At 44.9% G+C, this 57,671-nt stretch carries 37 protein-coding genes (2 of these 37 cut by a window edge); 18 read left to right on the top strand and 19 right to left on the bottom strand.

Annotated elements, in window-relative coordinates; genetic code table 11:
* From QMA41_RS02540 to QMA41_RS02530, 3 genes are all read left to right on the top strand, one after another.
* Positions 1 to 687: the 3' end of a propionyl-CoA synthetase gene (locus tag QMA41_RS02540; protein WP_281628763.1), read on the top strand. Its footprint begins 1,191 nt before the window's first position; the window shows 687 of its 1,878 coding nt (coding positions 1,192–1,878); its start codon lies off the left edge, out of view; the stop codon is at positions 685 to 687.
* A gap of 112 nt (positions 688 to 799) precedes the next feature.
* On the top strand, positions 800 to 1,276 hold the full coding sequence (locus tag QMA41_RS02535; RefSeq protein WP_029236349.1) for a GNAT family N-acetyltransferase: 477 nt from the start codon (positions 800 to 802) through the stop codon (positions 1,274 to 1,276).
* A gap of 14 nt (positions 1,277 to 1,290) precedes the next feature.
* Entirely contained in the window at positions 1,291 to 2,718 is a 1,428-nt protein-coding gene (locus tag QMA41_RS02530; protein ID WP_281628762.1) for a bifunctional NUDIX hydrolase/phosphatase PAP2 family protein, read from the top strand.
* Positions 2,719 to 2,747: 29 nt separating this feature from the next.
* On the opposite strand, the gene QMA41_RS02525 is transcribed toward QMA41_RS02530, so the two are convergent.
* Positions 2,748 to 3,557 (bottom strand): Cof-type HAD-IIB family hydrolase, encoded by an 810-nt coding sequence (locus QMA41_RS02525; RefSeq protein WP_281628761.1) that lies wholly within the window; start codon positions 3,555 to 3,557, stop codon positions 2,748 to 2,750.
* Positions 3,558 to 3,732: 175 nt separating this feature from the next.
* Between QMA41_RS02525 and queE the strand changes: the two genes are divergently transcribed.
* Positions 3,733 to 4,383, top strand: a complete 651-nt coding sequence (gene queE, locus QMA41_RS02520; RefSeq protein WP_281629156.1) for a 7-carboxy-7-deazaguanine synthase QueE — start codon at positions 3,733 to 3,735, stop codon at positions 4,381 to 4,383.
* A gap of 10 nt (positions 4,384 to 4,393) precedes the next feature.
* Entirely contained in the window at positions 4,394 to 5,089 is a 696-nt protein-coding gene (gene queC, locus QMA41_RS02515) for a 7-cyano-7-deazaguanine synthase QueC (protein WP_082313876.1), read from the top strand.
* Positions 5,090 to 5,154: 65 nt separating this feature from the next.
* Here the strand turns inward: queC and QMA41_RS02510 are convergent, their stop codons facing one another.
* The 3 genes from QMA41_RS02510 to QMA41_RS02500 form a co-directional block, all read right to left on the bottom strand.
* Complete coding sequence (locus QMA41_RS02510) at positions 5,155 to 5,508, bottom strand: DUF2750 domain-containing protein (protein ID WP_019278084.1); 354 nt, start codon at positions 5,506 to 5,508, stop codon at positions 5,155 to 5,157.
* A 106-nt stretch (positions 5,509 to 5,614) separates the two neighbouring features.
* Positions 5,615 to 6,226 (bottom strand): OmpA family protein, encoded by a 612-nt coding sequence (locus QMA41_RS02505; protein WP_281628760.1) that lies wholly within the window; start codon positions 6,224 to 6,226, stop codon positions 5,615 to 5,617.
* A 1-nt stretch (position 6,227) separates the two neighbouring features.
* On the bottom strand, positions 6,228 to 7,532 hold the full coding sequence (locus QMA41_RS02500; protein WP_281628759.1) for a TolC family outer membrane protein: 1,305 nt from the start codon (positions 7,530 to 7,532) through the stop codon (positions 6,228 to 6,230).
* 413 nt (positions 7,533 to 7,945) lie between these two features.
* On the opposite strand from QMA41_RS02500, the gene QMA41_RS02495 reads away from it, so the two are divergent.
* Positions 7,946 to 24,148, top strand: coding sequence for an Ig-like domain-containing protein (locus QMA41_RS02495; RefSeq protein WP_281628758.1), 16,203 nt, complete (start codon positions 7,946 to 7,948; stop codon positions 24,146 to 24,148).
* 42 nt (positions 24,149 to 24,190) lie between these two features.
* Here QMA41_RS02495 and QMA41_RS02490 read toward each other — a convergent pair whose 3' ends face one another.
* Both QMA41_RS02490 and QMA41_RS02485 read right to left on the bottom strand, forming a co-directional pair.
* Positions 24,191 to 25,384, bottom strand: coding sequence for a class I SAM-dependent methyltransferase (locus QMA41_RS02490; protein WP_281628757.1), 1,194 nt, complete (start codon positions 25,382 to 25,384; stop codon positions 24,191 to 24,193).
* 97 nt (positions 25,385 to 25,481) lie between these two features.
* Positions 25,482 to 26,885 carry a methyl-accepting chemotaxis protein gene (locus QMA41_RS02485; RefSeq protein WP_281628756.1) on the bottom strand — a complete coding sequence of 468 codons (1,404 nt, stop codon included), beginning with the start codon at positions 26,883 to 26,885 and terminating at the stop codon, positions 25,482 to 25,484.
* 93 nt (positions 26,886 to 26,978) lie between these two features.
* Here QMA41_RS02485 and yccX point away from each other — a divergent pair, with 93 nt between their 5' ends.
* Positions 26,979 to 27,251 (top strand): acylphosphatase, encoded by a 273-nt coding sequence (gene yccX, locus QMA41_RS02480; RefSeq protein ID WP_281628755.1) that lies wholly within the window; start codon positions 26,979 to 26,981, stop codon positions 27,249 to 27,251.
* Positions 27,252 to 27,254: 3 nt separating this feature from the next.
* Here the strand turns inward: yccX and QMA41_RS02475 are convergent, their stop codons facing one another.
* The 6 genes from QMA41_RS02475 to QMA41_RS02450 form a co-directional block, all read right to left on the bottom strand.
* Positions 27,255 to 27,584: a TusE/DsrC/DsvC family sulfur relay protein gene (locus tag QMA41_RS02475; protein WP_006962117.1), complete on the bottom strand. Its 330-nt coding sequence runs from the start codon at positions 27,582 to 27,584 to the stop codon at positions 27,255 to 27,257.
* Between the two features lie 131 nt (positions 27,585 to 27,715).
* A complete protein-coding gene (locus tag QMA41_RS02470) occupies positions 27,716 to 28,378 on the bottom strand; it encodes a Bax inhibitor-1/YccA family protein (protein ID WP_019274588.1) in 663 nt (220 codons plus the stop codon).
* Positions 28,379 to 28,574: 196 nt separating this feature from the next.
* The gene (locus tag QMA41_RS02465; protein WP_006962120.1) at positions 28,575 to 29,324 is read right to left on the bottom strand and encodes an amino acid ABC transporter ATP-binding protein; all 750 of its coding nucleotides are present in this window, start codon (positions 29,322 to 29,324) and stop codon (positions 28,575 to 28,577) included.
* Between the two features lie 22 nt (positions 29,325 to 29,346).
* Complete coding sequence (locus QMA41_RS02460) at positions 29,347 to 30,444, bottom strand: amino acid ABC transporter permease (RefSeq protein ID WP_019276939.1); 1,098 nt, start codon at positions 30,442 to 30,444, stop codon at positions 29,347 to 29,349.
* 1 nt (position 30,445) lies between these two features.
* Positions 30,446 to 31,651, bottom strand: coding sequence for an amino acid ABC transporter permease (locus QMA41_RS02455; protein ID WP_038163946.1), 1,206 nt, complete (start codon positions 31,649 to 31,651; stop codon positions 30,446 to 30,448).
* A 72-nt stretch (positions 31,652 to 31,723) separates the two neighbouring features.
* Positions 31,724 to 32,752 carry an amino acid ABC transporter substrate-binding protein gene (locus QMA41_RS02450; protein ID WP_006962123.1) on the bottom strand — a complete coding sequence of 343 codons (1,029 nt, stop codon included), beginning with the start codon at positions 32,750 to 32,752 and terminating at the stop codon, positions 31,724 to 31,726.
* 462 nt (positions 32,753 to 33,214) lie between these two features.
* Here QMA41_RS02450 and QMA41_RS02445 point away from each other — a divergent pair, with 462 nt between their 5' ends.
* Positions 33,215 to 34,150, top strand: coding sequence for an NAD(P)-dependent oxidoreductase (locus tag QMA41_RS02445; protein ID WP_281628754.1), 936 nt, complete (start codon positions 33,215 to 33,217; stop codon positions 34,148 to 34,150).
* 73 nt (positions 34,151 to 34,223) lie between these two features.
* On the opposite strand, the gene QMA41_RS02440 is transcribed toward QMA41_RS02445, so the two are convergent.
* Complete coding sequence (locus QMA41_RS02440; RefSeq protein ID WP_019276936.1) at positions 34,224 to 34,709, bottom strand: YajQ family cyclic di-GMP-binding protein; 486 nt, start codon at positions 34,707 to 34,709, stop codon at positions 34,224 to 34,226.
* Between the two features lie 18 nt (positions 34,710 to 34,727).
* Entirely contained in the window at positions 34,728 to 35,780 is a 1,053-nt protein-coding gene (locus QMA41_RS02435) for a 3-deoxy-7-phosphoheptulonate synthase (RefSeq protein ID WP_281628753.1), read from the bottom strand.
* Positions 35,781 to 35,990: 210 nt separating this feature from the next.
* Here QMA41_RS02435 and QMA41_RS02430 point away from each other — a divergent pair, with 210 nt between their 5' ends.
* Positions 35,991 to 36,878 carry a putative PEP-binding protein gene (locus QMA41_RS02430; protein WP_281628752.1) on the top strand — a complete coding sequence of 296 codons (888 nt, stop codon included), beginning with the start codon at positions 35,991 to 35,993 and terminating at the stop codon, positions 36,876 to 36,878.
* 116 nt (positions 36,879 to 36,994) lie between these two features.
* Positions 36,995 to 37,474, top strand: coding sequence for a DUF4442 domain-containing protein (locus tag QMA41_RS02425; protein ID WP_019276483.1), 480 nt, complete (start codon positions 36,995 to 36,997; stop codon positions 37,472 to 37,474).
* Here QMA41_RS02425 and QMA41_RS02420 read toward each other — a convergent pair.
* Complete coding sequence (locus tag QMA41_RS02420; protein WP_006962129.1) at positions 37,443 to 38,828, bottom strand: hypothetical protein; 1,386 nt, start codon at positions 38,826 to 38,828, stop codon at positions 37,443 to 37,445. The genes QMA41_RS02425 and QMA41_RS02420 overlap by 32 nt on opposite strands.
* Positions 38,829 to 38,917: 89 nt before the next feature.
* Here QMA41_RS02420 and QMA41_RS02415 point away from each other — a divergent pair, with 89 nt between their 5' ends.
* Positions 38,918 to 39,754: a S1-like domain-containing RNA-binding protein gene (locus QMA41_RS02415; protein ID WP_021456328.1), complete on the top strand. Its 837-nt coding sequence runs from the start codon at positions 38,918 to 38,920 to the stop codon at positions 39,752 to 39,754.
* A gap of 170 nt (positions 39,755 to 39,924) precedes the next feature.
* Here QMA41_RS02415 and rsmF read toward each other — a convergent pair whose 3' ends face one another.
* From rsmF to QMA41_RS02395, 4 genes are all read right to left on the bottom strand, one after another.
* A complete protein-coding gene (gene rsmF / locus QMA41_RS02410) occupies positions 39,925 to 41,349 on the bottom strand; it encodes a 16S rRNA (cytosine(1407)-C(5))-methyltransferase RsmF (protein WP_281628751.1) in 1,425 nt (474 codons plus the stop codon).
* Between the two features lie 92 nt (positions 41,350 to 41,441).
* The gene (locus QMA41_RS02405) at positions 41,442 to 44,075 is read right to left on the bottom strand and encodes an MlaD family protein (RefSeq protein WP_281628750.1); all 2,634 of its coding nucleotides are present in this window, start codon (positions 44,073 to 44,075) and stop codon (positions 41,442 to 41,444) included.
* Entirely contained in the window at positions 44,068 to 45,339 is a 1,272-nt protein-coding gene (locus QMA41_RS02400; protein ID WP_065740174.1) for a paraquat-inducible protein A, read from the bottom strand. Before QMA41_RS02400 ends, QMA41_RS02405 begins: the two co-directional genes overlap by 8 nt.
* 33 nt (positions 45,340 to 45,372) lie before the next feature.
* Positions 45,373 to 47,169: an ABC transporter ATP-binding protein gene (locus QMA41_RS02395; protein WP_281628749.1), complete on the bottom strand. Its 1,797-nt coding sequence runs from the start codon at positions 47,167 to 47,169 to the stop codon at positions 45,373 to 45,375.
* 88 nt (positions 47,170 to 47,257) lie between these two features.
* On the opposite strand from QMA41_RS02395, the gene QMA41_RS02390 reads away from it, so the two are divergent.
* The 7 genes from QMA41_RS02390 to QMA41_RS02360 form a co-directional block, all read left to right on the top strand.
* On the top strand, positions 47,258 to 47,731 hold the full coding sequence (locus QMA41_RS02390; protein ID WP_006962135.1) for a GAF domain-containing protein: 474 nt from the start codon (positions 47,258 to 47,260) through the stop codon (positions 47,729 to 47,731).
* Positions 47,732 to 47,829: 98 nt separating this feature from the next.
* The gene (gene proQ / locus QMA41_RS02385) at positions 47,830 to 48,459 is read left to right on the top strand and encodes an RNA chaperone ProQ (RefSeq protein WP_006962136.1); all 630 of its coding nucleotides are present in this window, start codon (positions 47,830 to 47,832) and stop codon (positions 48,457 to 48,459) included.
* 17 nt (positions 48,460 to 48,476) lie between these two features.
* Complete coding sequence (gene prc / locus QMA41_RS02380) at positions 48,477 to 50,471, top strand: carboxy terminal-processing peptidase (protein ID WP_064487327.1); 1,995 nt, start codon at positions 48,477 to 48,479, stop codon at positions 50,469 to 50,471.
* A 139-nt stretch (positions 50,472 to 50,610) separates the two neighbouring features.
* Entirely contained in the window at positions 50,611 to 51,273 is a 663-nt protein-coding gene (locus QMA41_RS02375) for a hypothetical protein (RefSeq protein WP_006962138.1), read from the top strand.
* Between the two features lie 227 nt (positions 51,274 to 51,500).
* Entirely contained in the window at positions 51,501 to 54,107 is a 2,607-nt protein-coding gene (pepN, locus tag QMA41_RS02370; protein WP_281628748.1) for an aminopeptidase N, read from the top strand.
* A gap of 96 nt (positions 54,108 to 54,203) precedes the next feature.
* Positions 54,204 to 54,422, top strand: a complete 219-nt coding sequence (locus QMA41_RS02365) for a DUF2835 domain-containing protein (protein WP_006962140.1) — start codon at positions 54,204 to 54,206, stop codon at positions 54,420 to 54,422.
* A 188-nt stretch (positions 54,423 to 54,610) separates the two neighbouring features.
* Positions 54,611 to 57,671, top strand: partial view of an NAD-glutamate dehydrogenase gene (locus QMA41_RS02360; RefSeq protein ID WP_281628747.1) — the 5' portion only. Its footprint extends 1,781 nt past the window's final position; 3,061 of the gene's 4,842 nt are visible here — the first part of the coding sequence; the start codon lies at positions 54,611 to 54,613; the stop codon falls past the right edge of the window.

The following is a 57,671-nucleotide window of genomic DNA, read 5'->3' as shown; positions in this document are numbered from 1 at the left end:
ATCGCGGGTAACCCAACGGGGATTGAGTTGATGCCTGTTAAAGCAGGTTCAGCGACTAAACCCATCCCCGGTTATCAGGTTGAAATATTGGATGAGCTAGGTGAGCCTGTCGCGCCGAATAAACAAGGTTTTGTTGCGTTGAAACGCCCATTACCACCTAGCTGTTTACCTACCGTGTGGCGCAACCATGACCGATTCGAATCGGGATATCTGAGCCAGTTCCCAGGCTACTATGTGTCAGGTGATGGTGGTTACCTAGACGAAGACGGCTACCTGTTTATTATGGGCCGTATCGATGATGTGATTAATGTCGCCGGACATCGATTGTCGACCGGTGAAATGGAAGAAATTGTCGGTGGTCATCCGGCTATCGCGGAATGTGCGGTTGTTGGTGTGCATGATGACTTAAAAGGTCAGCTACCATTAGGGTTTGTGGTACTAAAAGACGGCGTCAAAGTCGATGACATGCAACTTGAAGGTGAGCTCGTGGGTAAGGTACGAGATGAAATAGGCGCAGTTGCTTGCTTTAAGCACGCGCTGGTCGTTGAGCGTTTACCGAAAACACGTTCGGGCAAAATACTTCGCAAGACCATTCGACAAATAGCCGATGGTGAAAAGTATACTGTTCCTTCAACCATTGATGATCCGACGAGTCTAGAAGAAATTCAGAAAGCCCTCGAATCATAGTTGAGACGCCGTTCCATAATAATTAATTAGCCCCTTCTTTAAGGGGCTTTTTTGTTGATAAATTTTTATGTTCGACTCACACTGTGGTTTTATTTGCGACATCAAAATAAATATGCACAAATTAGAAATTAGAGTCGCTCAAGCGCAGGACTTAGAATCGCTCAATGACATGATGTTCAGGCTGCACGATGAACATCATCAGCAATGCTCTGAACACTTTAAAACTGCTGAAGATATAGAGCAGGAAAAGAGCATCGCTCGATACTTAGATGACCCAGAATGTATTGTACTAATTGCTTTTGAAGATCAACGGATTGTTGGTTTTGTATCTGGCCATTTTTGCGAGCTGATTTCCAGCGTGAGTAAGCCTGTGCAAATGGGAAGTATCGATGAACTTTATGTCCTTCCAGAGTGTCGTAAGTCGGGCATTGCAAAACAATTATGCAAGTCGATTGAACAGCGTTTTGATGATTATGGCGTAAAGCAGATATTTGTTGAAGTATGGAATTTCAACAGCAATGCGCTGGATTTTTATAAAGAACTGGGTTTCGAACATCACATCCATTGGCTCCGCAAACCAGTGGGTTAAACAAGAAGTAATAAATGACCATTTTTAAGCAGTTGGATCGAGTGTTTCTGTTTTTTACACTCACATTTTTCTCATCTTTGCTTTTCGCTGAGCAAAAACAGCCAGAAATAGAAGGTGCCGCCTGTGTCATCAGAGCAGATGATAAGCTGGTGCTTGTTAATGAAATTTTGACTGGCAAGTCATGGTTGCCTGCAGGCAATGTGAAACGAGGCGAAAAGCCAGAATCAGCCGCACAGCGCGAAACTTGGGAAGAAACCGGGCTGGTTGTTTCAATCAATAAAGTTCTGGGTCAGAGAAACAACACGATTTATTACGATTGTATCTCTGATTCTGAAATTGTGGCGTTTCACATTGATGATTCATTTGATGCACACCAGTTACCAATATGGTTTGCACCGCATTATGGCGTTGAAATTGCGTCGGCAATGTTAATTTCGCCAGAGATGATCAATGCTCAGGAATATCGATTCCCAGAACAACTCAAACGGATTGCAGGGTATTTTGAGCAAGCAACTCCTCAACCTGTTCGATATGTGGATAACTTGGTTGAATCTGCGCCTACATTTAATCAAATGGAGTTGGCTTGGTTAAATGAGTTCCGTTTGTTGCTAGATAAGCTACCAACTCATGCCGAAGCCATTATTGAAGAGCTGTTTAAGTTAAGCCTTCAACTTAATCATCCCATTATTCTGTTGGTTCTCTTCCCTTATCTTTATTGGCGGTTTGGGCGAGATTTTAGCTATAAAGTGTTTTTCGCCGTAACAATTACGTCATTGATTGTTTTGCTTGCGAAACAAGGATTTCAACTCCCTCCACCACAGGTCTATCTTGCGAACAAGGCTTTGCCACAATTCTCAGGTTACAGCTTACCGAGTTTACCGTTTGCATTATGGATGTGCGTGATCACCTTACTAATCAATAAAATGAGGGAAAATGGGGCAGACTATCTTGCAGGTACCAGCGTGGGATTGATGACTTGGCTAGCTATTTCTAGTTTTTACACTGGGACGCACTTTATCGTCGATATGCTAAGTGGTTTGTTGATTGGTGGTCTGTGTGCCTGGCATCTGATCCGTTTAGATAACAAACGTGATGTAGAGTTAATGACATTGATACAGTCGAAAGCACTTTGGTTTGTGTTGATTGCTGCTGGCTTGGTGATGGTCTCTGTGTGGCCAATTCCGGTATTTGGTATTTGGTTAGGGATAATCGGCACGGCGTTAGGCGTGATTTACACAGCTGACGAAAATGAAAAGAAAATCACAGCAGAACTGATTATTCCAATTACTATCTCTATGGTCGCGATATATTGGTTGTTTGAGTACAGTGAAGTGTTTGTTTCTAGAAGTAGCGTTTTGTCATTCGGATTAGACGCCATTCGTTACCCAGTGCTTATGATTCTGTTTGTAGTCAGCGTTAGGAAATTTGCAAAAGCTGCCTAATGGCAGCTTTTATTGTTAACGCATAAGTATCATTGATTCAGTACATACTGCTCGATGACCAATGCAACGCCGTCATCATTATTGCTGGTGGTAATGTAATCAGCAATGGCTTTGGTTTGTTCCATCGCATTTTCCATTGCGACTCCAAGCCCCGCATAGCTAATCATATGGTGATCGTTTTCCGCGTCTCCCATACAAATCACTTCGTCAGCGTGGATACCAAGGTAGTCTGCAATCGCTTTGACCCCCACGCCCTTATTACTCTCAAGGTTGAGAAATTCTAGAAAGAACGGGGCGCTTTGTACTATGGTGAATTCCTGATGAAGTACATCTGGAATGGCTTTCGCAGCTTGCGTCAGTTTTGATGGTTCACCGACGATCATGGCTTTGATGATAGGGTGGTCGTCCTCCAATGAATCGAACGCCATTTCCGTAATCGGCACTTGGTTAATGTCGGATTCCAAGGTAGTAAACTCGTTATTCTCGGGCGTAATTAAGCCGTGCTCAGTACTGAATGCATGACAGTACAATCCTAGCTCTTTAGCGAGTTTCGCCACTTGTTTCGCACGTCGACCATCAATGTAGGCTTGATGAATCACTTTTCCAGAGCCAATTTCTTTTACTGTACTTCCGTTGTAGAACACCACAAATTCATTGTGTCCGTCTATGCCTAGTTCTGTCAGTTTCTCTTGCATACCTGCGAGGGGGCGGCCTGAAGCAAGAACGATTTTGACGCCCTGAGCTCGCGCTTTTTCTATGGCGGTTTTTGTTCTTTCTGAAATGGACTTGTCGCTGGTTAGCAAAGTGCCATCCATATCCAAAGCAATCAGCTTGTACATATACTTACCTAAAAGTTTTAAAGTTATCACTAAAGAAAGAAGCAGATTAAATGAGTGAATCGGAATGATCAATTTCTGATTTAGTTGACCTTCGCAGTGCAGTCATTTATGGTCTCGTTCCTGCTAAATATTGATGATGAGTTAGGCTGAGACAAAGTTGTACAAATTAAACGAAATGTTCGAAACCATTCAGGGCGAAGGTGTCTTTACTGGCGTTCCTTCGGTGTTTGTTCGTCTGCAGATATGTCCGGTAGGATGTGCTTGGTGCGATACGAAACAAACCTGGGATGCGACACCTCAAGACGAACGACCGTTAGCAGAAGTGCTCGCGAAAACGGAAGACTCGCCAACATGGTGTAGTGTGTCTGGAGGTGACATTATCGATCAGTATCGTCAACAAGGTTATCAGGCTAAGCACATTGTTATTACTGGCGGCGAGCCATGCATTTACGATTTGCGTCCGCTGACAGAAGCATTCGAAGCGATTGGATGTCGTTGCCAAATTGAAACCAGTGGTACATCACCAGTTCTTGCGAGTGAAAATACTTGGGTGACAGTGTCACCAAAAGTGGCAATGAAAGGTAAACTGCCTGTTCTGGACTGTGCTTTACTTCGAGCAAATGAGATTAAACATCCAGTGGCGACCGATAAAGACATTGAGCAACTCGATGCTTTGATTGAGCGCGCAGGCGTGCCTGAGAGCACGACTATTGCCCTACAGCCGATCAGCCAGAAGCTACGCGCCACTCAACTATGTATTGATACTTGTATTGCGCGTAACTGGAGACTCTCTATCCAGACACACAAGTATCTAAGTATTGCGTAAGGGAAACGAAATGAAAAAAGCAGTTGTAGTATTTAGTGGTGGTCAAGATTCCACTACATGTCTCGTGCAGGCACTTAAGAATTTTGATGAAGTACATGCGATCACTTTCGATTACGGTCAGCGCCACAAGCTGGAAATTGAGGTGGCTCAAGACCTTGCAAAAGAGCTAGGCGTTAAAGCGCATAAAGTGATGGATGTGGGCTTGCTGAACGAACTCGCCATTAGCTCATTGACTCGTGATGACATTCCGGTCTCACATGAGCTGCAGGAAAATGGTCTACCTAACTCATTCGTCCCTGGCCGTAACATTCTTTTTCTGACTCTAGCGGGTATTTACGCGTATCAAATTGGTGCTCAGGCTGTGATTACTGGCGTGTGTGAGACGGACTTCTCAGGCTATCCTGATTGCCGCAATGATTTCGTTAAAGCGATGAACAGTGCCTTGGTTCAAGGTATGGATCGCAATCTAGACATTGTTACGCCGCTGATGTGGCTAAATAAGGCGGAAACTTGGGCTCTGGCTGACCAATACGATGCACTACAGTTGGTAAGAGAAAAAACACTGACGTGTTACAACGGCGTTATCGGTGATGGTTGTGGAGATTGCCCAGCGTGTGATTTAAGAAAAGCGGGTTTGAATGATTACATCGACAATCGAGAAGCTGTTATGGCCTCGTTAGTCAGCAAGCAAAGTAGTGAAGCGTAAAGTTTCTCTATGATCGCTAATACAAAAACGCCCTCAAATGAGGGCGTTTTTCTAATCAGGAGTTATTAATCCAGATACATTTTCGCAAGCTCAGATGGCTCAAGCTCTTTGCCTTCTAGCTGTGCATTCCAGTTTGTTCCAACTAGAACGCCATCTTCCGCTAGTGTTAGTAGCCAGTCTTCAACGAAGATATCTAGTGGAATTTCCAAAACCTCAAAATCTGACCACTCTTCCACGTTATGTGCTTGAGCGTCTTCCTTAGAAGACCAGAATGGCATGACTTCGCTGTTTTCAAATTCCGTAGAGTCGCAAGACAGCCAACCTTCTTCATTGCGAAGGCCCCAAACCAAGCTATTTGCTTTGGTTTCAGATACGAATAGCTCTAGGTTAGCTTGAATATCAGCAGTTAATTTGCTCATAGGATTTATCTCATAAGTAGAATCGCGGTTAGGGTAACACTCTTACTATGAAAGCTAAATAAAAATGGGCACATTGAGTGCCCATTCGATATGTATGAGTGACACTTTAACGGGATTTCTTGGTGAAAATCGTCCATTCCTTTTTAAAGTTGCCTTTGTGTCCTACCACAGTTGCGACCACTTTACGGTTTTTAGCGTGAGTGATTTCATCGTCACCCAAATCATCTAGATTAGTATCTCCGAAACCGACGATCTTAATCCTTGTATGACTTACGCCGTTATTAATCAAGGCTGACTCGACTTCCTGTGCGCGCTCTTTGGAAAGCTCCATATTGTGGGTACGGTTGCCAACTTTACTCGCATACCCTTGTAGTTCGATAGACGTTGATGGGTATACCTCTAAGAAATCGGCCATTTCTCGGATTTGAGTTAGGAATACAGGTTGAATATCACTTGAGTCATTTTCGAACAAAATGTGAAGATCCATTTCTTCTTCTGACTTAACGTATGTACCACACCCATCGTTATCAATGTTGGCACCGAGTGGAGTATCTGGGCACAAATCTCGTGCGTTGATAACGCCATCTTTATCATCGTCATATAGATCTGACAGTTGATTGGCTACGGGAGGTTCACGATAGCTGTAGATATCTTCAGCATATGTAGCTGCTGAAAATGCCAGAGCGATGACTGTTGTATAAATAGTCGACTTGTTCATATTAGTACTCAACCGCTTGGTTCCAATCTTTCGGAGTATCAACACGAAGTGCTGCCAGCAATCCGCCCGTTGCATTCATCACACGATACTTCGCGTATTGCTCATCGTATTTAGCATCTAAATAATCCTTACGTGCCTCAAACAACTCGTTTTCGGTGTTAAGGAGATCAAGAAGGGTACGTTTACCGAGTTTGTACTGTTTCTCGTAAGCGATAACTGTATCGGATGCCGAGTCTACGTGGTCAGCAAGAAACTCTTTTTGTTGTAAAGTAAGGTCTAGAGCGCTCCATGACAGACGCAAGCCTTCTTCAAGACTGCGGAATGTACGGTCGCGGAAGTCTTTAGCTTTGTTCAGTTGATACGCTGCACTTTCGGTACGGTCAGAATCTGAACCACCGTTATACAAGTTGTAACGCATACGCAGCATTGCCGAAGACTCATTGCTACTGCCGCGTATACCTCCAGCATCATCACGCCAAATTTGGTTGGCTTCAATGGACAGCGTTGGGTAGTTTACCCCCTTTGTCTGTTCATATTGGAATCGAGCGGAGTCTACGTCTGCTTGTGCAACTTTAATCACTGGATGGTTTTTAATTGCAAGGTCAAGCGCTTCATCTACAGAAAAGGGAATCGCATTTTCATCAGCTCTCGGGAAAATGAGCCCTTGTGGAGCTTGGCCGACAATTCTTTTGAACTGAGTGTGGACATCATAAAGATTGTTCTGCGCTGCAAGTAGATTGCCGTGAGCTTTAGCCAGACGTGCTTCAACTTGCGATAAGTCGGCTGTTGAACCTATTCCTGACTCTACACGTTTTTTGATATCGCTATAAATTTCCTTATGGACTGCTAAGTTGCTTTCTGAAAGCGCCAACACTTCATAAGCCTTGGTTGCGTCTAGGTAAATATTTGTTACTTCAAGAGCGATGTCTTGTGAATCTGCGAGTAATTGGAATCGCACAGATTCCGCGTCAGCCGCGGTTCTATCCATGTCATTCAGAGTTGCTGAACCATCCCATATGAGCTGTGTCAGGCTTAATGTTGCTTCTTTCCTGGTAAGTTCATTTTCTGTTCCGGACGCTAAGTCGACTTGTTCGTAACCGACACCAGCATCGAGATCAATTGAAGGTAAGTATGCACCCGACGAAGCTTCCGCATCGTAAAGTTTGCTCATGTACTCATTGTAAGAGGCTTTAACATTTGGGTTGCTGGCTATTGTAAGAGCGACAGCTTGTTCTAGAGTTTGGCTTTGTACTGGGAATGCGAGCACAGTAGCGATGCTCAAAAGTTTAATCCGGTTCCGTTTCACTATGGGGACTCCTCGGGTACATCTTAGCGAGGGATATTACTCAATTGTTTGGTCTCATTTGTGAGAATTATCCATCTGTGACGTCAATAAAATAACACTATCTGAGAATGATGACTAACATCATTTTAGATATTGCTAACTCGGTTCGTTAACAGATTGTATTTCACAGATTATGACCAGTAAGACTGAAGCTCTGAATTACATCACAAATAAGTGTACGTAAAATATGATCTTAATCCAAATTATTCGCTCTTTATTATGCGTGTGGTTTAGTAGATGTTGTTAACACTACGGACAAAAATGGTTTTGTTTAAAAAGTGGTAGATGCTAATTTATGCAGAATATGAATATGTCTTGTTTTTTGCGTGTCACAACTTTGACATACAACCAGTAGTAAGGGATAGAGGTTCATCATGAGTGTTAGTGCTAACGTGATAATGGGCAATTTAGCTAGTGGTCAGGCCTTAGTTATAGATCAACTAGGAAACATAAGAGTTCTCTCCAAAGGTGAATTGGCTAAGCCGGGTGAAGTCATTATGTCTATGGAAGAGTTGAACCCTGACTTAGCCAAGATGAAGATTGCTGTAGTAGACCAAGACTCCTTATTACAGGACGTGACAGGCGAGATAGATGACATCATCGCTGCATTGGAAGAGGGCCAAGACCCAACCCAGCTTGGTGAGGACTTTGCAACTGCTGCTGGTGGGCAAACAGGCTCCAGTCTTACCACAATTGGAACCATCGTCAGGACTGGTGACGAAACCATTGCTAATACCGATTTTAATACTCAAGGTTTTGAAAGTCTGGGTATCTCTCGAACTCAGAGCTTAACGCTTTTAGACCAATATCAATCCATTCAGCAAGCTCCAACTTTTACTACTTCAAATAGCAGCCCTCTTGCCGATGACGTATCTGTAACGACGAATGAAGATACGTCGATAAGTGGGCAGGTGAGCGCGATAGATCCAAACCCAGATGACTCCCTTACTTTTTCTATCTCTTCATCCCCTGAAAACGGGATAGTTACAATCAACCCTGTTACTGGGTTGTGGCAGTACACCCCCAATGAAAATTACGACGGCTCCGATTCGTTTGAGGTAACGGTGGATGACGGAAATGGAGGAACGGATACTGTTGTCGTTAATGTTGATGTCACCCCGATTCCGGCTATATCTGTTTCAGGAGATGCTCAGGTAGATGAGGGTAGCGATGCGACCTACACCGTAACCTTTGATAAAGCATCAAATCAAACCACAACTTTAAAATTAACTTTGTCTTTGGGCTCTGCGGAAGGTGAAGACTTGTCAGGGATGAGTGTTGAAGTATTGGGTTCCTCTAGCGACTCAGGCTCATCGCAACGGATTGTTCTTGTCGTAGGAGCTGATGGAACGGTTGAAGTGCCAGCGGGTGTTACGTCACTCCGTGTGACGGTCAACACTACTCAGGACACTACATTTGAAGGTTCAGAAGAATACCAACTCAATGTCGAGCCTGTATTCGGTTTAGTTGGAGATGGTGCTGGCAGCAGGAGTGCAAGCACTGCAATCTTGGATAACACCGATAATGACTCTGATCTGCCTCAATTAACGGTCAGTAACGAATCTGCGTTTGAAGACAACACTGCCGTTTTTGATATCGCTCTGTCAAACGATGTCGATGGTGATATTACCTATAACTTCTCTTTAAACCTCGATGGTGAAACTGCTGAGGTTGCTGACTTTGCCGAAAACCCTATCAGTGTCACTTATCAGATAGCAGGTGTTACTCAAACTGCTAGCGCAAACCAAGATGGCAGTTATACCATTCCGGGCAACGCGACCAACATACAAGTCTCGGTTGAAACCGCAAATGACGAGATCTTCGAAGGAAGTGAAAGCTTTACGTTGGATGCTAATGCGAGTGCTACTGTGGGTGGTGAAAGCTTTAACCTGAGTGAGTCCGGGTCAGGCACGATCAGTGATGAACAACAGGGAGGAGGCAACGCGGATACTCCATCCTTGTCAGTGAGCTCTGAAGCTGTCGTTGAAGGCAGCACCGCTGTGTTTAATGTTGCGCTGTCGAATGTTGTCGATGGTGATGTGACTTATAACTTTGCACTTAGTATAGAAGGAGAATCTGCAGAGTTAGCGGACTTTGCAACGAATCCCATCAGTGTCAGCTACCAACTGGATGGCGTCACTCAGCCAGCTGAAGCCAATCAGGGCGGTACGTACATCATCCCTGGCAATGCAACCAATATTCAAGTCTCAGTTGAAACATTAGATGACGATATTTTTGAAGGCAGCGAAAACTTCAATCTGGATGTTAGCGCGAACGCTACCGTTGGTGATGATAGTTTTAACTTGAATGAATCAGGAATAGGCACAATTACCGACGAACAAGTAGGTGGTAGTAATGCAGATACACCAACTCTTTCGGTTAGTTCAGAATCTGTTGTAGAAGGGAATACAGCAGTATTTGACGTTGAGTTGTCGAGTGATGTTGATGGTGATGTTACCTATAACTTCTCATTAAATTTCAATGATCAAGCTGCGACTCTTGATGATTTTGCCGTAAATCCGCTCAATGTTAGTTATCAAGTGAATGGGCAGGCGCAGACAGCTGCAGCGAATCAAGATGGAAGCTACAACATTCCCGGTAACGCAACTAATATTCAAGTCTCTGTTGAAACTACGGATGATAGTATTTTTGAGGACAACGAAAGCTTTACGTTGAATGTTAGTGCAAACGCTGCAACAGGCGGTGAGAGCTTTAATCTCAATGAATCCGGAGCAGGTACGATCAGCGATGAATCCGATCGCCCTGACTTAACTGTCACAGGCGCAGGTAGCGTCTCCGAAGGTGAGGTGGCGACGTTCAGCATTAATCTCTCCAACCCTGTTGACCATGCCGTTACCCTCGATTTGCGTGCGAAAACCAACGGCAATGCTAATACCGCCGAAGCGGACGATATTGGCGAGATGCGTGCGTACTATCTCGATGGCGACGACAAAGTCTATCTGGACTTTGATGGTCGTGAGGTTTCTGTGCCAGCCGGTGTTCAGGACATCTTTGTTGAAGTCGATACTGTGGATGACAACGCTGCGCCGGTGCATGAAGGCAGTGAACGCTTCCAACTTGTGGTACGCGATGTGGATGGCGTGACCACAGACAGCAATGGCAAAGCGAAAGCGGCGGCGTTTATTGATGACAGCGGCAATGGTGCGGGGGATAACCCGGACGATGACCGCCCAGAAATCACCAGCATCTCCAGCCCAACCGTCGATGAAGGCGGTACGGCGGTCTTTGATGTGACGCTCAGTAACCCAAGTGAGTTGGCAACAGCAGTCACTATGACACTGGCGAATGGTACAGCGGAAAGTGACGACTACACCACCAACCAAATTACCGTCAATTTTGCCGATGGCACCAGCACGGTGGTGAATGCAGTCAATGGTGAGTTCAGTTTTGATGTCCCAGCAGGCAACAGTTCTTATACCGTGTCGGTTGAGACGACTGATGATAACAACGCCCCTGTATATGAAGGTGATGAAACCTTTACTTTAAGCGGAGCGAGCAGCAGTCAAACAGGTGCGGTGAGCGGTGAAGCGACCATTCAAGATGGTGGCGAGGGCAATGATAACGATCGCCCTGACTTAACTGTCACAGGCGCAGGTAGCGTCTCCGAAGGTGAGGTGGCGACGTTCAGCATTAATCTCTCCAACCCTGTTGACCATGTGGTTACCCTCGATTTGCGTGCGAAAACCAACGGCAATGCTAATACCGCCGAAGCGGACGATATTGGCGAGATGCGTGCGTACTATCTCGATGGCGACGACAAAGTCTATCTGGACTTTGATGGTCGTGAGGTTTCTGTGCCAGTCGGTGTTCAGGACATCTTTGTTGAAGTCGATACTGTGGATGACAACGCTGCGCCGGTGCACGAAGGCAGTGAACGCTTCCAACTTGTGGTACGCGATGTGGATGGCGTGACCACAGACAGCAATGGCAAAGCGAAAGCGGCGGCGTTTATTGATGACAGCGGCAATGGTGCGGGGGATAACCCGGACGATGACCGCCCAGAAATCACCAGCATCTCCAGCCCAACCGTCGATGAAGGCGGTACGGCGGTCTTTGATGTGACGCTCAGTAACCCAAGTGAGTTGGCAACAGCAGTCACTATGACACTGGCGAATGGTACAGCGGAAAGTGACGACTACACCACCAACCAAATTACCGTCAATTTTGCCGATGGCACCAGCACGGTGGTGAATGCAGTCAATGGTGAGTTCAGTTTTGATGTCCCAGCAGGCAACAGTTCTTATACCGTGTCGGTTGAGACGACTGATGATAACAACGCCCCTGTATATGAAGGTGATGAAACCTTTACTTTAAGTGGTGCGAGCAGCAGTCAAACAGGTACGGTGAGTGGTGAAGCGACCATCCAAGATGGTGGTGAAGGCAGCGATAACGATCGCCCTGACTTAACCGTCACAGGCGCAGGTACTGTCTCCGAAGGTGAAGTGGCAACCTTCAGTATCAACCTCTCCAACCCTGTTGACCATGCGGTTACCCTTGACCTGCGTGCGAAAACCAACGGCAATGCCAATACCGCGGAAGCGGACGATATCGGTGAGATGCGTGCGTACTATCTTGATGGTGAAGACAAAGTTTATTTGGACTTTGAGGGGCGTGAGATTTCAGTGCCAGTGGGCGTGCAGGACATCTTTGTTGAAGTGGATACCGTGGATGACAACGCTGCACCTGTACACGAAGGCAGCGAACGCTTCCAACTTGTGGTACGCGATGTCGATGGCGTGACCACAGACAGCAATGGCAAAGCGAAAGCGGCGGCGTTTATTGATGACAGCGGCAATGGTGCGGGGGATAACCCGGACGACGATCGCCCAGAAATCACCAGCATCTCCAGCCCAACTGTCGACGAAGGCGGTACGGCGGTCTTTGATGTCACGCTCAGTAACCCAAGTGAATTGGCCACGCCTGTCACCATGACGCTGGCGAATGGTACAGCGGAAAGTGACGACTACACCAGCAATCAAATTACCGTCAACTTTGCCGACGGCACCAGCACGGTGGTTAACGCGGTCAATGGTGAGTTCAGTTTTGATGTCCCCGCTGGCAACAGTTCTTATACCGTGTCGGTTGAGACGACCGATGATAACAATGCCCCTGTATATGAAGGGGATGAAACCTTTACTTTAAGCGGAGCGAGCAGCAGTCAAACAGGTACCGTCAGCGGTGAAGCGACCATTCAAGACGGCGGCCAAGGTGACGAGGATGACCGCCCGGAGATCACCAGCATCTCCAATCCAACTGTTGATGAAGGCGGTACGGCCGTCTTTGATGTCACGCTGAGCAACCCAAGTGAGTTAGACACTCCTGTCACCATGACGCTGGCCAATGGCACAGCGGAAAGTGACGACTACACCAGCAACCAAATCACCGTCAACTTTGCTGATGGCACTAGCACGGTTGTAGACGCGGTTAATGGTGAATTCAGTTTTGATGTTCCAGCGGGCAACAGTTCTTATAAGGTGTCGGTTGAAACCACCGATGACAACGGTGCGCCTGTATATGAAGGCGATGAAACCTTTACTTTAAGTGGTGCAAGCAGTAGTCAAACAGGTACGGTGAGCGGTGAAGCGACTATTCAAGATGGTGGTGAGGGTAATGACGATGACCGCCCCGAAATTACCAGTATCTCCAGCCCAACCGTCGATGAAGGCGGTACCGCTATCTTTGATGTCACGCTGAGCAACCCAAGTGAATTGGCAACAGCAGTCACTATGACACTGGCGAATGGTACAGCGGAAAGTGACGACTACACTAGCAATCAAATTACGGTCAACTTTGCCGACGGCACCAGCACGGTGGTTAACGCGGTCAATGGTGAATTCAGTTTTGATGTTCCAGCAGGTAACAGTTCTTACACTGTGTCGGTTGAGACCACGGATGACAACAACGCGCCTGTGTATGAAGGCGATGAAACCTTTACTTTAAGCGGAGCGAGCAGCAGTCAAACAGGTACAGTCAGCGGTGAAGCGACCATTCATGATGGCGGCCAAGGTGACGAGGATGACCGCCCAGAGATCACCAGCATCTCCAATCCAACCGTCGATGAAGGCGGTACGGCTGTCTTTGATGTGACGCTGAGCAACCCAAGTGAGCTGGTGACCCCTGTCACCATGACGCTGGCCAATGGTACAGCGGAAAGTGACGACTACACCAGCAATCAAATTACCGTCAATTTTGCTGATGGCACTAGCACGGTGGTTAACGCGGTCAATGGTGAATTCAGTTTTGATGTTCCAGCGGGCAACAGTTCTTACACTGTGTCGGTTGAGACCACGGATGACAATAACGCGCCTGTGTATGAAGGCGATGAAACCTTTACTTTAAGCGGAGCTAGCAGCAGTCAAACAGGTACAGTGAGTGGTGAAGCGACCATTCAAGATGGTGGTCAAGGCGGTGACGATGACCGCCCAGAAATCACCAGCATCTCCAGCCCAACCGTCGACGAAGGCGGCATGGCAGTTTTTGATGTGACGCTGAGCAACCCAAGTGAGCTAGCCACACCTGTTACCATGACGCTGGCGAATGGTACAGCGGAAAGTGACGACTACACCACCAACCAAATCACCGTCAATTTTGCCGATGGCACCAGCGCGGTGGTAAACGCGGTCAACGGTGAATTCAGTTTTGATGTCCCAGCGGGCAACAGCTCATATACTGTGTCGGTTGAAACCACCGATGATAACAACGCTCCTGTGTATGAAGGTGATGAAACCTTCACCTTAAGCGGTGCTAGCAGCAGTCAAACAGGTACAGTGAGCGGTGAAGCGACCATTCAAGATGGTGGCGAGGGCAATGACGATGACCGCCCAGAAATTACCAATATCTCCAGCCCAACCGTCGATGAAGGCGGTACTGCCGTCTTTGGTGTGACGCTAAGCAACCCAAGTGAGTTGGCAACGCCAGTCACCATGACGCTGGCCAGTGGTACAGCGGAAAGTGAAGACTACACCACCAACCAGATTACCGTCAACTTTGCCGATGGTACCAGCACGGTGGTTAATGCGGTCAATGGTGAGTTCAGTTTTGATGTCCCAGCGGGCAACAGTTCTTACATTGTGTCGGTTGAGACGACCGATGATAACAACGCGCCCGTGTATGAAGGCGATGAAACCTTCACCTTAAGCGGAGCGAGCAGTAGTCAAACGGGCACAGTGAGTGGTGAAGCGACCATTCAAGATGGCGGTGAAGATGGTGATGATGACCGCCCGGAAATTACCAATATCTCCAGCCCAACCGTCGATGAGGGCGGCACGGCCGTCTTTGATGTCACGCTGAGCAACTCAAGTGAATTAGCCACTCCTGTCACTATGACGCTGGCCAATGGTACAGCGGAAAGTGACGACTACACCAGCAATCAAATCACTGTCAACTTTGCTGATGGCACCAGCGCGGTGGTAGAGGCGGTTAATGGTGAGTTCAGTTTTGATATTCCAGCGGGCAACAGCTCTTACACTGTGTCGGTTGAGACGACTGATGATAACAATGCCCCTGTGTATGAAGGTGATGAAACGTTCACCTTAAGCGGTGCGAGCAGCAGTCAAACGGGCACAGTGAGTGGTGAAGCGACAATTCAAGATGGTGGTCAAGGCGGTGACGATGACCGCCCTCAAGTTTCTATCTCAGGAGGTGGGGACGTTAATGAAGGTAATACCGCTAACTTCACGGTTCATTTGTCAAACACTGCGACATCGACTGTTTCTTTCGTTCTCACGTTAAATGCGGGAGATACTTCACCAGAAGATCTGGCTTCGTACCAATATCAAGCTGAGGATGGTGCTTGGTTGGATGTACCAGCGTCGGGAGAAATTTCTGTTCCTGCGGGTTCGAGCGCCGTAAACGTCAAAGTTGTCACTCAACAAGATGATACCTATGAAGGGGATGAAAGCTTTAGCCTGTCCGTCAGTGCGGGGAGCGGAACAGTTAGCGGGTCAACAGACACCACCGCAAGCGCTACGATTTTAGATTTCGAAGATAATCCACCTGAAGCAGAAAATTTTGATGCAACACTCGACGCAAATGGAAATGCAACCATCTTGTTTAATAGCGAGGATGCCGAACAAGATCATATTTCTGATAACGAAGATGATGCAACAAACACACCTGTTGGCGTTGTTATCACAGAGCTTCCTGAGTCGGGTCAACTGTATTACGGCGATCAGTTGATCGACGCTGATGATCTTACGAGCTTTAATTCAGAAGGCGAAGTGCTGCAGCAAGGAACAATATTCAGTGACCCAAACCTGATTCGTTATGAAAATGATGCTGAATCGACAGGCTTCGTTCTGGGAGTAAAAGAAGCGCCCGATGGTATGGGTGGCGGCGCTAGCCAATCTAATTTCTTAAATTGGGGTGAATCTGTTCAAGGTAATGCTGGTCAGAGGGTTCTGACTTTTGACAACGGCGATTCAATCACAATTACTTCTTCAGGTCAGGCATTAACACAATACTTTGGTCAGCCAAATGCGGGGCATATTGGATATGGACTTGCAGTAGGAAATGATGGCGGTCTTCAGCAAGGTGAGACAATTACGATTGATTTTACCCATCGCCCGTCAACGTCTGTAGAAGTAGGGTTAGATGGACTCGGTGGCTGGTTTGAGGATGGCCACGAGTTTGAAACAACAGCGATAGTGCAAGCAAAACTTGATGATGGCTCAATCATCGAAGTACCAGTCTCAAAAGAGACCTCAGGCAATACAGATTTGTTCCATGTTGTGACTATCGATGCTCCAGAAGGTCGACAAATTGAAGAGCTGATAGTTACCACCGAAGGCCCGGGTAACTGGGAGCTGCGTTATCTAGAAACATCATCAAATGACACCTTCGATTACCGAGCAGTAGATAGTGATGGAAATTACAGCGACGAGCACACGGTGACTTTAGTCGAAGGAAACGAAGCGCCGATTGCAACAGATGACCCTGTTGCGTTTGAGGTCGCACTTGGTACCTTTAACTCTAATTCTTGGACACATGATGGCGTGAGTATTAGCGGTAGCTATCAAGGTCAAGATCAGTCTATTACTCAAAGTGGTGTCAAACGTGGAGTTGCGGGTGACGAGAATGGAGGACCAGGTGCTCAAATTCAATACAGCCGAGAAGATGGTGAATCTGAGCAGTTCAGAGTAGATCTAGATAAGCCTGCGACAGAGTTTAGCTTTGAAGTATCAAATCTATTCAAAAATGAAGGTGGAAGTGGCAACCATGAGCAAGGTAAATGGGTGGCCTATCTCGGTGATAACCCAGTCGCGAATGGTACTTTCGTCGCCAATGATGGTAGCAACCACGGTTCTTATCATTTTGACGAGCAAGACCTCGGCGGCGTCGCATTTGATAGCGTTGTTTTTGAAGCGACAGATTTTAGCAACATTCCTGCCCGTGGCAGTGACTCTTCAGACTATTTCCTAACAGGTTTTAAAGCGTCTGGTGATGGAGCGTACGCAGCCAATCAAGGAGAAGTTCTTGAAATTCCTTTGACTGAACTATTGGGTAACGATTTTGATCCGAATGGCGACAATATTCGAATTACCCATGTCTCTGAAGTCAATAACGCCAGCGCTAGGATTGAGAATGGCATAGTTTATATAGATCTAGACGATGCATTCGTTGGTAGTACTACGTTTGACTACGTTATTACTGATGATAAAGGGGGCTTTGCCGAGGCGACGGTTTCAATTGTAGTGAATCCATTGCCTCAAGAAGTCGCCGTAGAATCTATCTCAATGCTTGAGAATTCAGTGGATGAAGGAGATAGCCTTGTCTACAAAGTGACACTGGAAGAAGGTGTACTGCAAGAAACACAATACAGTGTCACTTTTGGTAAGCCAGATAGCGATAGCGCAGGCAATTCGGATGTGGACTTGTCTCAAGTGATATTCACCAACGGGGTGACTTATGACTCCACGACACAGCAAGTGGTTGTTCCTGTCGGTGTTAGCACTTTCTCTGTTCTCATCCCGACTGTAATAGATGGTGTTTATGAAAGTACCGAAGATTACACACTGATTTTAGGTGAACAGCAAGCCACGGGCACAATTGAGAATGTAGATATACCATTGGTGTCTGTTTCTGAAAATGTGAGTGTCAGTGAGGGCGCAGCAGCAGAATTCGCCGTTTCATTGAGCAAAAACACGGCTGAAGCGGTGACTATCAACCTAGCTTTGGCTCATTTAGAGACAGACGCGTCTGATATTTCAAGCATGGTAGTGGAGTATCACGATGGCAACAGCTGGCAAACGCTGGCGATTGCTCTAAATGGTGATGTCGTGTTGCCAGCAGGAGTGACTCAGGCCCGTGTTACCGTTCAGACAACCGATGACGACTCTCAGCCTGTTTACGAGGGAGCTGAGCGCTTCGAGCTAGCCGTTAGTGGTGTTGCCGGTGCTCAGGGTTCTGACTCTAGCGTGGCGACCATTGTCGATGATGGAAGCGTTGACCCTGACGGCGAGGGCCCTGAAATCGCCGATGATGATCGTCCGGTTGTTACCTCTGTCAGTGATCAGAATGTTGAAGAAGGCGGTGTTGTCAGCTTCGATGTTGCGTTGTCTGCAGAGAGCACTTCGGATACCCAAGTGATTTTAGAGCTCAATGAAATTAATGCCACGTCACCAGAAGACTTTAATGGTAGTGTTGTGACGGTGAAATATGGGGACCCTGAGCAATCAGAGCAAGTCACCCTACAAAATGGTGCTTTTGAGTTTGATTTACCAGCCGGTGAAAGTGATTTTACGGTTTCTGTACAAACGAACGATGATCAGGTGTCCGATAACAACGAGACGTTCACGTTAGAAGCTAAGACAGAGTATCAATCGAATCAGGTTAGCGGTACAGCCACGATCCAAGATAATGAAAAACCAACCATCGATTTAGATGGCAGTGAATATCAGATTGAATTTGTCAGCGAAAGTGCGGGTTATCACAATGTATTCGGCTACTACATTTATGATGAATCGTCAGATACACAGCAGCTTCAAATCTTGATGTCGGACTCGTACGACTCTCGTCAAAATGGGTTTGATCCTGTCCTTGCGAATCTAGATAGCATGGACAACGTCGAGTACTTCCTCATTCCAAATGGTGCCAATGCAATTGAAAATGCACCATCAGGCTCAACGTTTGAAGTGGATTCAAGTGGCAAGTTGCTTATTAATGGAGCAGAGCAATCCAATATTAATGTGTTCCTGAGCCATAACGAAAACTCTCACCTGAGAATATCTGAAAATAGCGATGGCAATACGGTTTTAAGCTTTGACGACCAGAAAAATCACGTCAATGATGACAATGACTACAACGACTTAGTCATCAAAATTTCGAAACAAGACACCAATGTTGATTTTGCTACTTCTTTCACTGAAGGTGATGATGCAATCTCGATTGCGAATGCAAGTTTCGACATTTTTGACGACAAAGACGCTATTCAATCAATGCAAGTCACGTTGACGAACAAGTATGCAGGCGATCAACTTACTTGGTCTTCTACACCCGGGTTCACAGTAAGCCAGACTGTGACATCTAACAGTGTTACGTTGTTGATTACAGCCGATACAGTTGGTGGCGTATCTTCTTCAGAGTTTGAAACTTTCCTCAAAGGGATTCGATTCGAAAATACCAGTGAAAACCCTGATGAAACGGATCGTGAGATCGACATCCATGTGACGGATGCTTCGGGTCAACAATCAGAAACGGCAACGACAACGGTAAGCGTTGTTGAAGTGGCTGACCTGACCGTACAACAGGATGCTAGCGGTGATGAAGATAGCCAAATTGCGCTGAATATCTCTGTCCCTGCGAACAGCTCCGTGACTGAAATTGTATTGACCGATTTACCAGACGGTTCGATTCTTAAGTCTGGCGAAAATATCATTGCGATCAGCAATGGAGAAGCAACGCTGACTCCACAACAGCTAGCGCAGTTGACCATAACTCCGCCAAGCAACAGTGACGAGAATTTTACGGTTAATGTTGAAGGTTACACTTCTTCGAACAAGCTTATAGAGCAACATAGCATCGATGTTCAGGTTGATGCTGTTACTGACGTACCTTTGATTACTATTGCAGAGCCAGAAGTCGTTTCGTTCCATGATTTCGATTCTATCGACATGGGTAACCGCTCATGGCGCGGTAATGTGGGTGCGAGTGAGCTTACACAATCTGATGGTGCTGAAGGCACCTGGGGAACGGATAACCGTAATAGTTACAATGAAGTTGGTAAAGAAACCGTCTATCGAGGTGGAGTCTCAGACCGAGAAAACCAGATATATGAACTGGAAGGTCGCCATGGCGATGACCAACTATTTACTCAGTTTACTGCGCAAGCAGACCAGTTCTACACCCTTTCATTTGATGTCGTCGCGCGCAGGCTAAATGATTCTCCATTGACGGTATTCCTTGAAGATGAAAATGGTGATCGTAAAGTTCTGTTTGAGTACACCGATCAGCAAAGCCTCAATTGGCAAACCGAAAGTATTAATTTCCAAGCATCATCGGATGGCGAGTACAAAGTTGTATTTGAATCAGAAACGTCATCAAACAGCTACGGTGCGCTGCTCGATGACATAACGTTAGAGAAAGCAGACAACATTGGTTACGAAGACAGCTTCATCCCGCTTAGCGATATTGTTGTTGGCTTAAGTGATACTGACGGCTCAGAAACCTTGTCTTTAGTACTTAATGGATTACCAGAGGGGTCTGTTATTCGAGATGGCAATGGTCACTCGATCACTGTTGTAGCAACGCCAGATGGGAAGAATAGCGTAGATTTGTCTGCATGGAGCAATGACCTGACGGGACTTGAAGTGAATGTTCCTGAGGAGGGCAGCTACCCGCTCGAATTTGTTGTAACCGCACAAGATAATGCACCTGCGACAGCTGAGTCAGTCAGTAAGGTAATTAATCTAACGGTATTGCCTGTGCTTGATGCTGAGAGCAAGGAAGTGACACTTGATGAAGACGAAAACTACATCTTAGGCGTCTCTGACTTCGGTATTACCGATCTAGATGCACAAATATCAATTTCTGAATTACCGAGTTCAGGTGTTTTAGAGGTGCAAACTTCGCCGGGAGTATGGGCACCAGTTTCAGAAGGTGATTTGATCTCCGTGAGTAATGTGTCTCAGGGCAACCTCCGCTTTACTCCTGAAAATAATGAGTCAGGATACAGCCAGCATACTGGCGCTGGAGAAGGTAACCTGAATCAGGATTATGCTCACATTGACTTTGTGGTTGAAAAAGGTGATGCCAAGTCTGAAGCAATGACGCTCACTCTTGATGTTACCCCCGTGGCAGATACTCCAGTTCTTAGTATCACCACTCCAGATACTGTGCTTCCAGAACAACACTTTAATGTGGCGACCTGGACGGGAGTGGTTGTAGGAAATGACAATGGTCAGGGTGTAAATGGCAGCACGTTGATTTCAGCTATTGATGCTCTCGATCCTCAGCTTGCCTCTTCAAGTACAACAACTAATGCGCAAGACACCGGCCGTTGGGCAACAGCAGCAGACAATGCCGTGCTTGTGACTGGTTTGGTGTACCTTGAGGCTGGAACGAGTTATGACTTTGTAGGGCGTGGTGATGACAGCTTAGCGATCACTATTGGTGGCGTTATGTCCGATCAAGCCTACTGGGGGAACTCAAGTGGGCAAATTCAGGGCAGTGCTTTTACGCCTCAGGTGTCGGGTTATTACCCACTTGCGATTTACCACCACAACCAAAGTGGTCCAGGCAACTTTAATGTTGATGTTTCTATAAATGGCGCAACAGCAGTTGATCTTACCAGTTCTGCTCTATCCGTAGTGACCGACGAAACACAGCTGGAGCAATCTGATGTCAGGGCTTCAGAGCTTAAGTCGGTAAATGGTGTGGAAGTATATGAAGTCTACGGTTACAACGAAGGGCTTCAAAATACTGAAATCCCACTTTCTCAGATTACGAGTGCTCTTAACGATAACGATGGCTCTGAAACGCTGCAGGTCACATTGAGTGGTTTACCACAAGGTGCGACATTGAGTGATGGTGGATCACATAATGTGGTTGTAGGCACTTCCGGTGAGGTGGATGTAACGACTTGGGATCTATCTTCGTTATCCGTTTTACCACCAGCAGGTTCTCACGACGATTTTACAATTACAGTTGTGGCCACAGCTTCAGAGGTGAACTCAACCAGCGAGGCAGATTCTCAAGCAACGATAGATGTTGTCGTTCATGAAAACAAACCTACAGTGACGCAGTCTGACGTTAATGTCGTCGATGAAGACCACAGTGCGATTGGTAATGTGCTGACGGATATAGAAGGTAGAGACAGCGACGAAGATAACCTCCTTTCTGTTGAACACTTCTCTATCAACAATGTCTCTTACCCAGCTGGCGGTAGCGTGACTTTGTCTGAAGGCACGTTTGTCATGCAGGCCAATGGTGCTTATGAATTTACACCAAACGCAAACTGGTCTGGTCAGCTTCCCGTTATCACTTATACGACGAATACGGGTGCCTCAGATACGCTATCCATTCAAGTCGTGCCAGTAGCCGATGTACCTCAGGTCTCTATGACTATAGGTGAAATGGAAGTGGTGAACGTGGCGACGGAGCAAACCGATGACGGCCGCTATGAGACATCTCAAGATAAAACAATCCCAGTCAGTGTTTCTGTTGAACTTACTGATATTGATAGTAGTGAGTCTTTAGGCTCGCAAATTTTGGTCACAGGTATTCCTGCCGGAGTCGAAGTGTATGTGAACGATAGCTTATTCGTCTCACAACCTAATGGTTCTTATCTAATCACACTAGATGGTGATGGCGACGCGTCCTTCGATATCAAAGTACCTCACGATTACAGTGGTAGCTTAGAGTTCCCGATTCAGGTTCAAGGATCTTCGGTCGAAAGCTCCAACCAAGATACAGCGCATAGTACAGCGGAAGAGATACTTTCTTTCCGTAGCTATGTGCTTGAATCAGGCTCACATGGTGATGACACTATTGTTGGCAACGGGGATCATGAGCTCATTGTCGGTGATGTACAGGGTATCCAGATTATTGCGGGTCAGGACTATAACATCGCATTTGTTCTCGATACTTCAGGTAGTATGGGTGGAAGAGTTGGTACGGCGAAAACAGAAATTATTGAGGTTTTCGATAAGTTACTTAGTACTGCTAACTCAGGTGATAATGCCGGGACAGTCAATATCCTTTTGACTGAGTTTGCTACTAACTCAGGTGTAACGATATCGGTGGACCTAAGCTCCCCAACCGCTCGTGCTGATTTTGTGTCCCAGATCAGTAATATCGAAAACAATGGTAGTGGTCTTACAAACTACGAAACCAGCTTCGATGCGGCTGTTGAATGGTTTGACGACAATACTAACGATCAAGCTGAAAACATTACTTACTTCATTACCGATGGTTATCCTAACACCAACAATCACCTTAATGTGACTTCTGACGATTTTGATCAGCTTGTGCTGGATTATGATACATCAACGAAGGATGTTTTGACCTTAGAGGACATTCTGCCTGACAATTATTCTGTGGGAACTGCAGTCTCTTATAAAGGCGAAGAAATTGTCTCCAGTTCAGGAGCTGTTAAATCTCCGCTGACAGGCGCAACGCTTGGTAACTTAAGCTACTCAGGTGGATTGAGATACACCGATGGTAGCAATGCATCGGTGCAGGCTCGTCATATGTATCAGGTGTTGGCGTTAATCTCAGCGGTGGAAGCGGTAGGTATTGGCAGTGGAATTAATGAAGCTACCTTATCACAATATGATTCTGATGGTGTCGTTGTCCCTAACATCAACGTAGATAAGCTAGCTGAAACAATCCTTGGGCAGGAAGTGACCTTAGAGCAAGGTGAAGACAATATCGAAGGTGGGCAGGGCAATGATATTCTATTTGGCGATCTCATTGATTTCGATAATATCGACGGCCAAGGTATTGCAGCATTGCAGAAATACGTTGCATCAGAGACCAGCAGTCCATTAGCTGACGTATCAGCAGAAGATGTTCACAGTTATGTTCGTCAGAACCACAGTGATTTTGATGTTTCGCGTGACGGTGATCAGGACGACACTCTTTCTGGTGGAGCAGGAGATGACATTCTGTTCGGTCAAGGGGGCGATGATACTCTGGACGGCGGTGCCGGCAATGACATCCTGTTAGGTGGAGCGGGTGATGATACGCTCATCGGTGGCTTAGGTAGTGATATTTTATCTGGCGGCGATGGAGAAGATGAATTCGTCTGGCATTATGGTGACCTAGATGGTGGTACCGACGTAATTACGGATTTCCATGTATCAGAAGATAAGATCGATATTTCTGACCTGTTGGGACAAGATGAAACCATGGAAGAGTTGCTCTCTGATGTCTCTGCCAATGTTGTTGATAGTAACGGCATTGAACTCACCATTCAGAGAGACAACGGACAAACCACTCAGTCGATTAAGCTGGATAACGTCGTCGATCAACTCAACGGCATTGATACCAGTCATGGCAGTATCACGGGCAACGACTTGACCAATTTACTGAATGAAATTATCAAATCACACGATTAAAAAAGGGCCGTAAGGCCCTTTTCTATTAATGAATTTGTCTGCTTAGATAACTTTACAAGCAAACCCTTTAAGGTAAAAACCTTCCGGGTAAGCGGTATCAGTAGGATGATCTGCAGCTTGTTCAAATCGCTCGACGAACTTGACTTGTCTACCCGCATCGACAGCAGCATCCGCGATGATTTTCTGGAATAGAACTTGGTCCATAAGGCCTGAGCATGAATACGTCAGCAGCGTTCCACCAGGCTTTAGAATCTGCATTGCCAGCATGTTGATGTCTTTGTAGCCGCGACATGCACCATTGAGCTGAGCTTTGCTTTCTGCAAACTTTGGCGGATCCATGATGACAACATCAAACTTGGTGCCCTGATCGCGATATTCACGTAGCAACTTAAACACGTCAGCATTGAGGAACACAGCGCGTTTGTTAGAGATATCGAACTCGTTAAGCTCAGCATTGAGCTTTGCAGTATCCAGTGCTGGCTGAGAGACATCAGCATTAATGACACGTTTTGCATCACCTTTAAGCGCATACAAGCCGAACCCACCGGTGTAGGAGAAGCAGTTAAGTACCTCTTTGCCTTTAACGTATTTCATGGCTTGTTGGCGGCTGTCACGTTGATCTAAGTAGAAACCTGTTTTATGTCCGCCAACGATGTCGACGCTGATTTTTACTCCATTCTCTTCAATGACAACAGACTTTGGTGGCTCATCACCGTGTAAAACACCTGTGCGTTCTTCTAAGCCTTCCTTCTTACGTACCGCTACGTCTGAGCGTTCATAAATGTTGCACTGCGGGAATACTTTTAGGAGAGCGTTTATCAGTGACTGCTTCTGGAACTCTGCGCCTGCACTTAGGAGCTGGCAGACAAGGTAGTCTTGATATTTATCGATGGTAATACCAGGTAGACCATCTGATTCTGCTGCGATCAATCGATAACCTGTGAGACCGTCACGCTCAATCACATCTTGACGAAGCAGTAGTGCGTTTTGGATACGTTTAACAAAGAAATCTTCATTTATCTCAGTTTTCTCAAAGCTCCAAACACGGGCACGAATTTGAGAGTGGGGAGAGTAAGCGCCTTTTGCCAACCATTTGCCGTCATGAGTAAAAATGTCCACTGTTTCACCTAATGAAGGCTCTCCCTCCATTTTGCGAATACCGCGAGAGAAAATCCAAGGGTGTCGACGTCTTAAGGATTTATCACGGCCTTTTTCAAGATAAATAGCTGGAGTCATGTGTTTACTCAATTGATTGGTTTTGAAAGGTTGGGTATTTTCAGGGAAGTGGGAGTGAAAAGCAAATAAAAGAGCCGCCAACTGGCGGCTCTGTACATTACGCTTTAAGGCCTGTGAGTAGGTTTTCCATGGAATCACTTTGCCCTCTAAGTTGCTCGATATTTCCATTAGTTGCGTTGATCATTTCGCAGACTTGGTTGGATTGATTACGAATCTCTTCCACACTCGCTGCGATGCTATCTGCAACAACCCCTTGTTCCTCAGCCGCAGTGGCTATTTGCACACTTGCATCAGATATGGATTGGTTTTTGTCTGCTAAGGAAGCAATTTCAGTATCCACCTCTGACATCAGTGTTTGGCCTTCGCCAGAGTTGACCACTGTTGTTTCCATCAGTTTAGTCAGCGACTGACTGTTGCGCTGCAAGGCTTCAATCATTGACTGAATTTCAACAGTTGACTGCTGAGTCCTTGCCGCTAATGCTCGAACCTCATCTGCCACCACGGCAAAACCTCGGCCTTGTTCACCGGCACGTGCAGCTTCGATAGCTGCGTTAAGAGCAAGCAAGTTAGTTTGCTCAGAGATCCCGTTAATCGCGGTGACTACCTCATCAATTTGAGCAGCATTGGCATCAAGCTCTGCAACGGCTTGAGAAGCAGATTGGACTTCGTTAGATAACTGTGAAATGGAGGTTAGAGTATGGCCGACTTTCTGTTGTCCTTGCTGGGCGACAGAGCGTGCGTTTTCAGTTTGGGTGCTGGAGTCGTGCGCAAGGTTCGCCACTTCGCGAATCGTTGATGCCATCTCTTCCGTTGCACTCGCTAGTGAGTTCAAGTGTTCTTGCTGAGTTCCGGAAATTTCAGCGCTGTGTTGGTTAGACTGATTCAGATCAGAACTGATTTGTTGCATGAGTGCGACTGATTCCTGAATCGACAAGACTAATGACTGCTCTCGCTCCGCGACTTTATCTATGGTGATGGCAATTTCGCTAAACTCATCACGGACTTTGAAGAAGTTCATACGACTGGTTAGGTCACCATCTGCGAGGGTGTTCAGAGCTTTATTCATGGTGAACATTGCGCCACCGATAAAGGTCATAATGTAATACACACCAGAGGCGATAAGAGACAATGTCACTAGAATGATGACAATGTGCGTTGAGGAAAGGGCGGACCATAAGTTTTGACTTGGGTCTGCGACTAGACTGAACGCGCCGTTATTGACACCTATAGCCCCTTCGCCAGCACCAATCGAAATGGTTTCTGAATTTGCGAGTAGAGACGCGACCTGACTTTGAGTGAGATTAGCTGATTCAATTAGACCTTTCATCAAAACTAGTTCATCTTGATAGAGGTGGTTAAGCATTTGATCAGCAGCACTATCGAGAACGAAAGTTAGGACTAAAAGTGCGATGATAGGGAGGAAAAACAGGAGGTAAAACTTTTCCTGTATCTTTAGATGAATGAGATATTTATCAATCCAGCGAAATGGTATTTCTTTCATAATTGCTATTTCCGATGAAAAACCCGTAGTTCCATATGGGTCGTAAAACATACCAATCGAATATATCACGGACCTTGTATTGAGGGATTAGTTATGAATCAAAAGTGCGAGAAGTTCACAGTGTCTGGCATTGTTCAAGGCGTTGGCTTTCGTTATCACACCTCCCACTATGGCATTAAACTGGGCTTAACAGGCTATGCGAAGAACTTGAACAATGGAGATGTTGAAGTGGTGGTGTGTGGTAATGAAGAACAAATAGCCGACATGGCAAAGTGGTTGGAAGATGGCCCTAAGACGTCACATGTTGATTCAGTAGTCTCAGAGCCAATGTCTTATAAACCGTTTAGCGGATTCAAAATTCTTTGATATTTACAAGCATTTCGCGGGTTTTGGTAAACCTGCGAGCTTGGTTGCCTGTTTCGCAGGGCCTTGCTTAAACAGCTTAAAAAGGTATTTACTATTGCCTTTCTCAGGGCCATGCGCTTTTTCCATGGCTTTCACTAGCATTCTCACAGCTGGGGATGTGTTGAACTCTTCATAAAACTCTCGAACAAAGTGGACAACTTCCAAATGAGCTTCAGTCAGTTCGATACCTTCTTGTTCTGCAAGGATTTGAATCATGCCTTCTTCCCACTGAGTATGATCGAGTAGGTAACCCTGTGCATCAGTTTCGATTGATTTGCCGTTGTATTCAAACATTGTTGTAGGTCTCAAAAACTCAGATATGGAATAGGGTAGCGCAGCTTAGGTTGGGACAACAATATGTAGGAAAAGAAAAAGCCCGGAAGTTTCACCTTCCGGGCTTAATTTAATCAATTTGTGTCTACGAATTAATCGTCATTCATGATGCCTAGAATGCTAAGTAGGCTGATGAAGATGTTGTAGATAGATACGTACAGAGTAACCGTTGCAGAGATGTAGTTAGTCTCACCACCACGGATGATACCCTGAGTTGTCATCAGAATTGCCATCGTAGAGAACACAATGAACAAGCTGCTTAGAGCCAAGTGTAGGATTGTTGACTGAATGAAGAAGCTTGCAATCATACCTACCACTAGTACAACGAATAGCGAAAGCATCAAACCGCCCATCATAGACAGATCACGCTTCGTTGTCAGAGCATATGCAGAAGCGGCCATGAATGAAAGCGCTGTACCGCCAAGAGCCGTTAGAACCACATCACCCATACCTGCGCCAATATAAGCATTCAGAAGAGGGCCAATGGTGTAACCAAGGAAACCGGTAAACACAAATGTAAACACGATACCCATGCTGTTGTTACGGTTCTTTTCAGTCAAGTAAAGTAGGCCATAGAAGCCAACAAGCATAATGATGATACCTGGGCGAGGTAGATTCATCGCCATAGATACACCAGCAACAACCGCTGACCATAAGAGCGTCATAGAAAGTAGAGCGTAGGTGTTACGCAATACCTTATTGGTTTGTAGAGCACTTTCTTGATTCGAAGTGCGGGTAAACATAGGACTGTTCATAATCTTCCTCGTAAAGGTTTTATGTTTATAACTACATTTATGAGGGCGAACAATGAAAAAATCAAGCCCTATCAATGCATGCAGTAGAGTAAATGATAATAGAAATACAAAGTTATGTATTTTGAAAGATGTAACACAATATAACAAATAAAAAGAGGCGATCTAAATCGCCTCTTTAAAAATTTGCTCTTTTTTCTTAGTGACTTAAGATTTGAGCAAGGAAGTTTTGTGTTCTATCTGACTGAGGATTTTCGAAGAAATCGACAGGATTGTTCTCTTCAATTATCTCGCCAGCATCCATAAAGATAACTCGGTCAGCCACTTCTTTCGCAAAACCCATCTCGTGAGTTACACAGAGCATGGTCATCCCTTCTTCAGCGAGTTCTACCATAACATCCAATACTTCACGTACCATTTCTGGGTCAAGTGCAGACGTTGGTTCGTCAAACAGCATTACTTGTGGGCTCATGCATAATGAACGAGCGATAGCCACACGTTGTTGCTGACCACCAGACAGCTGACCTGGGTATTTCTCTGCTTGATCTGGGATCTTAACCCGCTCTAGGTACTTCATTGCAATCGCTTTGGCTTCTTCCTTAGGCATCTTCTTCACCCAAATTAGCGCCAATGTGCAGTTTTCCAGAACGGTCAGGTGAGGGAAGAGGTTAAAGTGTTGGAAACACATGCCTACTTCTCGGCGTACTGCCTCTATATTCTTCAAATCTTCAGTAAGCTCATTGCCTGATACAATGATTTGACCTTTTTGGTGCTCTTCCAAGCGGTTGATGCAGCGAATCATAGTCGACTTACCTGAGCCCGACGGGCCACAAATAACGATTTTTTCGCCTTTTTTAACATCAAGATTGATGTTTTTTAGTACGTGAAACTCTCCGTACCACTTGTTCATATCCTTAATCTGGATCATGTAATCTTGTTGTTGCGTCATAATACGTCCTTGAGCTTTCTGATTATCGTTTGTGACCGGTATGAAGTTTGTTTTCTAGCCAAATCGAATATCTCGACATGCCGAAACAAAATACCCAGAACACTAACGCGACAAATACATAACTTTCTGTTGCAAACCCTAACCACTCAGGGTCAGTGTTAGCAGCTTGACCTATACCTAGTACATCAAACATACCAATGATAAGTACTAGACTTGTGTCTTTAAACAAACCGATAAAGGTGTTAACGATTGATGGAATCGTAATTTTCAGAGCTTGAGGAAGAACAATCAGCCCCATTTTCTTCCAGTAGCTTAGCCCGAGCGCATCGGCTGCTTCATATTGTCCTTTAGGTATTGCCTGTAGGCCACCACGAACGACTTCCGCCATATACGCAGCACTAAACATAACCACACCAATGAGAGCGCGGATAAGTTTATCGGTTTCAGACCCTTCTGCAAGGAACAATGGCAGCATTACTGACGCCATAAACAGAACTGTGATGAGCGGTACACCGCGCCAAATCTCGATGTAGACGGTGCAGATGCTTCGAATGATTGGCATTTCTGAACGTCGACCCAGCGCCAGTGCTACACCAATAGGCAGAGACACAACGATACCGACCAACGCAATGATTAGCGTAACCAGCAATCCGCCCCATTTGTGTGTTTCTACAACTTCTAGCCCAAATACGCCACCGTACAACAGCGCAGCGATAATAAATGGGTAGATGTTGACGAAAAACAGCCAAATCCAAAGACGTTTCGGTGTTTTCTCATACGCAAGCAACACAGTGAAAATGGCTAGCGTGAAGTAAAATAAGCGAGGGCGCCACAGCTCTTCCTGAGGGTAGAAGCCGTACATGAACTGTTCCCAGCGAACACTGATGAACACCCAACATGCTCCATCCCGTGTACATGCATCGCGTGTGGTTCCGACCCAATCTGCTTTAAGGATTGACCAATCAAACACTGTCCACAGAAGTGATATCGCTAAATACGCTAAGACAACCGTAAGGATAGAGTTTACCGGGCCATTGAATAGGTTTTTGCGTAGCCACCCGACCACACCGACTGTATTAGCTGGTGGTGGTAGATCTGGCTGAAATTGATGTACTTTCATGCTATCTCTCCACCAAAGCAACTTTACGGTTATAGATATTCATCAGAGCTGAGGTAATCAAACTCAATGATAGGTAAACGGCCATTGTCATCGCAATGATTTCAATTGCCTGGCCTGTCTGGTTGAGCGTTGTACCTGCAAACACAGAGACCAAGTCTGGGTAACCAATTGCCATCGCAAGAGATGAGTTCTTGGTCAGGTTTAAATATTGGCTTGTCAGAGGTGGAATGATGATTCGCAGTGCTTGTGGAACAATAACGAGCTTCAATGTTCTTGAGCGGGGTAGGCCAAGTGACATTGCTGCTTCTGTTTGCCCATGGCTAACGGCATTGATACCTGAACGTACAATCTCAGCAATGAATGATGCGGTATAGATACTCAAAGCCAGAAGTAGCGCTGCCAGCTCTGGGATGATGCTAACCCCACCTTTAAAGTTGAAGCCTTTAAGTTCAGGATATTCCGCCGAGATAGGTGAACCCATTAGGAAGTAGACCACAGTTGGGAAGACAACAATCAAACCCAACGCAATTCGTCCCATTGGTGTCTGCTGACCTGTAAGACGTTGCTTGTTACGTGCCCAAATACTGATAAAGACGGTGGCAATGATACCAATCACGAATGAAGCAATGACAATTGATGAGCCAGCTTCAAAAATTGGTGATGGGAAATAAAGCCCACGCACGTTTAAGAAAATGGCTTCGCCTAGACTGAGGCTCTGTCTCGCAGATGGCAGCGCCTGTAGGACAGCGAAATACCAGAAGAAGATCTGTAGAAGAAGAGGGATATTTCGGAACGTCTCAATATAAACAGCAGCAAGGCGACTTACTAGCCAGTTTGATGACAGACGAGCAATACCCATAACAAAGCCTATAACTGTGGCAAGGATAATGCCGAGAACAGAAACTAAGGCAGTGTTTAGGAGGCCGATAATAAATGTGCGGCCATAGGAATAAGTTTCATCGTATTCAATCAGCGTTAGGCCAATCCCAAAGCCCGCTTCTTGCGTCAGAAACCCAAAACCCGTGGCAATACCACGTGCTTCCAAGTTAGTCAGTGCATTATTGACAATCGTGTAGAAGAAAAAGACCAGAGCCAGTATCGCAATAATTTGAAATACGACCGATCGAAAGGTGGGATTGTATAAAAGGCTAGCGTTAGAAGTCGGTCCGTTATCCGTCTTCGACGCAACAGTATTAGTAGGTTTCATACAGCTATAACCTCAAATCCATTTTTTGTAAAAAGGGCGGCTCACACCGCCCATTTTGTTGTTATGTTTTGCTTAACGGATTGGTGGAGCGTACATAAAACCGCCCGCATTCCATAGTGCATTTACACCACGTGAGATTTGCAGTGGAGAACCCTTACCAACAGTACGCTCGAAGCTTTCGCCGTAGTTACCCACTTGCTTAATAACTTGGTAACCCCAGTCGTCTCGAATACCTAGGCCTTTACCTTTAGGACCATCCACACCCAAAATACGTTTCACATTTGGATCTTTAGATTTTAGCATCTCATCCGCATTTTTGGAGGAAATGCCGTACTCTTCCGCGTTCACCATTGCTGAAAGCGTCCACTTAGCGATGTTGAACCATTGATCGTCGCCTTGACGTACTACAGGGCCTAGAGGCTCTTTAGAAATGATTTCTGGTAGTACCTCAGCTGAACTTGGATCTTGAAGGTTTAAGCGAAGTGCATATAGACCAGATTGGTCTGTAGTTAGCACGTCACAACGACCTGCATCGAAACCTTTTGAAGTTTGAGCTGCTGTATCGAATACTACAGGCTTGTATGACATACCATTATTACGGAAGTAGTCAGCTAGGTTGAGCTCTGTCGTTGTACCAGACTGAACACAAACCGAAGCACCATCGAGTTCTTTTGCACTCTTAAGGCCAAGATCCTTCTTAACCATAAAGCCTTGACCATCGTAGTAGTTAACACCTACAAAGTTCAGACCCAGAGCAGTATCGCGGTGAAGTGTCCATGTTGTGTTACGAGATAAAACGTCAATTTCACCCGATTGTAGAGCGGTGAAACGTTCTTTAGCGGTTAAAGGCACATACTTAACTTTTGATTTGTCACCAAGTACAGCAGATGCAAGAGCTTGACAGTATTCCACGTCGATGCCTTCCCATTCACCCTTTGAGTTAGGGTTAGAGAATCCTGGTAGACCAGTACTTACACCACAAGTTAGGAAACCCTGCTTAGTCACTTTATCCAGAGTGCTATCTGCTGCAGAAGCGCTCGTAGACATAAGAGCAGTCGAAGCAGCTACTACTGAAGCAAGAAGTGTTAGTTTGTTCGCCATTTGTATCCTTCCTGTATGATCCATGTTAAACCAGGTAACACCTGATACAACGAATTAAAAAGTGTTGTGTTTCAATAGTTATTGGCTGATCCTTCAACTTTTGAGTTGTATATAAATCAACCATTTATAAGCGTAGGAAAGGATTGGTGAATTCTCAAATGTTTAATTTAAAAAGATTTTTGATTGAACTCACAAACCCGATCTGTAATTAGAATGACGAAATGTTAATCGAATGTAAATAGTGCAAGACTTCACACTAATGGTGCAAAAGCCGAGACTCACTATAAGTTAGTATTTACACAATATTTACATTTCGGGCAATTGATAATGAATAAAATATAATTCTGTAAATAGCATTAAATTTGGTGGTAAATTATGCGTTTGTCATTGTTGGGTTTATACATACGCCCCATTTTTGGTAGTATCTGCTGTTATAGGTTGTTGAATTGTTCAAGGAATGAAATGCAGTATTTTCCTCTGTTTATGAATCTTTCCGATAAACCCGTTTTGGTTGTTGGAGGGGGAGAGGTCGCTTGTCGTAAAGTGGATAGCCTGGTTAGGGCTGGTGCGAATGTAACGATCGTGTCACCCAAAATCGATACGTATCTACAAAACTTAGTGGAATCAGGTGATTGTTTCTGGGTTCAGAATTTTTATACTGACGACTTGCTTAACCGAAAATATGTTCAAGTGTGGGCTACAACCGATAACCCAGAACTAAACCATCGTGTTTACCATGACGCTAAAGCACTTGGTTTGCTTGTTAACGTTGTTGATGACCAACCTTATTGTGACTTTATTACCCCTTCAATGATCAATCGAGGTCGTATTCAGATAGCGATTTCAAGTGGGGGGGCATCACCTGTATTAGTTCGCAACATTCGTGAGAAACTTGAAGCAACCTTGCCTCAAAATTTGTCATTACTTGCTGACTTTGGCGCTTCAAAAAGAAATGACATCAAACAGCATTTACCCTCTGTGGATTTAAGACGCAAATTTTGGGAATCCTTCTTTGATGATCCAAGAATAGATTTGGTATCAGAGCGTAATGAACTAGAAGACGTTTATCGAAACACCTTAAACGCGGGCACTGAGGAACAAGGAAGCACGACTTGGATCGACTTTGGTAGCGATGTTGAGCTACTGCCGATGAAGGCGCTGAGGTTAATGCAAAAAGCCGAAGTGGTTTTCTACAGTAAGGAGTGCCCGTTTGACTATGTGGACTTAATCCGGCGAGATGCGGAACGGTTAGAATATAGTGACGATGTAGATTTATCGAAAAAACTGTTGGAAGCTAAAGAGAGCGAGTTAAGAGTGGTGGTCTTTGTTGCTCCAGAATCATCGCAATTTAATTTGTTGAAAAATGGCGATCTGCACATAAGGCTTGGTCGTACTTAATCTCACCAATATAGAACGCAAAAATAAACCCGCATGATGCGGGTTTATCGGTATTTATGGCCTTCCGATTAACTTAATCGCGGAAGTTCTCGTACTGAAATGGTTGCCCAAGATCCGCTTCACGAATCATCGCAATGGTTGCTTGAAGATCATCACGCTTTTTGCCCGTAACACGGACTTTCTCGCCTTGTATAGAGGCTTGAACTTTAAGCTTGGCATCCTTAATCGCTTTTACGACCTTTTTCGCTGTTGGTGTGTCAATACCTTGCTTGAACACAACAAACTGGTGCCATTTTTTTCCTGACGCTTCTTCGCCTTTTGCTTCCATTGCATTTACATCAACACCGCGTTTAGTTAGATGTGAACGAAGGATGTCACGCATTTGCTTTAACTGGAAATCGCCCTCTGCATTTAGCCTTACTGACTCATCTTTCTGCATTTCAAATGACGCTTCAACGCCACGAAAATCAAAACGAGTCGACAGTTCGCGAGACGCGTTATCCACTGCATTACGAAGCTCAACAGTATCGATTTCAGATACAATATCAAAAGATGGCATTGCTCAATTTCCTCTTGTTTAACCGCGTGTTTTTACTGCATTTGCTAACAGGCCTAGCATTTCAGCAGTATCTTCCCAGCTCAGGCATGGGTCAGTAATTGACTGTCCATAAGTCAGGTTGTTTATGTCTTTCATTGGTTGATTGCCTTCTAGGATAAAGCTCTCAGCCATGATTCCCGCAATCTGATTCTTGCCAGATGTGATTTGTTCGCAAATGTTTTTCGCAACGTCTAGCTGTTTACGGTGCTGCTTTTGACAGTTCGCATGACTGAAATCAACCACAAGGCGCTGAGGTAAATCGAATTCAGCCAACTGTTTGCATGCGGCTTCAACGGATTCAGCATCAAAGTTTGGCCCTTTGTCACCACCACGAAGGATAACGTGGCCATATGGGTTACCGCTTGTGCGATAAACAGTCATGCGACCATTTTTGTCCGGTGAATAGAAGTAATGAGAGGCTTTAGAAGCGCGGATTGCATCAATCGCAATTTTAATGTTGCCGTTTGTACCGTTCTTGAAACCCACAGGGCAGGAAAGCGCTGACGCCATTTCACGGTGAATCTGAGACTCAGTGGTACGTGCGCCAATCGCACCCCAAGTGATTAGGTCTGCAATGTACTGACCAGTAATCATGTCGAGGAACTCGGTAGCTGTCGCAAGACCTAGCTTGTTGATATCTAGAAGTAGCTTACGTGCTTTGTTAAGACCCGTCTCGAGTGCATAAGAACCATCAAGATTTGGGTCTGTGATCAGGCCTTTCCAGCCAACTACAGTACGAGGTTTTTCAAAATACGTTCGCATGACGACAAACAATTCGTCTTTGTATTGCTCTTGGATGTCGGACAGGCGTTTAGCGTAGTCAAGAGCAGCGTCGGTATCGTGCACAGAACATGGGCCGACAATCACCAATAAGCGATCATCTTCCCCTATAAGAATTTTTTCAATTTGACGGCGAGATTCAGCGATGCGTTCCGCTACATCGTCCGTAATTGGGTGGGCGCTTCCAAGCTCAGCCGGAGTCGGCATCGGACCCAGTGGCTGGGTTCTTAATTCATCGGTTTTGAGTGGCATACAATAGCCTGTTCTTTTTATTGCGAAGCGGTAAAGATAACGGAAACGTCAGTAGGAATAAACCTCTTATCTGTATTCTTAGTGTGTCTACCTATAGTGAGTGAAATATTATTCACTTATAGTTACTAAAAATGCTCCTCGGGCTTGTTTTACTTTGGTTCTGTCGGTATGTTCAGGAAAGAATCAAACAATAAAATGCACGGAGCAGTAATGAGCATTAATACTTCAGGTGAATTGCATTCAGAACTTAATTTAGGTGATGCGATACCGGGTGAAGAATCGTCATCAAAAAGCACGCACCTCTTTGTTTCTCTTTCCGATTTAGTCTCAGAAAATATTTTCTACCACCCATGCTATAAAAATGTTGAGTCCACTCTGAGTGACGTTGAACTCAGCTCAATTGACGCGATACTTGGCGAAGTGTCGATGGAAGAGCATTTCGTTGCCACGTTAACTGAACGAATTATGCAGTCGGTTAAGCCCAACCATCAATCTGTGCGTGTCGCTTTAGGTAATGCTGATAGTTATGAGTTGAGCTCACTTCTCGGTGGGAAAGCTGAAGCACAAGAAATCAACCCAGCATTGGGGTTACGCGGTGTATCTCGCTATGCTCAAACGAAGTTTAGTTCTGCATTTGCGCTAGAATGTCAGGTAATCAATGCATTGCAGCAGCAAGGTGTTCAAGTTGAAATTGTTGTGCCTTTTGTCAGAGCGTTGTCTGATGCAGCAAAGATTATTGATTTACTAGCAGAGCAGGGACTGCCAAGAGGTTTAAACGGGTTGAAGGTTTTGTATACCGTTGACGTACCTTCCGCAGCATTGCTCTCAGAGCGCTTATTGCATTACTTTGACGGCTTAGTTATCAACCTAGAGAATCTTACTCAGTTTACACTTGGTGTCGACAGGCTTAGCGAGGAATTGGAACATCTTTTCGATCCTCAGAGCGAAGCTGTCATCGACCTTATTGATATGGCTGTCAAAGCTGCAAATCACAGTAATAAGCCGGCATTGATCGTGAGTAGTGGGCTCGCTAACTACAATAAAATACAAGAATATGTTATTGAGCATACTTATATTCAAGTTGTTGTGACGGTGTAACCTAAAAATAGGTGACTTTGCTATAACTTCAAAAGGTTGATGTTAACAAAATGTTGACATCAACCTTTGTTCGTTATGAACTAAAGGAACATATAACAACATGTCGGACCAGTGAAATGCTCTCCCCACTTGCTAAAGCCAATTTGTACCTCAAACTTTTCGGATTTTTCAAAGTACCATTGATTTGGTTGTGCCGGCCTAAAATACTCAAACTAGATTCTGATTCAGTCGAAATCAAAATACCTCTAAAAAGAAAGACGAAGAACCATCTCAATAGTATGTACTTTGGTGTGCTGGCGATTGGTGCCGATGTGGCAGGTGGTTTTATGGCGATGAGTAAAGCTCAAGACAGAGGCCATAAAGTGTCTCTGGCCTTTAAAGCCGTTGATGGGCAATTTCTTAAAAGGCCAGAAGGAGACGTCCACTTTGTGTGCAATGATGGTGCGCTTATTGACAAAATGTTGGATGAAACACTGGAGTCTGGAGAGCGAATCAATCAGCCAGTGAAGATCACTGCCATCTGCCCAAGCTTACATGGCGACGAACCGATGGCAGAATTCCAGCTTACTCTGTCATTGAAGAGAATGGGTGGCTAATGTCATCCACTTCCATCTGTTCAATGGCAACAATTTTGTTTCTGTTGAGCACGATTTTCCAACGATAATAGTTGGGTTCGTCATTGTGATTGTCTTCTCTGGCAATTAGATTTATCAAATGACGTTTCTCGACAGATTCTTTACTGACTTGGCTATTATTGAGCGTGTAAACCTTATTTGAACCCTTGTCCATCAGTCGCATAAATGGTCGCATGCTCAACATCATGGATTCGCGAGTTTCTTCATAACCACTCATAAACTTAGAGGTCGACATCTCTGTTTCTGAACGATAGTGAAGGATCTGTTCTTCACGCTGTACAACGCGCTTTTTACGTATTAGCTGAATACGATCAGGCAATTTGAGCAAATTCTTATAGTCCAGCCATTCAAGCTTCTGGCCAACTGCTTTGTTTGTAGTCGGGTCTAGGTAATACTTACGCCACTTGGGCCGCCCTTTGCGTATCCACCGCCACATCACATCGCGAAGATCATCTTTAAAAATCTCACGCAAAGCGTAGACAAACGACATCAGAATGATGAAAGAGACCGTGATTTCACCCCAATAATCTCGCGCTAGAATGGCGGTAATGGTAACGAAAACCATAACAAAACCCGTAGCCGAGCCTTTGACGACACGCTTCATATTTTTGCCGAGCGACTGAGTTTTTGCGTTTAATACAACTGGGTGCTCAATCAAACGGCGTAGTAATCTCATTTTGTTACTGAGTCGCGTTACGTCGTCACGTACACTTTTCGAATTGTAGTTATTGAGCTTACGGTGTGCCGCTTCTTTTTCGACGATAGCTAACAGCCGATCTTTGATTGTCTTATAGTCACTATCACGTGGCATATGGGCGATGAGAGACATAAAACGTTGGCCCGTGTACCAAGACAGATAATTGTCGATGTTGGCATAGTAACGCTTTAGGCTCTCTTCGTAAGGAATACTACGTCTTAGTTTTTTCAGGATATCTAAGGCAAGTTCAATCACCTCATCCACTTCTTCAGTCGTGATGACATCGGAATTGTGTTTGTTCAGTTCGTTTACTGCTTTGTCTAAAGCAATCACATACTGATAGGCGAACAAACTCAAACTGACACGATACTGCGTTGATGAAAGGCGGCCCCGTTTGGCCAATCGACTGTGTACGAGTGGAAGCAGGGTTTTGTCACTGAAGTAGGCTCTTTTTTGAATGATCGACTCGTAGTAAATCTCGCTCTCTTTGAGTACATCTGGTGTTAGGCCGAGTTCGCCAGGGATGAAAAAATAGAGGTCGAGATCTGACTTTTTAGACGAAGCCATAGCGTGGGAAATCTTAAGAGTGATGCCGTCCTGCTTATCAACGGTGAGCAATGAGTACTCCTGAAAAAATTCTAATTATCTGGCGAAAGCATAACAGAGTTTCGGTATAATCACCGCAAATTTAGCAAGAGACAGTTGAAATGATTAAAGTTGGTCAGATAAACCACTTAGAAGTAGTAAAAAAAGCAGATTTTGGCGTATTTCTCGATGCAGGTGATTTCGGAACAAGCTTATTACCGAATCGCTTTGTCCCAGAAGGAACAGAAGTAGGCCAGTTTGTTGATGCATTTTTGTACTTCGATTCTGACAATCAGCTGGTTGCAACCACTGAAACTCCAATAGCTCAAGTCGGTGAGTGGGGGTTGATGACAATCGAAGGCGTAAACAGTACTGGCGCTTTTGCTGACTGGGGAATCAAAGGCAAAGATCTGCTTATCCCATTCAGTGAGCAACGCACGCGCTTTAAAGCAGGACAGAATGTGCTGGTATACGTCTATACCGACAAGGCGTCGGGCAGAATAGTCGGTACCACTAAATTTAATAAGCTGCTGGACAAAACGCCTGCTAACTACCAACGTAACCAACAAGTCGAACTCATTATCGCTGAACGCAGTGACTTAGGCTACAAAGCGATTGTGGAAGGTCAACATTGGGGAATGATCTTCAAATCCGACGTCTTTGGTAAATTGTTTGTCGGTAAACGACTCAAAGGGTACATCAAGAGTATTCGCGAAGATGGCAAAGTAGACCTTTCTTTACAGAAAATCGGTGTTGCTAAGATGGATGATTTGAGTCAGAAAGTACTGGATCTACTTGAAAAGAAAGGCGGTTTTCTTCCTTTGAATGACAAATCATCACCGGAAAGCATTTTTGCTGCGTTTCGCACCAGTAAAGGTACATTCAAGAAAACAATCGGTGGTCTATATAAGCAAGGAAAAATTACGATAGAGAAAGATGGCATTCGCATCGCTTCGTAATTGAAGTCAAAAAAAGGCCCGAAGCGGATATAGCTTTGGGCCTAGGGGAAGGGCTCTTACAGAGCCTGCGCTAACTGATTGATATTCGATGATTTATCATTAGATATAGTGTAGTACATCATCACAGTTTCGCTAGGTAACTCTGGCATTTCCTACTAATATTTTGCGGTTTAGAATAGATTTTTATCTCGTACTAGCTCTCTAGGTAGACCATTCTTCACTCGGTTCCCAACCCATTTTCCTAGTCCAATCACATCGTTACCAAGTTTAACAATCACTTCACCTTTACCTGATTGGTTCTCTGGTCGAACGTCTCTACCCATAAACCATTCGCGAGCATCGTCAGTAGAAAGTGTGACGCAGTTCGACTCGTGACCAGTGGCTAACGCTGTCGCGACCTGATGCTGCCATCTGTAGCCTTTTTTATGAGCTTCGGCGATTTTAATCCCCATTCTTGAGAAGCGAAATTCACCAAGCATAGGTTCTAGTGCGTTAGGGAAGAGCCAGACATCATTGTCGCGCATCCAAACTCCTGAATCTTTGGGAAGCTCGATATCTAAACTGTCACGCAGCTGTTTACTGATTTCTTGATGAACTTTGTTGGATGCCTTTTCAAATGGGAATTTGCCTAGGCGCTTTTTCACTTGTGGTGCTTCAGTAGAGCCAAGCTTTTTCATTCTGGCGACAAAGAAACCTTCACAATCATACATTTGAGGGAAAATATGTAGGAAGCCTTCCTCGGTCAACGCTTTCTCTGAACCAGGGAAGAGAAAATCCAGAGGCTCAAATTCTACGAGGTCACCAAACTGTTCTTTCAAGTGCAAACAGACTTGCTGGTTTTCTTCGATGCTTAATGTACACGTTGAATAAACCATAACACCGCCAGGCTTAAGTGCGTAAAACGCGCTTTCTATTAGATCTTTCTGGGTGTCAGCGATGGATAAAACGGAATCTTTGCTCCAGTTTTTCATCGCATCTGCATCCTTACGCACTGTGCCTTCACCTGAGCAAGGAGCATCAATCAATACGGCATCAAACTGTTCTGGCAGCCAGCCACCAAAGACTCGGCCATCATAATTACTCAGCGCGGCGTTGCGCACACCACAGCGCTCAATATTGGCATGCAAGACCTTGACTCTACTCGATGAGAACTCATTGGCGACGAGCACACCTAAGTTATCCATTTCTGCCGCAATTTGAGTGGTTTTTGAACCCGGTGCAGCTGCCATGTCAAGCACACTAAGGAAGTCGTCATTCTGATCTTGAAACAAGGCAGACACAGGCATCATTGAGCTGGCTTCTTGAATATAGAACAAGCCGGACATGTGTTCTGCCGTGTTGCCAAGTGGGGTTTCTGATTCGTCAGCCTCGATCCAAAACCCTTCTTCACACCATGGTACGGGTGACAATTGCCAGCCTTTTTCTTGAGCTCGCTGAGTAAACTCTGAGATAGAAATCTTCAACGTGTTTACGCGAATACTTTTACGGAGCGGACGTTGACACGCGGCGACAAAGTCTTCCATATTGAGGCCGTCAGGAAGAATGGCTTCCATTTCTTTCAAAAATTCTTCGGGTAAGTAGACGTTCTGATGCAAGGTTCTATCTCAGTTTTTACGGGGGACGGAATTATAGCGGATTGAAAAACAAAACGCAGCGAAATCGCTGCGTTTGAAAGCCTAATGTCATTTTATGGTTTTGGAATAGCGGTGCGCCAGGTCTTCCAACTCTCCTCTGGTGTTGGATAGAGGAAGAAAGACTGGCCAGGCTGGGCTATAGGCTGAAGCTGACTGTTCTCAGGAGTTGAAAAGGTGATTCCGCCTCTCACAATACTGTCTATGGTTCCCGCTTTGATGTTGGCACCGCCTAGGCCGATGGAAACATCAACACCTGAAGTGTTCCAGAAAATGCTATTTTGCCTTACAAGATAAGCGTAGTTGGGCTGGATTGAAATGGTCGAGACAACGCGATCAGCAAACTCTCCGAGTTCCACATTAATCACTTTACCCACTTCAATTTCTCTATAGAGTACAGGTGTGCCTTTAGCGACGGAGCCACGAGACTCGCTTTGTAGGGTGAAGGATACCCCCTGATTATCTCTCTCTTCTTTATTGAGGTGGAAAGTATGTTGAGCTTTACCTTCACCAGGGACTACGTTAATAGTTTGAGTGAGGAGGTTCTGAAGATTCTTCACGCCATTCAAGCCAACAGTCGCTTGAGCAACCCAGAAGTAGCTACCTTCGGTTGCTAGCTTGTCTGCATACTCAGGCAGCACTCGCAGTTTAATTTCAACACGCTCACGCTTAAAATCAGGTATAACAAGGGTGACTTCACCCACTTGTACACCGTTATATTTTACCGCTGTTCCTTTGGTAATATTGTTCTCACCCTCAGCATTGAGCGTAATGACATGGCCAAACTTTCGCGCAGTTTTGAAATCTTGATAGAGCAGCCATTTATCATTTTGTTTGTTTTCGACACCCGGCAAAGAATCGAAAGCGATACCGCCTTGAATGAGTGATTTCAAAGGCGCAGCCTTAACACTGATACCAGCTAGAGTAGCATCCACTTCAACGCCGGAACGGTTCCAAAACACAGTTTGTTCAGTGACAAGGTGTTTGTATTGGTTTTCAATACTCGCGGTAATGATCACGCCACCGTCAACAAGGTGGAAATCGGAAATGCTACCCACTTGCAGGTTACGATAAAGTAGTGGGCTACCTTTGCTGATAGAGGGAAGCTCGTTAGCAAACAGCGTAATACTTTCTGAGCCAGACATATTGTATTTCGCCAATTCCGCTAGGGACTTACTTGGATACAATGTGTATTGCTCTCTAGGGTTGTCAGAACCTTCGCTAACAAAACTGATAGAACCTGTAAGAAGCTGCTGTGCTGGCGGGACGTTGATGTTCAGTCCAGATTCAGTGAGCTCAGCGGTGGCGCTACCTGTGACGAAGAATCGGTTCTGTGACTTAATTAGCTCGGCATAGGTTTTATCCACCAGAACGTCCAAGTTTACCTTCTCACCTTTGAGCGATACTTTCGTTACTTCACCAACGGTGATGCCTCGGTATAGTACATTGGCACCAGCACCAAGTCCGAAAGAATTGTCAGCAATCAGAGTGAGAGCCACAGATTTAGCTTGTTGTTTATTAAACTGTTCTTTGCGAATGGCGGAGAAATAGCGAGAGCGATCGCCTTTTCCAGGAACTAGGGTAAGGAAATTACCTTTCACCAAGTTTGTTAGATTTTCCACACCAGAGAGAGAGACTTTCGCTTCTTCGAGGATAAAATTGCTGCCGCTCGTTAGCATGTCTGAAAAAGCTGGCTGAATGGCGGCTGAGGCGACAATCTCTTTTCGCCCATTGCTGAGCTGTAAATCAGTGACCTGACCGATTTCGATCCCTCGATACATGATAGGAGCGCCAGTTGGACTTATTTGATTATCATCTGGCAGGGTGATTTTAATTGGTATACCACGCCCCGCGGTTTTTAGATCGGGGTAGAGTTTAAACCGAGTGTTATCGGCAACGGGTTCACCGCCGTCTGGCGAATCGACGGCAATGGAGCCCCCAATCAGGGCACTTAAACTCTCTAATCTGACATCAACCCCTTCAAAGCCAATATTGGCGCCGATACCGCTGACATTCCAGAACCGACTTTCGTCGGTAATGACCTTTCGGTACTCATCGTGGATTGAGGCCTGAATGAGGACATTTTTACCTTGGCCGTCAAGCTGATAGCTGTAGACTTCACCAATTGGAATTTTACGATAGACTATTTGCGAGCCAACAGAAATGCCGCCGAGGTCTTCTGCTCGAAGGGTGATGTTCAAGCCTTCATTGGCGAGAATGTCTGAAGGAGCTCGTTCAAGCGCAGTAAACTTTGTTTCAGGTTCCGCTGGATTATCACTGGGCTGTATTGCAATGTAGTTACCGGACACCAGAGCGTCTAAGCCTGAAATCCCTGAAAGGCTAGCGGTCGGTTTTACCATCCAGAAGCGGGTCTCCTTTGATAGCAGTTTGGCTGCTTCTGGGTAGATATCTGCTTCGACGTAAATACTCTCAAGATCTTCAGCCAAGTTAATATCACGTACCATGCCGACTTCGAGACCCTGATAGCGAATGGTAGTCCGACCTGCCACTAAGCCCTGAGCGTCAGAGAAGTAGATCTGAATTCGCTGACCGGCGTCGTTAATCGCCTTAATAACTAACCAACCTGCGAGCACCATGGTCAATACGGGTAATAACCACAGCGGCGACACGCCTTTATTGCGCTTGACGTCCGGTGAGTAAGAAGGCTGATTAGAAGATGAATTAGTCATTTAAAGGTTCTTCTCTTTTCTCTGATTTGCTCTTAGCTGCGTCTGGGTAATTGTCCCACAGCAGTCTTGGGTCAATACTTTCTGCCGCTAGCATAGTCAATACAACAACGATTCCAAACGCAACCGCCCCATACCCTGGAGTAAAGTCGAGTATCTGGCCGCGATCGACTAACGTCATCATGATAGAAATTACAAACAAATCCATCATGGACCAACGCCCTATCCATTTAATAACAAAATAGATGATCATTCTCTGACGATGAAATACTTTGCGCTTGAATTGGATCGCGAGCAATAAGTACGCCAAACCGATGATTTTGGCGACGGGAACGACAATACTCGCTACAAATATAATGACCGCAATGCCTGGCATACCATTCTTTACCAGTGATGCAACGCCGGAAAAAATGGTGTCTTCAAGCCTTTGTCCATTAGTAATTAGAATCGATATTGGGATGAGGTTTGCCGGAAAAATGGCAATCGTAGCGGCAACAAGATAAGCCCAAGTTATTTGTACGGAACGAGGCTTTCGATGATAAATGGGTTTATGGCATCGAACACACTCAGTTCCTTCTGGCTGAGAAAGATGACAATGGTGGCAGTGGAGTTGTTTTTCTTTGAAATGATAAGAACGTTCAGACTCGTACGCTTCCCAATAGCGACGTACACTCACTCGTGTTACAAGCATGACTGTCGCGATCTGTAACAGGACTAAACCATATAAACCGACGCCCACGTATATGTCAGAATAGTCCTGCAACTTAAAGCAGGAAATAGCGACACTAACGAGAAATACATCAATCATCACCCAGTTTTTGAGGTGTTGAATCGTATAAAGCGAATATTTGAGTAACGGAAAATTACGTTGCTTTAATGCAGCGTGAGCAGTTAGGACCGAACCGCTGACTAGTAAAGGAGCGATGGAGCTGCAAAAGATAATTAATAAAGATAGGAAAACAAAACCTTCATCAAATAGCGTGAAAACGCCAGAAGGTAAGGTCGCTGGAATCATGACGCCAAATAGGCGAATACTAATAAAGTCAAAGAAATGAGAAGGTATGAAGAGCAATAGACAAGTAATCGCAATGGCTAGGTTACCGGATAATGAAGGTGTACCTCCACGATATAACTTGCTTCCACAGCGTGGACAATAAGCGCTTTTGCCTCGCTCGACACTGACAGTATCTATTGGGAGTTCACACCCATGACATAGTCTTACATGTGAAGCTTCAGAAAGGTGAGACGTTAATTTAGGAGGGCTCATATTGCCCTCCGAAACTTAAACAATAGCAGGATCTCAGGCGTGCGATTGAACGCTTCCATAAAGCGTTTGGTATAAACCTTCTTGTTTAACCAACTCAACATGAGTGCCTGCCTGTGTTACTTGTCCATCTTCTAAAACGTAGATCAAATCAGCCTGTTTAACGGCAGACAGTCGATGAGCAACGATTAAAGTTGTACGCCCATCTAAAAACTCTGTCAGCGCTTTATGCAGTGCTGCTTCTGTCGCCGTATCTAACGCAGACGTTGCTTCATCCAGAATGACAAACTTAGGATCGCTAAGAACCATTCTTGCAATAGCAAGTCGCTGCCTTTGGCCGCCGGACAATCGAATGCCATTTCGACCAATTTGTGTATCTAAACCGTCACTTAACTGACTAATGACATCCTGCATTTGAGCAATTTCAAGCGCTCGCCATAATTGCAAATCGTCATAGTCAGAGCCGAGCGTCAGATTATGCCTTAAACTGTCATTGAATAGTATAGGTTGTTGTAATACAACGGCAATTTGATCACGTATTACGTCATAACTGATATCATCTGTTGTCTCACCATTGAAACGAATGATACCTGAATCCTGTCGATATACACCAATGAGCAACTGGATGAGCGTCGATTTTCCGCCACCACTTGCTCCAACCAATGCAACTTTCTTTCCAGCTGGAATATTCAAGTTTAGATTATTCAGTACTTTGCTTTCTTCATTATAAGAAAAATCAATGTTTTCAATCTTGACGTCGACTTCTCTGTCCGTTGTAAACGGGTTGATTTTACTTACCGGGCGGTGTTCTTCTTCCAAGTCGAGTAGGGCGTTGATACGACCCAGTGCCGCTTTTGCGCTGTACCAAGAAAACTGAATACCAAGTAGCTCTTGCACTGGGCCCAACATAAACCATAGGTAGCCAAAGACAGCAAATATTTGACCGATAGTTAAGTCACTGAACAAGACCATTAACATGGCAGCAGCACGGAACAACTCAAAACCAAGCAGGAATAGAAGAAAAGAGACTCGCCCAGCGGCTTCGGATTGCCACGCGTATTTATCAGCGTCTACACGGACCTGATTGGCCTGTTGCTTTAATTCACTAAGAAATTCCCGCTCGCGATTGGCTGCACGTAGTTGGTAGATGCCGTCTAAGGTTTCAACAAGACGATTTTGGAATCGCTCAAAAGATTGGTTCTCGCGTTTTTTAAGATGTTTTACTTTACTGCCCAGCTTTCGAGAGAAGTAAATAACAATAGGATTGACCAAAAGGATGAATAAGCCGAGACGCCACTCCAACCAAAGTAGAACACCAGCTGTACCGATGACCGTTAACAAACTAATGAGGAATTTACTGAGTGTTGTACCGATGAACTGGTCAATGGTTTCTACATCGGTAATCAAGTGAGCATTGATACCGCCGCTTCCACGCGTTTCGTATTGTCTGATACTGATACGACCTAATTTGTCTATCATCTTGCTGCGCATCTGATACGTGATCGTTTTGGATACGAGAGTAAACTGGCGTCCCTGCAGGATATTTAAACCTTGGCTCACGGTTCGCATCAAAACAACGAGAAGCAGGGTAAGGAATATATAGCCGGTTGGTGTCTGCATTGAAACAGGTAACACTTTATCCATTAACTCAAGGCCTGTTGCAGGCTTATCAAGCAGCACTTCATCGACCATTAAAGGCATTAAGAGAGGGATAGGTACACTGACGAGTGTTGCGAAAAGCGCGATGATGTTGGCGAGAACAAGTTTCGACTTGTGCTTTTTTACTTGAGTTATCAGCCAAGAACGGCTAATAGTGTTGGGGTTATCAGACATTATAATGAGAATGCTTACTATTTAGAGTTTACGGACGATTGTACGTTGATTCATGATGGAAGTCTCTAATTTTCAAATGGAAGTCAATATGAAAATAGAACATTACCACCGCTTAACCAAGCAAGCTGTTGCACTTTTAGAGTCAGAAAAAGACCTTATCGCCAATTTGTCGAATCTAAGTGCTCTTTTAAATATGGAGCTTGAGGAACTTAATTGGGTGGGTTTCTATCTAATGAAAGAAGGGGAACTGGTTCTTGGTCCATTTCAGGGGCAACCTGCGTGCGTGAGAATTCCTGTTGGTCGTGGTGTATGTGGAACAGCCGTGGCAACCAATACGGTGCAACGTGTTTACGACGTTCATCAGTTTGAAGGACATATCGCGTGCGATGCCGCCAGTAATTCCGAGATCGTCATTCCATTTAGCATTAATGGCCAAATTGTTGGTGTACTCGATATTGACAGCCCAAAAGTGGGACGATTTAGTGAAATAGATGAAGAAGGTTTAACGTTTTTGATGAGCGAAGTGGAAAAGCTGTTTAATTCACACGCTATCAGTGCATAATTTCCATATTGAGTGTGGTTTTTCGCTTGCAGGTCACTATAATACCTGAAATATTTATCTTAATGCTCGCGGACAAGCCGCACTAACCAGGACTCCTCATGGAAAACACTGAAAAGTTAAAAAACAGCAAAGAAGTGATTGCATATATTGCTGAATGTTTCCCTAAGTGCTTTACTTTAGAAGGTGAAGCAAAACCACTTAAAATTGGTATTTTTCAAGATCTTGCGGAACGTCTAAGCGACGATCCAAAAGTGAGTAAAACTCAGCTTCGTGCAGCGTTAAGACAATACACTTCTTCATGGCGTTACCTACACGGTGTTAAGCCGGGTGCGACTCGTGTTGACCTAGATGGCAACTCAGCAGGTGATCTTGAAGAAGAGCATGTTGAACACGCAAAAACAGCGCTAGCTGAAAGCAAGGCTAAAGTGCAAGCTCGTCGCAAAGAGCAAGCTCAAAAAGCTCGTGAAGAAGGTAAAGCGAAAGCTAAGCCGGCTAACAAAAAGCCACAAAGCCGTCGCCCACAACAAAACAAAGCACAGAAAGCCAGCAAGCCAGTAGAAACGCGCGCTCTGAATGCTGATGAAATTACAATCGGTAATCAAGTAAACGTAAATATGGGCAAAGGAAACATGGCTGCGACTATCGTTGAAATCAATAAGGAAGATGTGCGTGTTCAACTGTCTAACGGCCTGCAAATGGTTGTGAAAGCGGAGCACCTGCGCGCATAAAGGAGATACTCCTACGCATGAAATGCCGTTCAAAATTGTCGCTGATTGCTGCTAGCCTCTGGCTGGCAGCTTCGTCAGCAAACGCTCTTGAAGCGAAAATTACTCTCGAAGACTTACCCGTCTTAGCTCCCGAAGCCCAACATGCGACAGCAAGTAAACGCGTTACCTCACGCTTCACTCGTTCTCACTACAAGCACTTCACACTCAACGATCAATTCTCTCAGGCGATATTCCAACGTTATGTAGAGTCTCTTGATTTCAATCGTAACGTTTTCACGCAAGCCGATATCGACTCTTTTAATAAGTGGGCAGCTGGTATCGATGACCAGTTAAAGTCTGGTGAAAACCAGATTGCTTTCGATATTTACAACTTGTCGATGAAGCGCCGCTACGAACGATTTGTCTACGCACTGTCTTTGCTTGATAAAGAAATGAAGTTTGATACTGATGAAAGTATTGAGCTCGACCGAAGTGAAGCGGCTTGGCCAAAAGATACGGCGGAGTTGGATGAACTTTGGAGAAAGCGTGTTAAATATGATGCGCTGAACCTCAAACTGACCGGTAAAGATTGGGAAGAGATCAAAGACGTCTTAGGCAAGCGTTATAACAATGCTTTGAAACGTCTGAGTCAAACTCACAATGAAGATGCATTCCAACTGTACATGAATGCGTTTGCCCGTGAAGTGGACCCGCACACCAGCTATCTATCACCGAGAAGTGCTGATCAATTCCAGACGGAAATGAACCTTTCACTGGAAGGTATTGGTGCCGTGCTTCAAATGACAGACGATTACACTGTAATTCGCTCATTGGTCGCTGGTGGCCCTGCATCTAAGAGTAAGCAATTAGCTGAAGGTGATCGCATTATTGGTGTCGGCCAAGACGGTGAAGATATTGTTGATGTAATCGGCTGGCGACTGGATGATGTCGTTCAGTTGATTAAAGGCCCGAAAGGGACCAAGGTTAATCTGCAAATCTTGCCTGAAGGTAAAGATGCGAAAGCGGAAGTCATCACTATTGTTCGAGATAAAATTCGTCTTGAAGACCGCGCTGTTAAATCTGAAGTCATTGAAAAAGATGGTAAGAAGATTGGCGTATTGGAAGTACCAAGTTTTTACGTTGGTCTTGCAAAAGATACGGATAAGCTGATTACTGATCTGAAAGGCCAAGGTGTTGATGGCATTATTGTTGACTTGCGTAACAATGGTGGCGGTGCGCTAACAGAAGCGACGGCTCTATCTGGTCTCTTTATTACTAGTGGGCCGGTGGTTCAAGTTCGTGACAGCTATGGTCGGGTCAATGTAAATAGTGATACCGATGGCAAGATCAGCTACGACGGGCCGATGACGGTATTGATTAACCGCTACAGTGCTTCGGCTTCTGAAATTTTCGCTGCTGCTATGCAGGACTATGGCCGCGCAATTATTCTTGGCGAAAACTCTTTTGGTAAAGGGACGGTTCAGCAACACCGTTCGTTAAATCATATCTATGATTTATTTGATAAAGAGTTAGGTTACGTTCAATACACAATTCAGAAGTTTTATCGTATCGATGGTGGCAGTACGCAAAATAAAGGTGTTGCACCTGACATTGCTTACCCAACGCCAATTGAGCCTAGCGAAACAGGCGAGAGTGTTGAAGATAATGCACTGCCTTGGGATAGTATTGATAAAGCAAAATATGAAGTGTTACAGCGTAACGAAAAACTGATCACTAAGCTTAATAGCGAGCACCAAGCCAGAATCGCTAACGATCTGGAATTCCAGTTTATTGCTGAAGATATCGAAAAGTATAAAGCTGAGAAGGACGATAACTCACTATCTCTTAACGAAAAAGTTCGCAAAGAGGAAAGTGATAAGGCGGATGACGACCGCTTAGCTCGTATCAATCTGAGACAAAAATCTCACGGAGAGAAAGCATTTGAATCTCTCGATGATGTGCCAAAAGACTACGAAGCTCCAGATGCCTATCTAGATGAATCCGTAGCTATCATGGTTGATATGCTTAAGTAGCTGAAAATAAAGGAAATAAAAAGCGAGCCAATTAACGGCTCGCTTTTTTTATATCAATAATTAACGTGATATAGATCAAAAAATTTCGCTTAATCAGATTTCGACTCCTAAGCTTAAAGAAAAGAGTGAGGGGTGCGCTATGAGATGGATTGGAATTCTACTGACTTGTTTTAGCGTTTCTGTGTTCGCGAGTGAAACCAGAGATAACAGCGATTTAACTCAATTCGACCAGCCATTCCTGCTCGGTGACTGGTATTTGGTTAACCCAAACCCTGAGCAATCTGAAGAGAATTTTTTAGCCATCAAACTTAGCCTCGACTCCAACTATAGCTTCAAGATCGACATTCAAAAACGCGATTACTCGGTCGATCACTGGGAGGGACTTTACGCCGCGAATGAAGATACATTGATTCTCGGTTTGAATACCTCTGAACCGCAAATTTACAATTACAGCAGTAATCACAATATGTTGAATCTCAACGGTGTGGTGTTTACAAAAGCTCTATCCAACGCACTTGCGGGTATGTGGTCAAGTGCTCAGTTGAGTGGACATGAAATGGTAGCCAGTGAAGTTCAGCGGATGGATTTGATTTTGCAACCTGACTTCGTATTTATGTTTAGAGTGAGTAACGAAGAAGGCGACGAAGCTATCCATAAAGGTGTGTACTACACCGAAGGAGAGCATTTGGTGCTGCTCTATGAAAATGGTGAACATGAAACAAGATACAGCTTGAACAGCGATATTCTCACTCTGGAAATGGAAGAAGGAGCACTCTACGCCGTGCTGAACCGGGTAAGGTGACACAACATTCAACAAATATAGGTGAGTATTTAGACGTATAGTTTGAACTTATTCGCCACAGTAGGGTAAAAGCGAGGTATTTAGACATAATACCTCGTTTTTTTAATTGTCTGGGGTTAAGCTAGCTCAAAATAAAATTATCAGCGTTTGCAAATAACAACATATTCAATAAGTGTCTCGAATAGACACAAGCACAATGTATTACATCTAGTCAGAAGGATTTCGACATGGCTCAAACACCTCAAGCCAAATATCGCAAAGATTATACCTCACCATCCCATACTATTTCAGACATCGACTTAACTTTCGATCTCCATGATACCGCGACAATCGTAACGGCGGTTTCTCAAGTTAAGCAACTAAAAGATGACACAACGCTTCAACTGGAAGGTGAAAGTCTTAAACTGGTTAGTGTCTCTGTTAACGGTGAGGCTTGGACAAGGTTTGAAGAAAAGGAAGGTGCGCTGGAGATTTCCGCGCTACCTGAAGCGTTCGAACTGAAAATCGTCACTGAAATTAATCCCGAAGAAAACACGGCTTTGGAAGGTTTGTATAAATCTGGTGGCGCTTTCTGTACTCAATGTGAAGCGGAAGGTTTCCGTCGAATTACTTATTACATGGATCGCCCAGATGTATTAGCGAAATACACAACAAAAGTGATCGCAGACAAAGCAGCTTATCCATTCCTATTGAGCAACGGTAACCGTATTGCAGAAGGATATTTAGAAGGTGGCCGTCATTGGGTCCAGTGGCAAGATCCGCATCCTAAGCCTGCGTATCTATTTGCACTGGTTGCTGGGGATTTTGATGTCCTTCGTGATAAGTATGTGACTAAATCTGGTCGTGATGTGGCGTTAGAAATCTTTGTCGATAAAGGTAACCTCGATCGAGCGCCTCATGCAATGACTTCTCTTATCAACTCAATGAAGTGGGATGAAGAGCGCTTTGGCCTAGAGTATGACCTTGATATCTATATGATTGTTGCAGTTGATTTCTTCAACATGGGCGCAATGGAAAACAAAGGTCTTAACATCTTTAACTCTAAATTTGTTTTGGCAAATGAGCAAACGGCAACAGATACTGACTACCTAGGTATCGAAGCGGTTATTGGTCACGAATATTTTCACAACTGGACAGGCAACCGAGTTACTTGCCGAGACTGGTTCCAATTGAGCCTGAAAGAAGGTCTTACTGTATTCCGTGATCAGGAGTTTTCGTCGGATTTAGGTTCACGAGCGGTGAATCGTATTAACAACGTACGAATTATTCGTGGTCCACAATTCGCAGAAGATGCGAGCCCTATGTCACATCCAATTCGTCCTGAAAAAGTGATAGAAATGAACAACTTCTATACTTTAACGGTATACGAAAAGGGCAGTGAAGTTATCCGAATGATGCATACACTGCTGGGAGAAGAAGGTTTCCAGAAGGGTATGAAGCTCTACTTTGAGCGCCATGATGGCACGGCGGCAACCTGTGAAGATTTTGTCGCGGCTATGGAAGATGCATCAGGTGTCGATCTTAAACAATTCCGCCTATGGTACAGCCAATCAGGTACACCAACGGTATCCGTTACAAGTGAGTATGATTCAGCGGCACAAACGTATTCGCTGACGGTTTCTCAACGTACTGAACCGACTCATGGGCAGCAAGAAAAGCAGCCGCTTCATATTCCATTTGATGTTGAGTTGTATGCGGAAAACGGTGATGTCATTGAGTTACAATGTAACGGTAAAAAAGTCGATAATGTTCTTAACGTTACCGAAGCTGAGCAAACCTTCGTGTTCGAAAACGTATCTGAGCAACCAGTACCGTCTTTGCTACGTGAGTTCTCCGCACCAGTTGTTCTGGAGTACGATTACAGCGACGAAGAACTGATTTTCCTTATGGTGCATGCGCGTAACGAATTTGCTCGTTGGGACGCTGGTCAAATGCTGTTAGCAAAATACATTCGTAGTAATGTTGAAGCAGTGCAAAACGGTCAAGATGTCGAACTGTCTCCTGCGCTGATTGATGCCTTCCGAGGTGTCTTATTGTCAGACAAGCTTGAGCCAGCATTTATCGCTGAGATGATGGCATTGCCAAACCACAACGAAGTATCCGGCTGGTACAAACAAGTGGATGTTGATGCCGTTGCTAAAGTGCTTAAATCTATCAAAGTGAAGCTGGCTGCTGAGCTAGAAGATGAGTTTAGCGCGCTTTACCACAGCTTGAAGCAGGCTGAATACACGATCGATCACGCAGCGATCGGTAAGCGCTCTTTACGTAACACTGCTTTAGCTTATCTAGCATATAGAGAGCAAGGCAATGATTTAGCAGAGAAGCAGTACTTCGATGCGAACAATATGACAGATACCATTGCCGCAATGAGTGCTGCGAATAGTGCGCAACTAGCATGCCGCGAAACACTGATGTCAGACTACAGTGATAAGTGGAAACATGATGGCCTAGTTATGGACAAGTGGTTTGCGCTGCAGGGTACTAACCCGGCACATAATGTCTTGGATGTAATCAAGAATACGATGAGTCATGAAGCGTTCAGTTTGAAAAACCCGAACCGAACTCGTAGCCTCATTGGATCTTTCCTGAATATGAACCCAGTGCAGTTCCACGCTAAGTCAGGTGAGGGCTACAAGTTCGCGGGTGAGATTCTAAAAGAGCTGAACAGCAGTAACCCGCAAGTCGCTTCGCGCCTGATTGATCCATTGCTTAAGTTCCGTAAATACGATGAAGAGCGTCAAGCGCTAATTAAAGCAGAGCTTGAAGCTCTCAAATCGATGGATAACTTAGCAAAAGACCTATTTGAGAAGGTTAACAAAGCTCTGGAAGCCTAATCGCTGAGCGAAACAGTAGCACTTTACAGTGCTACTGTTTATTTATACAGTTCTTTCCTGCGCGTGGTAAAATCGTTACTTTTTTAATCAAAGAAAATGAATCAGTACTACTTTTCACTCAACATCTCTTATCAATCTTTTCTCGCTCATTACAATGGTGCGGCGAGCAACGTTTTAGTGGTGACAGACAATGGTTTACGCCTACAATTGCCTGCATCAAGATTCAGACCTTTTCTTAGTCAAATTGGCCTTAAGGGGCGTTTTCGTTTAACAACTGACCAAAATAACAAGTTTCTTAAGTTAGAAGTTCTGTGAGCAACTGATTTTATAGGAGTTTAAATAGTGCCTTAGTCACATTATCGAACATTTCACCTCCTACCACTCCTAAAAGAATTAACTATTTATCAATAAAGCTTTTACAATAAAGCGGCATTACCCGTGTTAAGCACTATGCTTACAACATCCCCCAAAAATATATACAATTCTAATTGTGGAGTGTGATTATGACCGCGCGTGAAACTCTGATGCCGGTTCTGCTTGAAAAGGTCTACAAACTGATTCAAGACAAACTCGAGCTTGCTCATCAACCCTTAGTCACTCAACTTGCTCAGCATTTATTCAATAACATATCTCAAGACGACCTAGTCGAACGAAACGAATCTGATTTATATGGCGCCGTAGTCAGCCTTTGGCACCATATTAATGAGAAAAAAGCAGATGATGTATCGGTCCGAGTTTTTAACCCGACCGTTAGCCGTCAAGGATGGCAATCCACACACACCATTGTAGAAATCGTCGTTCCTGACAGTCCTTTCCTTGTTGACTCGGTAAAAATGGCACTTAGCCGTTTAGACTTAGCTTCTCACCTTATGCTTCATGGCCCTACACAGATTGAACGCAATAAAAAAGGTGAAATTACCAGTATCAATGAAGGCGAAGGCGTACTTCAGTCGTTATTCCATGTTGAAGTTGACCGCTTGAGCGCGAAAGAGACGATGAGCTCTCTAAAAGAAGAGCTACTTAAAATCCTGACTGATACTGCTTTAGTGGTTCAAGACTGGTTACTGATGGTTGAAAAACTGGAAGAAGTAACGAATCAAGTTGAAGCGCAAGAAGGTAAGGTAGAAGTAGAACGCGATCGTTACGAGGAGACGATCAAGTTTCTGCGTTGGTTAGGTGATCACAACTTCACATTCATGGGCTACAAAGAATACGATCTCGTCAATGTTGACGGTGATACCGAACTTCGCCCAACAGCGGATAAAGGCCTAGGACTATTCGGCAATCGTAATCGTGTGCGTAGTGTGAAGCTTTCTGACTTCCCTGACTCTGCACGTCTGGAAGCGAAGAAGCCATTCTTGCTCATCATGACTAAAGGCAATACGCCTTCACGTATTCACCGCCCAGCTTATACCGATTACATCGGTATCAAGAAATTTGATAAAGACGGCAAAGTTGTCGGTGAGCATCGTTTCACTGGTCTTTATACCTCTGCTGTTTACAACCAGAGTGTCGAAAGTATTCCGCTAATTCGTGAAAAAGTAGAACGTATTCTTGCCGCAAGTGGCTATCGTGAAGGTTCGTACTCTTATAAAGCACTGCATAATATTCTTGAAAACTACCCTCGCGATGAACTGCTTCAAGCGAAAGAAGAAGAACTTCTTGAAGTGGGCATGGGTGTGGTGCAGATGCAAGACCGCGATATGCTTCGCCTGTTTGTTCGCAAAGACCCGTTTGGTCGTTTCTTCAGCTGTATGGTGTACGTAACGAAAGATCGTTATAACACAGAGCTTCGTCGTCAGACTCAGCGAATCCTAAAACAATATTTCGGCTGTGACAAAGAAGTCGAGTTTACAACTTACTTCTCAGAGAGCCCACTAGCCCGAACTCATTACATTGTTCGTGTTGATAACAACAACATGGACGTAGACGTTAAAACGATTGAGCAAAACTTAATGGAAGCATCTTCAACTTGGGATGATCGCCTGTCTGACGCGATTGTTGCGAACTTCGGTGAAAGTAAAGGTCTGCCTTTATCGAAAGAGTACCTACGTGCATTCCCTCGTTCGTACAAAGAAGATGTCATGCCTGGTTCTGCAGTAGCAGACATTGAACGTCTTGAAGCGCTTGGCGATGACAACAAGCTAGGTATGTTGTTCTATCGTCCGCAAGAGCTGGGCTCAGATTCAAAATCAGTTCGCCTGAAACTTTACCATCGTGATGAGCCTATTCACCTTTCAGACGTGATGCCAATGTTGGAAAACTTGGGTCTACGTGTAATTGGTGAGTCACCTTATGAAGTTCGTAAAGCAAACGGTCAGGTGTATTGGATCCTCGATTTCTCAATGCTTCATAAGAGTGAAAAAACGGTTGATCTTCGTGAAGCTCGTGATCGTTTCCAACAAGCGTTCGCTGCAATTTGGGCAGGTGAACTGGAAAGTGATGGTTTCAACCGCCTAGTACTTGGTGCGTCATTAACGGGTCGTGAAATTTCGATTCTTCGTGCCTACGCCCGCTACATGCGTCAGGTTGGTTTCCCGTTCAGTCAACAATACATTGAAGAAACGCTAAGCCATTATCCTGAGCTAGCGAAAGGTTTGGTTGAATTATTTGCTAAGCGTTTTGATCCTAAATTTAAGGGTAGTCAGAAAGGTCAGACTGAACTGACTAATAAGATCACAGAGCAACTTGATCATGTAGAAAGCTTGGATGATGATCGTATCATCCGTCGCTATGTAGAAATGATCAGTGCAACGCTGCGTACTAACTACTATCAGTTAGACGCAAATAAGCAGAATAAACCTTGGCTATCGTTGAAGATGAAGCCGAGCGACATTCCAGAAATTCCTCAGCCAGTACCTGCATTTGAGATCTTTGTATATGCACCGGATATCGAAGGTGTTCACTTACGTGGTGGCAAGGTTGCTCGTGGTGGTCTGCGTTGGTCAGATCGCCAAGAAGACTTCCGTACCGAAATCTTAGGTCTGGTTAAAGCACAGCAAGTTAAGAACACGGTTATTGTTCCGGTTGGGGCAAAAGGTGGTTTTGTTTGTAAACGTCAGCACACCCTAAGTGGTCGTGATGAGATCTTTGCTGAAGGTCAACGTTGTTATAAACGCTTTATTCGCGCACTTCTAGACGTATCAGACAACATTATCGAAGGGGAAGTGATTCCGCCGAAGAGTGTGGTTCGTCATGATGAAGATGATCCTTATTTGGTTGTTGCGGCTGATAAAGGTACAGCGACATTCTCTGATTTAGCGAACTCTGTATCTGATGAATACAACTTCTGGCTAGGTGATGCTTTCGCTTCTGGTGGTTCTAATGGTTACGACCACAAAGCGATGGGTATTACAGCTAAAGGTGGTTGGGAATCAGTAAAACGTCATTTCCGTGAAATGGGTATTGACTGTCAGACTACAGACTTCACTGCTATCGGTGTTGGTGATATGGCTGGTGACGTATTCGGTAACGGTATGCTGCTGTCTAAGCATATCCGTCTACAGGCTGCGTTTAACCACATGCACATCTTCATCGATCCAAATCCAGATTCAGCGAAGAGCT

Source organism: Vibrio sp. St2, assembly GCF_947311885.1.
Taxonomy (GTDB): Bacteria; Pseudomonadota; Gammaproteobacteria; order Enterobacterales; family Vibrionaceae; genus Vibrio; species Vibrio coralliilyticus.
Note: the sequence above shows the minus strand (reverse complement) of the source record. Positions and strands in the feature narration are given on the sequence as shown.

Excerpts from the sequence above, each read along its gene's own strand:
- QMA41_RS02535 (WP_029236349.1), top strand. The coding sequence starts at position 800 with ATGCACAAATTAGAAATTAGAGTCGCTCAAGCGCAGGACTTAGAATCG.
- QMA41_RS02530 (WP_281628762.1), top strand. The coding sequence starts at position 1,291 with ATGACCATTTTTAAGCAGTTGGATCGAGTGTTTCTGTTTTTTACACTC.
- QMA41_RS02525 (WP_281628761.1), bottom strand. The coding sequence starts at position 3,557 with ATGTACAAGCTGATTGCTTTGGATATGGATGGCACTTTGCTAACCAGC.
- queE (WP_281629156.1), top strand. The coding sequence starts at position 3,733 with ATGTTCGAAACCATTCAGGGCGAAGGTGTCTTTACTGGCGTTCCTTCG.
- queC (WP_082313876.1), top strand. The coding sequence starts at position 4,394 with ATGAAAAAAGCAGTTGTAGTATTTAGTGGTGGTCAAGATTCCACTACA.
- QMA41_RS02510 (WP_019278084.1), bottom strand. The coding sequence starts at position 5,508 with ATGAGCAAATTAACTGCTGATATTCAAGCTAACCTAGAGCTATTCGTA.
- QMA41_RS02505 (WP_281628760.1), bottom strand. The coding sequence starts at position 6,226 with ATGAACAAGTCGACTATTTATACAACAGTCATCGCTCTGGCATTTTCA.
- QMA41_RS02495 (WP_281628758.1), top strand. The coding sequence starts at position 7,946 with ATGAGTGTTAGTGCTAACGTGATAATGGGCAATTTAGCTAGTGGTCAG.
- QMA41_RS02490 (WP_281628757.1), bottom strand. The coding sequence starts at position 25,384 with ATGACTCCAGCTATTTATCTTGAAAAAGGCCGTGATAAATCCTTAAGA.
- QMA41_RS02485 (WP_281628756.1), bottom strand. The coding sequence starts at position 26,885 with ATGAAAGAAATACCATTTCGCTGGATTGATAAATATCTCATTCATCTA.
- yccX (WP_281628755.1), top strand. The coding sequence starts at position 26,979 with ATGAATCAAAAGTGCGAGAAGTTCACAGTGTCTGGCATTGTTCAAGGC.
- QMA41_RS02475 (WP_006962117.1), bottom strand. The coding sequence starts at position 27,584 with ATGTTTGAATACAACGGCAAATCAATCGAAACTGATGCACAGGGTTAC.
- QMA41_RS02470 (WP_019274588.1), bottom strand. The coding sequence starts at position 28,378 with ATGAACAGTCCTATGTTTACCCGCACTTCGAATCAAGAAAGTGCTCTA.
- QMA41_RS02465 (WP_006962120.1), bottom strand. The coding sequence starts at position 29,324 with ATGACGCAACAACAAGATTACATGATCCAGATTAAGGATATGAACAAG.
- QMA41_RS02460 (WP_019276939.1), bottom strand. The coding sequence starts at position 30,444 with ATGAAAGTACATCAATTTCAGCCAGATCTACCACCACCAGCTAATACA.
- QMA41_RS02455 (WP_038163946.1), bottom strand. The coding sequence starts at position 31,651 with ATGAAACCTACTAATACTGTTGCGTCGAAGACGGATAACGGACCGACT.
- QMA41_RS02450 (WP_006962123.1), bottom strand. The coding sequence starts at position 32,752 with ATGGCGAACAAACTAACACTTCTTGCTTCAGTAGTAGCTGCTTCGACT.
- QMA41_RS02445 (WP_281628754.1), top strand. The coding sequence starts at position 33,215 with ATGCAGTATTTTCCTCTGTTTATGAATCTTTCCGATAAACCCGTTTTG.
- QMA41_RS02440 (WP_019276936.1), bottom strand. The coding sequence starts at position 34,709 with ATGCCATCTTTTGATATTGTATCTGAAATCGATACTGTTGAGCTTCGT.
- QMA41_RS02435 (WP_281628753.1), bottom strand. The coding sequence starts at position 35,780 with ATGCCACTCAAAACCGATGAATTAAGAACCCAGCCACTGGGTCCGATG.
- QMA41_RS02430 (WP_281628752.1), top strand. The coding sequence starts at position 35,991 with ATGAGCATTAATACTTCAGGTGAATTGCATTCAGAACTTAATTTAGGT.
- QMA41_RS02425 (WP_019276483.1), top strand. The coding sequence starts at position 36,995 with ATGCTCTCCCCACTTGCTAAAGCCAATTTGTACCTCAAACTTTTCGGA.
- QMA41_RS02415 (WP_021456328.1), top strand. The coding sequence starts at position 38,918 with ATGATTAAAGTTGGTCAGATAAACCACTTAGAAGTAGTAAAAAAAGCA.
- QMA41_RS02405 (WP_281628750.1), bottom strand. The coding sequence starts at position 44,075 with ATGACTAATTCATCTTCTAATCAGCCTTCTTACTCACCGGACGTCAAG.
- QMA41_RS02400 (WP_065740174.1), bottom strand. The coding sequence starts at position 45,339 with ATGAGCCCTCCTAAATTAACGTCTCACCTTTCTGAAGCTTCACATGTA.
- QMA41_RS02395 (WP_281628749.1), bottom strand. The coding sequence starts at position 47,169 with ATGTCTGATAACCCCAACACTATTAGCCGTTCTTGGCTGATAACTCAA.
- QMA41_RS02390 (WP_006962135.1), top strand. The coding sequence starts at position 47,258 with ATGAAAATAGAACATTACCACCGCTTAACCAAGCAAGCTGTTGCACTT.
- proQ (WP_006962136.1), top strand. The coding sequence starts at position 47,830 with ATGGAAAACACTGAAAAGTTAAAAAACAGCAAAGAAGTGATTGCATAT.
- prc (WP_064487327.1), top strand. The coding sequence starts at position 48,477 with ATGAAATGCCGTTCAAAATTGTCGCTGATTGCTGCTAGCCTCTGGCTG.
- QMA41_RS02375 (WP_006962138.1), top strand. The coding sequence starts at position 50,611 with ATGAGATGGATTGGAATTCTACTGACTTGTTTTAGCGTTTCTGTGTTC.
- pepN (WP_281628748.1), top strand. The coding sequence starts at position 51,501 with ATGGCTCAAACACCTCAAGCCAAATATCGCAAAGATTATACCTCACCA.
- QMA41_RS02365 (WP_006962140.1), top strand. The coding sequence starts at position 54,204 with ATGAATCAGTACTACTTTTCACTCAACATCTCTTATCAATCTTTTCTC.